Genomic DNA, 57,671 nt, shown 5'->3' with positions numbered 1-57,671 from the left:
GTCACGACAATTCGTTTTACTCTTCTGCGGTTGTTGTATCAGCCATAGCCTGGATTTCGTTGTAAAGATCCATATCCCAGTCTTTGATCATATCTTCGTTTTCCATGTACTTAGCCTGAACTTTTTCTTTAAACTCGTTGATGTCAGGATATGTAACAGTAAGTCCCTTCTCCTCAAAGAATTTGATCAGTTCAGCTTCTCTGTCAAGTCTTGCTGTATCGTTTACGTCTCTTGCATATTCCATAGCCTCAGTAACAGCTTCCTGCTGAGCCTCTGTCATGCTGTTCCATGTGTCACCGTTGATACATGGCATGATGGAGTCAACAACGTGGTTTGTGATTGCGATGTATTTTGTTACTTCATAGAATTTTGCACTCTCGATACTTGGAAGCGGGTTATCCTGTGCATCTACAGCGCCAGTCTGAAGTGCAGTATACAACTCACTGAAGGAAAGTGGTGTCGGGTTTGCACCAAGTGCCTCACCAAGGAACAGCCATGCTTCGGAGTTCGGCATACGGAGAAGTAATCCGTTCATGTCATCGTAGCTGTTGATTTCTTTCTCTCTTGTGTTGATTACACGGCTTCCAAGATAGAAGCTGGAAAGAGGTTTGATGTTCAGTGTCTCTTCAATCTGTGGACGGATCTTGTTAAGTCCGATGTCACCGTTGAGAACGCTTGTCATATGCTCATAGGAGCTGAACAGATATCCGGAAGCAAACATGCTGTAGGACGGAATCTGTGTTGCAATTGTCGGGAAGGAAATATATGCCAGATCTGCATCTCCGTTAAGAAGAGCATCAAACTCGTTCTCGGAAGAGAACAGAGAACCGTTGTCGTAGCATTTACATGTTACGGAACCACCGGATAATTCCTCAACTTTATCTGCAAACTCATACATAGCCTCTGTATGGGAGTCACCGCTTACAGATACTGATGTAAAGATCAGCTCTACTGCCGGGTCATTTGCTGCTGCAGCATCTGCTGCCTGTACACTGATGCTTCCTGTTAACAGCATTGTTGCTGCCATAGCTGTTGATAATACTGCTGCCATTAATCTTTTTTTCATTCTCTCATCCTCCTGATTTTTACACACTATGTGTTTTTGTTTCCCTTTTTTCACGTATATTTGTAACCCCAATTACAAATCTTAAGAAATACCTTTCAGCCGGCCTCACGGTCCCCACCGTTCCGGCAGTTATCTCTGATTACTTTCCAAAAAAGCTCTTGCGGAAGGTCTCTGTGATCGCACAGAACTCTTCGATCTCTAATTTCTTGCTTCCTGTAAGAAGCTTATAATCCTGTCTTCTTGACTGAAGTGTCATCGGCACACCTACCAGATTCATATGGTATTTGCTGTTTACCGGATATACCTGGCACTCAACCATGGAAGCAGCGCCAAGGAAGTTCATAAGCTCCTGTGCTTTCTCCGGCTGCTCTTTATAGTTCTTGCAAAGCCATACATAAAGATCCGGATGGAAGTTTGCCATAACTCCTGAGTATCCTGCACATCCCATTTCCATGCTGCGAAGAAGTGTTGCTGCATTTGCATTGAAGATCTTTAATCCGGTGCCCTCAACTGCTTTGCATTTTGCTTCCAGCTGATCAAGATCACAGCAGGTGTCTTTCAGGAATGCAAATTTCTCAGTCTCTGCACACCATTTGAGAAGCTCTGGTGAAAGAAGTCTCTTGTATGGTGCCGGGCACTCATAAACACCGAACATATCTCCATCAATGTGATCCAGAAGATATTCAATATTTTTCTTAGCTACATCTTCGCTCTCGTTCTCTTTTGCAAACTGATTGGAAATGAAAACATATGCATCTACACCGGCATCGATTACAGTCTGAGCTTCGCGGATCTGATCCTCTACCTTCTCAGCGCAATGTCCGGAAGCAATTACTCCCATGTGCTTTGGTGTATTATTGATAATAAATTTTGCAAGCTCCACTCTCTCCTGTGGGCTCAGCTCAAACATTTCACTGGACTGACATACTGCGAAGATTCCGTCAACACCGTTCTTGTCATACCACTCAATGATTCGAAGGACTGCATCATAGTCGATCCTGTTGTCCTCTGTAAAAGGTGTGATCATAACCGGCCATACGCCGCCTGCAATTGTTTTTTTCATGCTCTTCTCCCTCTTGATGTTTACTTGTTGCTGTTCACCGGTAACGTTCCGCGATGTGTTTTTATGAACGGAATGAACAACAACATTTACTATCCACTGCAACCGCGCAATTGCTTTTCAACTGTGACTATAGTATAATATAAATAATTTAAAATTGCTTTCAGCAAAATATTTAGTACTATTTTATAACTTTGTACGAAAAAGAATACAAACCAGCAAAACATAGTGCGGTAAACAAAACAGAGTTACGGTTCACTTCGTTCACAGTAACACACTTCGCGGAACGTTACCAGTGAACAGTAGTAAAACAGACTGCAACACAATAATTCACGGACATAAGAAGAGGCGACTTGAATGGAACAGGAAATATTTGACGATTACATATGGAACGAACATAAAAAAATATTAACAGCAGATAAACATAAGATCCCGGGGCTTAGAAATCTTTCTCATTTTACACCTATGGCACCTGGCGTTCCGGTTCCTCTGCATTATCACTCTGATATCATCGAGCTTCATTTCATGGTGAAAGGCCAGCGCAAGACTTACGTTATGAAAGGCGGCGTCCGCACCAGCTACTGTGCTACCGGAAATAACCTTTTTATCACCAGACCTTATGAGCTTCATACTACAGGACATATTGCCCAGAACCGCTGCGAATTTTTTGCAATGCAGCTGGATCTGAAGGAGCACGATAATTTCCTTGGTCTGAACCAGCATTACAGCAATATTTTGTGCCATCGGCTTCTGAATATGGATCAGCACCTGTACCATGTAGGCAGTTCCCAGATTTCCATGCTGCGCACTGCTTTTAACCTGATTTCTTACGGAACAGAAGGCGACTCCATTGCCGGTGTCCAGTATCTGACCTGTGTACTTGCCAGTCTGAACTACCTGACTGCAGTTCCAGCCCAGGAAGAGATCAATGAACAGCTGAACAGTGACATCGGACATGCGCTGAAATACATTGAACAGAATATTGAAAACCCCATTACACTTCAGGAGCTTGCCCAGGCATCCAACTATTCTCTATCCCGTTTTAAAGCCAAATTTAAAGAAGAACTGGGAATTACTCCTGCTGAATACATTACCCTCCAGAAAATGGATCGGGCACAGATGCTTCTGAAGACTACAGATGATTCCATTACAGATATTGCTTACCAGCTGGGCTTTTCTTCCAGCAATTACTTCTGCTCTGTTTTCAAAAAGACTCTGAGCTACAGCCCGGCGGCATACCGCAAAAGTTTTTCCCAGTCATAGAAAATGCTGCAAAATCATTGCAAAAATGATTTTGCAGCATTTTTTTCCGCGTCCAGAGCGTGTTTGAAAATCATTCCCGCAATCTGCGCGCCCTGCTTTGCTGTATATTTTTCCCGGATTCAGCTGCGGTAGCTGAATCCGGGCTCAATACCCTTACTATTCTGGCTTTGCAATATCACCTGTTTAATTGATTGCAAAGGTCTGCTGTGTATCATAAAATCCGTCCTGATACATGACGTAGATTTCATAATTATCTGCATTCATTCCCTGAAGCGGCACCGGGATATTTTCATAGAAATCCAGAAATGTTTCCATATGCAGACGAACCTCTGTTGTATCATAAACATAGGTATTCTTCGCCCCTTTAAAAATGATCTGGGAAATCTGATGATCATAGGTCCCTATATAGAGCACTTTTCCAGTGATGTTATATGTCAGGGTATCTGCCGGAAGCACCTGATCCGGTTTCTTGTTCCACAGCCATTTCCAGGTCTTCACCGGCTGCCACAATTCTCCTTTGATATAATTCTCATCCAGCTCCATAGGACTTGCAAGATCGTTGTAATCAATCCGCATTTCCTCTGCACGGTAAAAGGTTTTCTTAAGACAGTACTGATTCAGGACCTTCTCTGTATCGTAGTCAAACTCGTAGGTCATTCCCTTCCAGCCGTTTTCTGCATTTGCCACATGACCGCACATTCCGAAGAAATGATTGCTGTCAGCCTCATAAATCGCTGCGGATGTGATCTTGGACCATACCGTAGGAATCTTCTTAATCTGCTTCACAGTACCTTCTGCTTCATTTACAGAATATACCAGCAGGTAGGATTCCTCTGTCTTGTCATAATAGTCGATATCTTTCTTCCTTCTCCACAGGAAATGGTTATCAAACATGGTGATTTCTATAGTCTGGTCATCGCCATCCAGATCTGTATCGATCTGATATGCTGTATGCTGCTGGAACTGATAAATGAAATCACCATCTGCTTTCAGCACATATTTTTCATAGTCTGTGCCTTCCCAGAATCTTGGATCGCAAAGAATCCACTGGATTTCCTTGGTTGTCCAGTTTACCTTGATCACAGATTCCAGATTGCGGACACTGAGCAGAATAGTATCTGTCTCCGGCTGATAGGAAACCGTATTAATATGAGCCCAGTCAACCAGATTCTCGTATTTGCATTTAATAATATCTTGAAGTTTCAGTTCATTTACCACCGCACCTGTCTGCCGGTCGATTTCCTCAACTTTATCTTCACAATGGCTCTGCATGGAGCTTGTAAGCACCAGAAGATTTCCGCCTGGCTCCTTCTCAATTACCTCATGATGACTTCCCCCGGAAAGATAATACATGTTGTAAGCTCTTCCCAGATAATCCAGCTCATAAAGATTGGTAGACTGAGGCTTCTCCAGGTTCGGAACATATCCGGCAGTATCCTGCCAGATCATTCTGCAGTTGGAAAGCATGTAAAGGCCATAATTTCCAGTCTCTTTGTTCATATACCAGCGAATATCTCCCATGCAGTCATATGCAAAAGGAAGATGAGTGCGCTGTCCGTAAACCATGGTCAGATCATATGCAGATTCTCCACTGGTCTCCACAGGTTCGATCACATCCGTAAGAGACTCTGGCAAAGCTTCTGTTGTAATGGTGATCTCCTGGGAATCCTTCACTCTGCCGGAATCATCCAGAAGTTCCAGTACTACTGTATTATCCTCTCCCGGATAAAGACCGATAATGGGCACTCTGTGTGAACTGGCCGCATCTATCTCTCCGCTGATGTCTGCTGCTGCAGTTTTTCCTTTCACAGTAAAGCGCACTCCATACTCTTCTTCTGTGTCAAAAAGTACTACTGCAGTTAATGGGGAAATCTGATATGGGTTAAGAATAACCATGGGATCATCCCATGTATATCCATTTTCCTGCTCTGCCTGCAGCTGTTGGTCAATCTCATAGGAGGTTGCCACCAGTGTTTTCGCCTGAGGGATTTCAGTCTGGATATCATTCGCGGAATCATCGTTTTCCTGAATGGAAATCGTGTCATCCACATCCATGGTAACATTCAGCTTTTGACCGTAATAGCCATATTTTTTCTTCCGTTTTTCTTTTACAGAATAGGGAATTTCCTGATTGGTAAGTTTCATGTAAGTATTATAAATTCCCCGCCGCTTTTTCCAGCAAAGGCCTGCAAACAATGCAAGCAGCACCAGAAACAGAAGCAGAATGGTGATTTTTTTCTTTTTGCTCCATTTTTTCATACTGTAAGCTCCTCAAATTTTTGTCGTTATGTCTGTACAGGCTGCAAAGCCTGTAACGTCAAAATGGGTTCAAGGCTCTTGAACCCATTTTGACAAATTATATACTTATGCCTGACTGTACATATATCCCGTATTATAAAGAACACCGTCCAGTTCCAGGTAAATATCCCATTTCTGACCTTCCAGCCCGTCAACTGCCGTCCAGCCCTTAACTGTAACATTTGTTCTGTCATCTCCTTCAGAAGGAGTCTGTGTCAGCTGATAAGCTCTCTGGGACTCACCGCTTATCAGGATCATCTTTCCAGCCTGCAGATCTGCTGCTGCGGTCTGGGTCTGGAAGCTTCCGTTCACACTGATCTTGCTTCCATCCAGCAGGAAATTCCAGCCATCTGGCAAAGCCTCTGCGGTGCTCACATCAATGCTGCTTTCCTCATAACTTGTCTCTCCAAGAGAACCAAGCACCTCCGGAACTGCGGATGGATCATATTTTCCTTCTGTATAAAGGGGCATGCGGAAAGAACGATAGGTCAGCGCATTATAAGTGTCACCGGAGATCGTCAGCTCAAAGCTCAGCTCTCCATTATCTACCTGATCAATATGTGTGGTCTTGGTCAGTCCCTGTACAAACATATCTTTCGGGTAATAATCACTGCGGTTTTCTTCATCGCTATGCAAGTGGGAGCCAGCTGTGATCCACAGATGATCCTGTGTTCCATCCAGGGAAACCACACCGGAAATCCAGTCCGAATACCAGTCGGCGCCTCGCTCTTTACCATACTCAGTTACCTGGGAAACGGTCATGTTCTCTGTATCAATCTGATAAACAACCGCACGGGAATATACGTTATCACCACTTACACGGTTATCGCCATCCACACGTTTTACCTTGGCAGTACCATTGTCAAAAAGAGCAATATCTCCATTATCCAGAATGGAAACATTATGCTGTGCATAGAACCATTCGAAATCTTCTCCCTCCGGAGTAAAGAAATAAGACGGATCCACACCATCCCAGCCTGTAGGATCTCCAAGGATCCATGCCAGGGATTTGTCCTCTTTATTTACTGCTACAATGGCATCTTTGTGTCTTGCAGAAAGAAGAACCAGATCATTCTCTGCATCATAGGCAAGACCATTATTATGGAACCAGTCAGCTTCCTCACTTCCGTCTGAATCCATAGAAGCAGACTGTCCATCTTCCTGGCTGATGAGATCTTTCATGTCAAGCTCCCATACAACATCACCGGTCTCGCGGTCAATTTCTACCACGTAGTCCTCAACTGTGCTTAAGTCCGGGCTGTCAGAAGCCACCAGGAGATTGCCATCCGGAAGCTCCACGAAATCGTGATGCTGGCCACCAGGAATCATGTATTCGCGGTAAATTTTTCCCAGAAGGTCGACTTCGATCATTCCTTCTTTATAGTAGCTGCTCTTCAGCACATAGGATGCAGGCATGAGAAGATGCCCGTTCTCCAGCTGGTGAACTCCGAGAGTTCCGCCAATATTGGTAAAGAATCTGATATCTCCGGCCGCATCTACTCCATACAGGGTTCCCATAGTGGAGCAGACAAAAGTCAGGTTCGAATAATCGTAACTTGCCTCGCTTTTCATCTCTGTCTGGATTGTACCGTAATCAACACCTATATCTTCTGTGGTTACTTCAAAGGTAGCAGAAGTCCCATCATCCAGAGTGATTACAACCTCTGTGGTATCATTGTTGTAAAGACCATAAATCGGGACGATATGCTCCGTTGCCTCCTCAAAAGTTCCCGTCACATCGTTCTCTGCTGATTTCCCTTTCACAGTAACAGTTCCGCCGCAGGCTTCCTCTGTGGAAAAAACGGCAACTGCACTTAAAGGGGACATTCCATATGGATTGACTACAATCAGAGCCTCATCAAGACTGTAGCCGTTTGATGCCTCCTGAAGAAGTGCTTCATCAACAGCAGTCTGCTGTGCAAACCGGTCAGTTACTTCCAAGGCTGTCGCCTGGGACTGGGTATCTGCTGTTTCTGCTGCCTCGGAATCTGCATTCTCTGCATCCTCGGCAGTTTCTGTTTCCGGCTCATCTGTTTCTGTCTCTGCTGTAGTTTCTTCCTCTGCTGTAGTTTCTGTTTCTGCTGCAACTGTAGTAATAGAACCCGCTGTCATTGTCATCATTACAAGTATTGCAGCCAGTTCCCGATATCTTTTATTCTTCATGCCAGCCTCCTGTGCAATTTTATGATTTCTCAAACACGATCTAATACAAAATCCGCATTTTCATACCACCGTCATGGCAGCTGACGGATTGTCTGCATTTTTTATCATCCTTATAATGCGCAGTGATATTCCTCTGCCTCAAATGGATAGCTAAGCTCCAGACCTTCTGCATTCTCGTCAATCTCAAATGCGATCCAGCCCTCGTTGGAACCGAAATTCAAAGTGGTTCCTGCCATACGTGTCATACCAAGCTCTGAAATGAATTCATCATCCATTCTGCTGTATTCATTTCCTTCACTGTCAGTCAGCTTCAGATTCGCCCAGTCCAAAGTCTCCTTGCTGCCGTCTTTCTCGATCTTCAGCTTAATCATACAGAAAGTCTTGCCTGCGTCAGCTTCTTTCTTGTAGTCGCTTGTCTCCACACCTGTATAGCCAAGTTCTACGCTTACATTCTCAAGAGAGGAATTGATCTCCACATCTTCTACTGTAATATTCCATCCTGCTGCAGAAACAACCTCGCCGTATGCATCACTGTTTGCAGTCTGGGCTGCTGTACCAGCAGAACTTCCTGCTGCTTCTGTCTCCTTGCTGTCGGCCACCTCTGCACTGTCTGCTTCTGTTGAATCACTACTTGCAGAATCCTCACCTGTACTCTCTGCTTCTGCAGCTGTGTCATCTGCCTCTGCACTGTCTTCTTCAGCGGAATCAGTACTTGCAGAATCTTCACTTGTATCTTCTGCTTCCGTGCTGTCAGGCTCTTCCTTGGCATCAGCATTGTCTGCGGCAGCTTCTGTCTTGGTATTCTCTTCCGTCTTTGTATCATTTGTGCCACCACAACCAGCCATTAAACCAGCCACCAGAACGGCTCCCATTACCTGTAATAAAACTTTTTTCTTCATTTTTTTACTCCCTTTATTTTTCTGGTATAACTTCATTTACCTGGAGCATGTTTGAAATAAATATTCTGCCAAATGTGCCGGAATCATTTTTCAAACACGCTCTGGTCGTGTTATCAACTATTATAGCATAGTTCCGCAATAAAACAGAAACACTTTCTTAATATTGCCTGTAAAAATTTAAAGTTTTACTGTTTCCACCATTCACAGCAACACGCTTCGCAGAATGTTACCAGTGAACAGCAGCATTAAATCACTTAATTTTTATATTTTGTTCCAAATCATAAAATTCGTTCTGATATACAACATAAATCTCATAATCATCCGCTTCCATTCCCTGCAGCGGTACCGGAATGTTCTCATAGAACTGCAGGTAAGATTTCGTATGAAGACGGATGTCTGTAGTGTCATACACATAAGTATTTTTCTTTCCGTGAAAAATGATCTGGGAAATCTGGTGATCGTAAGCTCCTGCATAAAGCACCTGCCCGGTAAGATGTAATGTAATCTCGCCGTCTTCCAGTACCTGTTCCGGCTTCTTCTGCCAGAAGAACCAGGTCGCTTCTACAGGCTGATATAATTCTCCCATAATATAGTTGTCTTTTATTTCCATGACTGCTGCCAGATCATTCCAGTCAATTCTCATCTCTGATGCGCGGTAATAATAGCTTTTGATGCTGAACTGATTGATCAGCTCTTCTGTATCATAGTCAAACTCATAGTTCATTCCTCTTCGTTTATCTTCAGAATCCTTCACATGACCGCACATGCCGAAAATATGATTACTGTCAGCATCATAAATAGCAGAAGAAGTGATGGTAGACCATACAGTAGGAATCTTTTTAATCTGTTTTACTGTCTTTTCTGCTTCATTTACAGCATAAACCAACAGATAAGATTCTTTTTCACCATCAAAGTATTTCAACACGTCAGACTTTCGTACTTTTACATAATGATTATCAAACATACTGACTTCTACCGTCTGGTCATCTCCATCCAGATCTGTTTCCAGCTGGTAGGCAGTATGCTGCTGGAACTGATAAACAAAATCCCCTTCCGGCTGAAGCACATATTTCTCATATTCTGTGCCTTCCCAGAATCTCGGATCGCAGAGTATCCACTGGATTTCCTTTGTCGTCCAGTTCAATTTGACTACAGATTCCAGATTTCGCGGACTGATCACAATGGTATCTGTCTCCGGCTGATAAGACACAGTGTTTAAATGGGTCCAGTCAACTCGGTCCTCATATTTCCCTCCAAAAATATCTTCCATTATCAGTTCATTTACAACTTCTCCGGTCTGTCTGTCAATTTCCTGGATTTTGTCCTCAATGTGACCTTCCAGAGAACTGGTCAGGACAAGAAGATTTCCGTCCGGCTCTTTTTCGATCACTTCATGGTGGTTTCCACCCGCCACATAGTACATGGTGTAGGCGCGTCCCAGATAATCCATCTCATAGAGATTGGTTGTCTGCGGTTTGTCCTGGGATGGCATGAAGGCTTCATTGGAAGCAACTATCATCCTGTTATTTGACAGCATGTAAATTCCAGAAGTAAATTCTCCGCTCATGTACCAACGGATATCTCCCATACAGTCATAAGCAAATGGGAAGGTTGTCCGCTGTCCATATACCATAGTCAGTTCAAATGCAGATTCACCGCTTGTTTTCACCGGTTTCACAGCATCATCCAGTTTATCCGGAAGTTCATCCGTTGTAATAGTGATTTCCTGGGAATCTGTAACCTTGCCTGATTTATCCAGAAGCTCCAGAACAACCGTGTTTTCCATTGCCGGGTAAAGACCGATCACCGGGATTCTGTGTGAAACAGCAGCTTCCACTTCTCCACTGATATCTGCGGCTTCCGTTTTTCCCTTGACCGTAAAACGCACCGCACACTCTTCTTTTGTGTCGAAAATAATCACCGCTGTCAATGGAGAAACCTGATAAGGATTCTGGATCACCATAGGCTCCTCCCAGCTGTATCCATTCTCCAGCTCGGCCTGCAGCTGCTGGTCGATTTCATAAGAGGATGCTATACGTGTGGTTTCTTTTGGAATATCTGTTTCGATCTCATTTGCAGAATCATCCTTCTCAGTTATGTAAACCGGATTTTCCAGATTCATGGAAGCATTCAATTCCTGGTCATAATATCCATATTTTTTCCTTCTTTTTTCCTGAACAGAATACGGAATCTCCTGACCAGTAAGCTTCATATATGTATTATAGATTCCACGGCGCTTTTTCCAGCATAAAGCGGCAAACAGCACAGCTAAAATTAAAAATATAATAAATACTGCAATTTTTGTTTTTTTATTCCACTTTCTCATTTTCCCAAATCCTTGATTTCCGGAAGCTGAAGCCAGAACAGCACTCCGTTCTCCATATTTTTAGCTCCGCAGCTTCCTTTATGTTTATCCACAATCTTTCGGACCACAAAAAGTCCAAGACCAATGTTACGTACTTCATTCTCAGATGTGACTGGTTTCTTCTTCTGGGAAGTTGTGTAAAAGCTGTCCCAGATATGCTCCATCTGCTCTTCTTTAATCTGCGCTCCATCGTTGTAGACTTCCATACGTATCTGCTTTTTCTCTTTCTTCAGAGTAATCCGGATCCGCTTTCCCTGCTCTGTGTGCTGAAACGCATTCATCAGATAATTGTTTACTGCTCTTTCCAGATACATGCGGTTTCCGCATGCGAAACAGTTCTTTTCGATTTCCTGTTCCACTTTGATCTCGTTTTTGCGGAACATAGCATCATATCGAAGAAGCAGATATTCTATCATTTCTGATACATTTACACGGCTCATTTCCATGGAACTCATCTGATTGTCCAACATGGAAAAATCAAGGAGTTCTCCTACCATTCTGGACATTTTGTCCAGCTCCTCGTGAATGGAAGAATAATAGTAGGAACGATCAATCTTATCTCCTGCGATTTCCAGCATTTCCACCTGGCTGGACACTACTGCAAGAGGTGTTTTTAATTCATGGGAAATATTCGCCACAAATTCTCTCTGGCTTTCCAGAAGCTGATAGTCAGACTGCTTTGCTTTTTTCTCGGTACTTGCTTTACTCATTTTTTCTAGGAAATAGCTTAATCCCACCATCAGAAGCAAAACAACCGCCAGATATAATCTGGTTCCCTCAATCACTTCCAGAACTGACTGAACATCTTTCCGCAGGTAAACATAGAATGTATGTCCATCCTGTATAATCTTCCCACGAAACATCAGAATATGACGGGATTCCATGCGACGCTGTTCCAGGGTTCCTTCTTCTGTGTACTGGGCAATTTTGTTTTCTATGTACTTACGGGACTGCATAGTTTTCAGAGATGATCTGGACGTATAAATCTGCTCATAATTTTCATTCGCAATTATAGTCTCAAATTTTTCTTTCTGATAATCACCAAGTGTTTCTTCGTCGTCCTCGCTAAGTTCCTCAAGATCCATGTCATGGATATCTTCATACAGCTGACGCATGATTCTGGCCTTTGATGAAGTATATATGGGATAACAGCACACGCTATACAGCATGACTGCCACCGCAAAGGCAATAAACTGAATCCACAGAGCTTTCCCATCTCTCCAGAAATTTTTTTTAATTTTCATGGATGTCCTCCCCGAAGATGTAGCCCACGCCGTAAACAGTCCGGATATAATTGCAGCCTTCTCCCATTTTTTTCCGCAGCTGCTTCACCAGAGTATCAATGGTCCGCACATCACCTGTATAATCGTATTCCCACACCGCATTCAGTATGGTATCTCTTGGCAGAACAATTCCCGGATGCTCCATGAAGTAAACCATCAGATCAAATTCCTTCCTGGTGGTGGGGATATGCTGCCCTTTGTAAAATAAAAGCTGTGCATTTACATCTGCCTGCAGATCGTTGTATTCCACCATAGTCCGCAGCTTCCCGGCACGCTTCAGCACCGCCTCAATGTGCATTTTCACAAGCGCCAGAGTAAAGGGCTTGGTGATATAATCATCCGCACCTTTCTCGAATCCGCTCATCTGGTCTGCCACGGCAGACCTTGCAGACAAAATAATAACCGGAACCTCCGATATTTTCCTGATCTCTTTCAATACGGTATATCCGGAAATATCCGGCAGCATAAGATCCAGAAGGATCAGATCCACCTTCTGCTTATTCTGGCAAAAATATTCCAGGGCTTTGTTCCCGGTCAGTGCTGTCTCTACTTCATAGTTCTGAATCCTCAGAAAGTCAGAAATCGTCTGTGCTAATTTCGGTTCATCCTCTACAACAAGAATCTCTATTTTTTTCACGGCTCTTTCCTCTCTCTTAAAGCCTGTCGCTAGAACGTGTTTGAAAAAGGCTTTCTGTATTTCAAACAGGCTTCAATGCTCTGTAAATCGTTGCGGTTTCCCATCAGACAGAAGCCGCAATTTACTTTAATATAGTATCATGTGATTTTGATGGAAATATGAGAAAATAAGTTTTCTTTTGACACAGAAAAATAAAAATGCCACAAAATCACCACTTTCCGTGACTTTGCGGCATTTTTTCTTAAGCAACCACTTCCAGATTCTGTTTTCTCATTACTCCCTAAAGGACTTCTATCTGGCAGGCTTTCATCGCTTCCAGCGCCCGCTCATGGCTCTCCGGCGTCACTCCGGCGCAGCAAAGAGAATCTACCATGATCGGTACCTCCGGCAAAAATGCTTTCAGCAGCATAGCGTTGGAAATCACGCAGATATCTGTGCAAAGCCCGACCAGTGTAATGCTGTCAATGGTCTCTGATTTATTAAATTCTTTCAGAACTTTTCCCAGGGTTTCGCTGCCAAAGGTTGGCTTGTCAATGGGTCCGGACTCCAGAAGCTCTGCGATCTCCTCCCGGATCTCCCAGCCGTATGTGCCGCGGATGCAGTGCTCTACAGGAAGCATTCTGCCCTCCTGGGTCTGCAGATAATCCCCGCTGTGAGTATCCCTGGTCGCCAGCACAAGACCATTGAAATTCTTCACTCTGTCCACCACATTAGGCACAATCGCTTCCGCCTCCGGTGTTCCAAGCGCTCCGTCAATAAAATCATTCTGCATATCAATCACAACTAAAATATCCATATTTTCCCCCGTACTTCATATGTTTTCTGACACAATTTTTCTCAACTCAGCCCAAACGCCACATATTTTTGTAAAGCTTATTTAGATTAACTATACCACTTTATTAGAATTTCGTATACCGAAACGGTCAGATTTGTGAAAGATTTTAAAAAATACCTTCCATATAAATTTTCCAACCATTATGAATAATAATGTTTTGATGAATCTCTTCGCATATAGTATAATACAATTAACAACCACAAAAATTTAACACCACTCACATACAAGGAGAATTACCATGACCAAGGAGAAATCCCCTGCCCGCCAGGGACCAAGATACATTTTCTATTTTCTGATGCTCGCCATTCTTGGATGGTTCATTTTCATGCAGTTTTTCGGTGCTGATGAAAGAACTGTCAGTGGAAACTCTCCGTCCCTCCTCTATCCCGGAACCTTTACCTGGGAAAAGTCTGACGGCACCACTGAAGAAATCACAGTTCCCGGTTCCTATGATGTTCCCGCAGGCGAAACCATGGTCATCACATCTACCCTTCCGGCAGATTTTGATGCCTCATCTATAGCGATTCGTTCCTCCTTGCAGGACATAAACATCTACATAGACGGCACCTTAAGAGAGCAGTACAGCACCAGTAAAACCCGTCTGATTGGGAAAAATTCCGCCAGCCGTTTCATTTTCTGCTCCACCTCCCATGAAGATGCCGGAAAGGAGCTCCGCATTGAACTGACCACCTACACCTCCAACTATTCCGGTGTTGTGAACCAGATTTTCTGCGGAGATAAAGCTGACATCTGGCAGCTGATCTTTAACCATTACGGACAGGCCACTTACATCGCATTTTTTACCCTGTTTTCAGGACTGACTACCATCCTTTTCAGCCTTACCCTTGGTTTTGTGTACCACACAAGCTTTGACATGGAATATCTTGGCTGGTGTATGATAATGGGAGCAACCTGGATGCTGGGTGAGTCCAAGATCCGCCAGCTGCTGATCCCAAACTCATCTGCCCTGGCTTCCTTATGCTTCGTTATGATTCTTCTTGGACCGATTCCCCTTCTGCTTTATGCAGACAATATACAGAATGGGCTTCACCGCAGACTTTATCATATTGTAATCGGAATCTCCCTGCTGGATTTTACAGTCTGCTCTATTCTGGCCATAGCAAATATTGCAGACTACATTGAAACCCTCCCCCTGGGGCAGATCATACTGATCGGTACATTCCTGATGGTGTTTATCCATCTCTGCCTCTACATCCGCCACAGAAAAAAAGCCTCAGACCATCTTCTGCTCCTGGCTCATTTGCTCGTTTTGCTTTGCGTTGCTGCTGAATGTGTCTCTGTATATTTTGTCACATCCCTGTCCGGTCTTTTTATCGGCATTGGAATGCTCATTCTGCTGTTTGTCAACATTGTCCGGACTCTCCGAAGCATTCAGCATATAGAGAATGCGCGCCAGCAGCTGGAGCTGGAACACAAACAGAAGCAGACAGAGAACCTTTCCCTGCAAATGATGCAGACTTTGTCCACCACCATCGAGGCTAAAGACGAATACACCCGCGGACATTCCTACCGGGTGGCAGAATATGCCGCACTTATTGCCGCCGAGCTTGGATAGTCTTCAGAGGAAATCCAGCAGTTAAAGCATGCCGCTTACCTTCATGATATTGGAAAAATTGGTATTCCGGATCTGATCTTAAACAAGCCCTCCAGACTTACAGATGACGAGTATAATCTGATAAAAAAACATACCGTCATCGGTGCAGAAATACTGAAGGATATTACCTTTGTCCCTCATATTGTTGAAGTGGCCAGAAATCATCACGAACGGTATGATGGAAATGGATATCCAGACGGGCTTTCCGGTGTCGAAATTCCCATTCATGCACGCATCACCGCAATGGCAGACAGCTATGATGCCATGAATTCCCGCAGAATTTACCGAAATGCACTTCCTCCGGAAATGATCCGGGAGGAAATCAGTAAGAACCGCGGAAAGCAGTTTGACCCGGAAATTACAGATGTATTTTTGAAATTGATAGACGAAAACCGCCTAATTCTGGATAACCAGCTTTCACCAGAAACAGAGACTGCAGCACAGCCTGAAATTGACAATACCATCAGCAAATTTATTTCTGATGTGGTTACCACCATAAAGAACCAGGAAGAAACCAAGCATTATGATCTGCTCACCGGGCTTCCTATGCGAGCCCTTGGAGAACAACTGATCGCCGAATTTATGAAAGAGCACAGCGGCTGCCTTGTTTTTCTGGATATGGATAATCTGAAAAAAATCAATGATATTCATGGGCATAAAGCAGGCGACCGGGCTCTGAAAAATCTCGGCAATCTGCTTTCCCGTTATACAATTGACGGACTCGCCTGTCGTCTGGGTGGAGATGAATTTCTTCTTTTTCTTCCGGATGTAACTGCAGAATCTGTTTCAGACACCATGACGCAACTGTTTAAACAGTTCCACGCCATTGCACAGGCAGATACAGAAATCCGCTATGCTTCCCTTTCTGCCGGTCTTTGCCTGTGTACCATTGGTGACACCTTCGCAGACTGCTACGCCAAGGCAGATAAGGCTCTGTATTTTGTGAAGCAGAATGGGAAAAACCAGTTTTCCTTCTATCAGCAGATTAACTACCAGGCTCCTGGCTCTGCAAGCATTGCAAGAGATCTTCGCCAGATTGCAGATTCCCTCCGCCAAAGCGGAAGCTACGCAGGTGCCCTGGATCTTAACTACCGGGATTTTTCCAGGCAGTATGAATACATGAACCAGCTGATCATACGAAGCAGCTGCCGCTGCTACCTGGTAATGGTTACCATGGAAACTGCCGCTGACACTCTTCCTCACATTGAGGAAATTGAGCAGGCACTTTCCCAGATGGAACAATCCATCCGCCAGACTATCCGCCGTGTTGATGTCTGCACCCGTTATAGTGCCATGCAGTACCTGATCATTCTGTTTGAGCCAATCGAAACCCAGATTCCAAACATCATGGATCGTATTTTCATACAATACTACAAACACTCCAAAAACCACAGCTTCCAACCAGGCTACGAGTATCTGACTATGACAGAGATGAAGGAAAATGATGACAAATAGAAACGATTGATGTTGTAAAGAACAGTGGAGAGTGTAACTCACGGTTAGGGTTACACTCTCCACTGTCTTTTTCTTATCTAACTATGCCATGCTCAAAACGCAAATTCACGTTACAATTCCCAAGATGCAAATTTTGCGCTGACAAAATCAACTCATTTTTCTTGATTTTTAAATATCCAATATTTGACGAACCTCTAAAATAACTAAACAGTTCCGAGTTAAGATGCATACCATCAATGGCACAAGAAAACAATGTATCTTCATCTTCAACCGTTGTCTTATTTCTCGTCTCTTACAGCCAACTACCAAACTTACGCTGTTCCCAAGCGTCTGTATATCCATTGAATCTAATTTCCGGTTTTCTCATACCTGTCACCCCTCCATTTTCCCAATGAGATCCTTCAGGGATGCCATAATACTCGCATCCGATGATGTCAGTTCCTTAAGAAGTCCTAAAAATTCTCCCTGCACCTGCTCTAACTCCTCATCTGTTTTCGTCATATCTGCAAGCAATCCATTTATATCAATCTCTTCCATCTCTATGCTTTTTCAATACGATAATACAGGTAGGTATCGATGTATCAAAAAAAGGTTTGCAGGGAATCCAATAACTGCATAAATATTTCCGGAGGGCTATACTTTAATAGGACGATAAAATTAACTGTCCTAAATTGAAAATACATAAGGAAGGAGGTTATACCCAAACCTTAGAGGTATACAGCTGCGCCGACTGCAGTGGATGCGAACATAAAGCCCGCTGTCTGTATAAATATAATGCCGAAAAGGATGCTGAGAAAAACAAGGTGATGAAGATCAATGAACAGTGGAAAGAACTGCGTGAAAAATCCCATGCAAACATCCAAAGTGAGCGCGGGATCCTGAAACGGCAGACACGTTCAATCCAGACGGAAGGACATTTCGGTGATATCAAAGAAAACGAAAACTTCCGCCGTTTTAATTACCGTTCTGCAGATAAAGTGTACAAAGAATTCATGTTGTATGCAATCGGAAGGAATATAAATAAATACTGTCGTTTTCTCAATGAAAAACTAAAGAAATTTGAGGGAAAAACAACAGAAAAAACAGCCTGATCAAAAGTGCGGCTGTAAAAATCCAGATAAGGGATTTTTGCGGCCAAAAATAAATTTCATCTTTCATAGAAAAAAGGATCCCTCGCAAGGTAGAAGGCTAACAAGCCTTGTTCCTGCTGGGATCCTTTCAATTACTACTGGGGATGCCGAAATTTGCTATTAACCGACAGCCCCAACCGAATTCGGGTGAAATATACCGCAAAGTGGGGCGTGCAGATTGCGGGAATGATTTTTCAAACAGGCTCTAGCATCTTAAGTTCCTTTGGAAAATCAATTTCCTTTTTCAGTATATTATTCTCCCACTTCAAGCCTACAGAAATAGATCCATAAGGAGTCGGAATCTTTCCAGTTGCTTCCTCTAATGATTCTGGGAGACATGGCTTAAAAGAAAAAGTCTTAAAACCAGGTTCCACAGGCTCAACTCCAAGAATTCGTGCCGGCATTTGATAAGTAGGTGTACCTCCCCACGCATGAGAATAGTCACAATCAAAGCCATTCCATACTTCTTTTAATCCAGATGGATTTTCCAACATCAATGTATTCCATCTCTCTAATTGTGTGATTCCATATTTGTTAAATAAATTTGTTTTCGCCAGTGCATTAAAAATAAAATGCATAAAATAAGGCTGTGCCTGTGACAGGCTTTTATCTTCCATTACCTTTTCCATTACAGCCATTTGTTTTTCTTTGGGCGCAATATTAAATAAAACAGCTAATGTATTCATATGCTGACTATAAAATTCCTCATCAACATCATTTGGAAGCCATTTTGTTGCTTTCTTTTCTTTTGCATCGAACAACCCGTCCACATATAACTGCTTTTCATCTTTCCACAACAATTTGTTGATTGCCACCTTTATTTCGTTCTTTTTATTCTGATAATAGCAGTTTTTTTCCTCATATCCGGCAACTAATTCCAAAAGATTTTTACTACATTCAAGTGCTCCCACAAGCAAAACCGACATATATCCCTGTCCCATACATTTGGGCGGATGGTGACGGTTGAATTCTTTCTCCTTAACCCAGTCCATAAACATGTAATTTGGAGCTCGTTCTACCAAACCATTTTCTCCCACATATTCAAGAAACAGATCCAAAATCCCTTCTGTCGTTTCTGCCATAATTTCCCTTAAATTTTTATCACCTGTATATAGAACATACTCCCACATCATTTGAATAAAAAGAAGGCAATAACTCGGATGGAACATTTTATAGTTTCTGTCTTTCAAATACATTGCAATTTTCAGAATATCAAATCTTGTAAGAAAAGGATCAGCAAACGTATAATAATTCATAAGACTTTCAATCATATAATCCCCCATACAACCAAGCGGCTCCTGATGAATAGGTGAATCCATATGATAGGTCTGCCTGCAGATCTGGTTCGTCCTACATCCTAAGAGATATATCTTTTCCAGATTTTTGTTACTGCAATGAAATTCCCCTGGCATTTCCGATGGATAAACGCTAACCAATATTTGCGGCTCTTTCAGTATGATATCTTCTTCAAAATTACTGATCACTATCTGAATATAATGAATGCTATGTCGTCTTAAAGATTCTATTTCATTTTTTCCTTGTCCAAGAATATATGTTTCTGTCGTACCAGTTCTTTCAATTTTTCCTGGAAATTCTTCCATGTGAAGCACAATTTTTGCATCTTCATTTCCCACAATAGTCATTCCGGGAACAGCACAAAAAATTGCTCCAAAGTCTAGCCAGAATGATATAGGTGACCCCTTCTTTATAATAATTTCAGAAAAGTCCTTTTTCCAAATAATTCTTTCTTTTGCAAATGGATTTATTAAATCCAGCGGTTTCTTTTTTACATATCTCAAATTTGGGATTGGAGTTTCATAAAGTTTTGGAAAACAAGCTATATCCTGCACTTTTTCTGCATTATACCACCCATTTTCTATGTAAGAATATTCATCTGTCTCCAGTTGTCTAAGCCCATTCCATATATTACTCTCAATATAACACTCTTCCCTAATACATTTCCATGTATCATCGGTTCCAAAATTCAATACCGTTCCATCTTCTGCATTTAGAAGTAAATCGCATCTGAGTCCCCCTTTTGTGCAGCAAACTTCTGATAATACAACTGGTCCCAGACACACCCTAACAGAGATAACGTTTTCCCCTTGGATCAAATAATCGGCAATATTATATTTTTCAAAGAACTTATATTTCAGAGATTCACAATTACCATAATCACCGCCTGGCTGTGCGTTTCCAAATCCAATTACTCTGCCATTTATATAGGCTTTATATCCACCTTCACTTGCAATAAATAAACTAGCATTATCTATTTTTTTCTCAATATTCCATTTTTTCTGAAAGATAAAAACACCAAAATTCTTTTTTTCCTTGCAAAAAAGGGTTGGAACACACTCCTGAAATTCCGGATATTTATCCTTTGGAGCCCAAATCCACTCTCCCTTCCACTTTCTTTCTTCATTTCCCGCTGGCAATGAATACTCAACATTATCCCAGAAAAACATTTCATTTTTCTCAATTACCCCTTTTGACTCCATGGTATTGTTACTGATAATTTCCATAAAAGTCCGGTCACCTCCTTATTGCACTGATAGCAGGCAAAGAATGTTCTTTGCCTGCTATATGAAATAATTTACAATTCTTCTTATTCTTCACTATACTCATCCAGAAGAGCCTGACACTCTGTATTCAGTTCGTTCAGTCCTTCTTCCACGCTGTCGTAACGTCCGGTAATTATATCCACCAGATACTGAGACATAGTTGTCTGTATTTCAGTAACACCTCCATAACTTGGTTTTGGCTTCACACCTGTCATTAATGTACCTTCATCATACATTTTCACAAGATCTGGCTGCACAGCCTGTGTTTCTGCCCGAAGCGCATCATCTTCATAAGATGCTTTATCTGCAGGAGTTCTTGCACCTACCTCAGTTACCCATTTATGCCAATAGTCTTCATCAATAAGATACTGAAGAAATTCTCCACATGCATCAATATTCTCAGAAATAGAAGAAACACTGATTTCCTGATTTGAACTGATCATTCTGTAGAACGCCTTATCCTCATCAATAGCAGTCCCCTCATCCGGTCTTGGCATATCAGCCATAATATAATCAAGATCATCACTTACTTCCATATCAGTGATAATTCCATTTATGTAGGTGTAACCGATATTAGTTGCACTGATTCCTCCAAAAAATTCTTCGTGACGATCCATATAAGTTTCTGTCTCTGCGCCGTCTGAAAAGGTACCTGCATCATACATGGACTTCAAAAACTCCACAGTAGTGATTGCATGCTCATCATTCATAGTCATTACAGTAGCATCATCGTTCATAGGTGCACCGCCAAGCTGCCAGTTCCAATAATTAAATTCATTATTCATATCTGGATAATTATCCATACTCATTGGAATTGAATAGCCAATATATCCAGCCTCTTTGAACTTAACAGCTGCATCCTTAAACTCACTCCAGGTCTTCGGTACAGTTTCTTCTGTCAATCCGATTGCCTTTAATGCTTCCACGTTATACATCATATATGGAGACAAATCCACCCAGGAAGGAATCGTCCATAATTTTCCATCCTTTGACCCCACATCTACTACTTCTGGAATTAAAAGTTCCTTTACCTGATTAGCAATCTCCGGAAGAACATCCTCAACCGGTGAAATAATTCCCATCTTTACGCCATAATCTTCAATACAGGGACCAAATACATACATATCCGGAGCTGTATCCGCACCGCCCTGATGTGCGGTTACAATTTTTTCCTGTCTGCTGCTCCACTCCTGAGCAGTTACAGTTACATGGATCTTATCCTGTGAATTATTAAAATTCTCTGCCATTTCCTGGAATACAACAGGCTCTGCTGACAAGCCTCCAAATACCCACATGTCCAGTTCGATCTTGTCGTTTTCCTGTGCCAAGACTGTTGTCGTACCTACTGTTGACATTACCATTGTTCCCACCAGAACAGCTGCCATTAACTTGTGTTTCATTTTGCTTCCTCCTTTAGAAAATTATTTTTATTTTTTTTAATTGCTTTGAAAAACTCCCACTATGTTTTCAAAGAAAATCATTTTCACCCTTTAACTGCTCCTGCAGTCAGTCCTTCTATCAGATTTTTTCCCAGCAGCATAAAAATAAGCAATGTTGGGATTGTCACAATAATAGATGCTGCTCCCATCTGATTCCAGTAGGTACCAAACTCAGTTATAAATCTGGAAAGTCCTAGTGAAATTGTATATTTTTCTTCTGTTGTCAACAGAATCAAACTGTAAAGATATTCATTCCAGGCACACATAAATGCATATACTCCAACTGCCGCAATACCTGGTTTTGAAATAGGCAAAATTACATTTATAAATATTTTCAAGGCTCCGCATCCATCAATTCTGGCTGCCTCTTCTAATTCTTTTGGGACTCCTTTAAAATATCCATACATCATCCAAATGGAAAATGCCAGGCTGATGGTGCTGTACAGCAGCATTAATCCCACATGTGTATCATATAAACCGTAAGATTTATAAGTAGAAAAAAGTGGAATAATTACAGATGTACTTGGAAACATCTGTGCCACCAAAACAAACATCAACCAGAATTTTTTCAGTGGAAAACGGAATTTTGCAAATCCATATGCAGCCAGACTGGCAACAATCATTCCAGTTACTGTTGCAACTGCTGAAATTTTCACCGAATTCCAGATATATCTTGGAAATGGCTTTTGAACCCATACTTCATAGTAAGAAGAAAGATCTAGCTTTTCCGGAAGAATCGTAACTGGAATCTTTAACAACTCTGTCATACTTTTTCCAGATGTTATCCCCATCCACACTAACGGAAACAGTGCAACAAACAGAATTACAACAAGGCACAGAACTTTTAATATACTTAATATATATTTTTTCATTGTCTACGCCTCCTCTTCTTTTGTTGCTTTTGTCATTTTCAGGTAAATCAATGCAAAAACCATAATGATAATAAACTGGATAACCGAATATCCGGATGCCAGGCCAAACCTGAATTTCTGGAACGCAGTCTTATAAATCACCATAGGTAGCGTAGTGCTTGATACTCCCGGACCGCCGGCTGTCAGAATATTAATAATTCCAAAACCATTCATTGTCCATATCATAGCCATTAAAGAACAGATAGATAATACATATTTCAACCCTGGCAATGTTACATAACAAAACTGTTTTATTTTTCCACATCCATCAATAGAAGCAGCTTCATAAAGTCCTCTGTCAATTCCCTGCAGTCCTGCTGAAAGCATAATTGTCACATACGGATAAGTCCTCCATATGTATACCATGCAAACCGAGATAAGAGACAGTGATGAGGAAAAGAACTGGATGTGTTCCGGCAATACATGCCAGTAATCCACCAGCACAGAATTAATCAGTCCTTTTTCCCCATTAAGCAGCCATCTCCATAAGGAGCCAACTACTACTTCTGGTAATACCCAGGGCATAAACACTAATGCCCTCACAATATTTTTGCATCGTTTTACACTGTTCAGTAAAAGTGCGATCAATATTGAAACTATCACGGTGATGACAGTAACTGTCAAAGCAAAGAACACCTCATTTTTCAAGATCACAGGGAAATCCCTATTTTTTAATATTTTCTGAAAATTCTCCAGACCAATAAAATTATAATCCCAGCTTTTCAGAATATTAAAATCAGTCAAGCTATACCCAAATCCTTTCACCATCGGCAAGAATAAAAGACCAAGTAAAAGGATGAGAGCAGGCGCAATAAAAAGATACCCTCTTAGTGCTTCATGAAAAGCTAATTTTGATACTTTTTTCATCCCCGTACCTCCTACATTCCAAATTTTACAAAATGGTATAATTCCGACCAGACATTTCGATCATCTGCCAAAAATACAGTTGGTGTATCTGTGAAGCTAGCAGGCCAGACAGCGTACAACTCACCGTCAATATGGTGATGTGGACCCAAAAGATTGCGATTTGATGCAAATAATTCCCACATAAATTCGTTTATACCATCTTTTAAGTAATCTGTAACATCACATTCAAATGGTGCCCACATAAATTGTTTTACCAATTTTCCATTGATATACAATATGGCAGTCATTGCATTCGGACGATTAAATTTGTATATATATCTTTTTCCTGCGATTTTTTCTATCTTTACTCCCTTGGAATCATCCCACGGACAAATAAAAATATTCTGTTTTATGCGCAATCGGCCTGCAAAAAAGCAAAAGCCCTGAGAAGTAAAATCCTCTCCATACAAGGTATCCGGTAATTGTCGGATCACAAACTGTGAATCACAACTCAAACCTTTTCTCCAAGCGTATGTAAATCCATTCCTGTTATATACCCCAAATTTACCTATAAGGTATACACTTTCAATTTCCGTATTATAGGTAAGCTTATTTATCTCTGTTTCCAACACATTTTCACCAAACAGAACATCATAAACCTTTTTAGACTGATAAAAATCTATATTCAAAATAATTTCATTAGATCCTCTTCTGATATATGGCAATATCCGATATTTCCGAAAGCCCTTATCCTTCCACCATCCGCATTCCTCCAGTTCTAATTTTACTCCATTTATCTCAACATGAAGTTCTTTACCAGTCTCTGCAACCAGAAACATCTCTTCTAGCAACTGAGGTTCTGTTTCTACAACAAATTTATATTTCAAAGAAACATTTACAGGCCTTTTCTGTTTTAAAAGTATTTCCATAATCTGTATGGTATTCACTTCATCCTTCCATTGTCCATCTCCAATGCGATAACTGCATCGATCCAGAGTGTAAGAATTCCAGTCTGCCCAATCAAGCTTCCAACTACCGCCCTGTTCCAGGACAATAGTTTCTTTTTCTCTATATATTTCTTTGTTATCTTCTAAATCTTCGTCTTTTTTATTTTTCCGTTCTTTTATAAAAAATACTTTTCCCTCCATTTCATTCATTTTAATCTGCAATTTTGTAACTTTATCTCCATAAATGCAGCAACATTTTTGCTTTGCATCCTCTTCCACTATGTATTCTATAATTTCATTCTCGCCTGGACATTGAAGTAAAACAGAGTAATTTCCGTTTTTATTCAGATTAACCAGATATAAAATTTTCATTTCTCCACATTTTCTCAACTGATAATGTATGTTTACAACTTCATTTCCATTTTCCGTTACTGATATAGGAAACTCGAGAATCTTCCATAACTTTTCTTTCAAACTTATAACATCTATTTTTTCAATCTTCTGGTACAGTTCATCCAGCAGACTATTTTTTCCACCTTGCATATACTTTGGAAAACTTCCCACAGAAAAAACATGGCCTCCATTTTCTACAAACTGAAGCAACAGCTTTACGGTACTATCCTCTATACATAGCATATCCGGAAGTATGACAGTTCTATATTCACACTGTCCCACAATAAACTTTCCATTTCCAATTTTTCCATATTTTTTGATTATGTCTTCATCACCATAATGATGTTCAATATGATAATCTGACAGTGTCTGTGATAAACTTTCAAATTTATTTCCAAATTCAACAACAGGGCCTTCTTCTTTGCCATCATACAACATCCAGGCGCTGTGCATCGGATGTAAAAGCAAAACTTCTGCAGCTGAAAAACCTTCTGTCAGCAAAACTCCCAACCGTGCTATATAGTCACAAAATATTTTATATTCCTTCCACCATGACTGCTGATAAAACAAAGATGGCGGGAAATCACGTTTTCGACAGCCCCGTATACTATAAGACTGCAAATGCTGACACATTCTGTTTACTCCGTTTACGTACTGCCATTGTGTAATCCACTTTAGTTCTTCCGGACTGCAATCCCATCCTGTCATTGCAAAACTTTCTGTAATTACGTGTTTTTTTCCAAGCTGTGCCGCGACACTTCCCACCTGCTTCGGGGTTAGAGGTGAAGATATCCGTCTTCTTAGCCAGTCGATTCCTGGCATATCCATATACTCATATGAAGGCATCACTCCGGCTGTTGCCTGCATCTGAAGCAGCAAGGAATCCTCCCTCATGACATGCCCGGTTAATTTGCATCCGTTTTCTTTGCACCACTGCCCTACTGTTTTCATATAACCATTGGTATATAATTCTGAAATGACCTTCCAGAAATTATAACGATGTATTCCCGCATCAGGCGTATCCTCAAATAACGAAAGCAAAGCATCTGTCAATTCATATCCATTAACCTTTTTAAAATATTCTGGCAAGATTAAAGAATATGGTATCTTTAATTTTGCAAACTGAGGTTCATCTGTAAAAAAGCCTGGCATATTTCTCCCAAACTCTTTTCCTAATTCTTTTTTATATACTTCATGGGTAAATTCTAAAAATTTCTTTACTACTTTTGAGTTTAAAACATCCACATAATATGGATTCATTTTTTCTTTTATAACATAAACCCAAGCATCCTTATTTTTAATCTTTTCAACCTTGTTTCCAAGAAAGTAAGCGGATTCATCATATATTCCAAGTATCATCTCATCTGATACGATTTCATATCCACGAACTTTCTCGCATTCCATCCAGCGCATATAATAATATTCACCAAGTGCCGGAACAGCACCTCCTGCAAAACCACTTGGCCAGCCCTCTTCATCATATAACCAAGCCTCCATGTCCAATTGTTTTGCCTCTTCTATACATGCTTTTACACATTTCATCCATTTCTCACTCATGTAGGGAGTTTTAAGCCCACCCCTAGCATGCATGAAAAAACCACCAATTCCTTTTTCTTTCATTTCATGAATCTGCCATTGCAGTTCATTAAGATCCAGTTCATCATTCCAAGACCAAAATGGAACACTTCTGTATTCACTGGACGGTGTTCTTAATTTTTCTTCGAATTTTCCCATGACATTTTCCATCCTTTCCTGAAACCACCTATGAATTAGATCCTTTTCATCATTTTCTGCGGCTTCAGAAATATTCTGAAGCCGCTTAACTTTCAAGATTACAGCTTACCAATTTCCTTAAGCACCTTAATGGTGACTGCCATTTCTTCATCTGTTGCCGGTGCCAAAGGGCTTCTGGCTGGACCAAGCTTAATGCCTGTTACTAACTCTACAGCAGGACGCATAATAGAGTTTGGAAGAATTCTTCCGTTCTGTCCTGTTGTTTTGCAGAAGCGATATAACGGAATAAATAATTCTTTCGCCTCTTCATTTTTTCCTTCAGCAAAGCATTCAAAAATTTTACGGATCTCATGTCCAAATATATGAGCTCCACCACTTACTAGTCCCATAGCTCCCTGAACAATTGTTGGAAGCAGCATAACATCATCACCATTATAAATAGCAAATTCAGGATCGATTTTTTCTGTTGCCAAAAAGAAATCAGTTACCTGTGTTGGATTAATTCCAGCTTCATCTTTAATTCCCACAATATTAGGAATTCCAGCCAGTCTGGAAACAGTTTCTGCCTCTATATTCACACCTACAAAAATCGGAATATTGTACAACAAGATATTACAAGTTGTATTTTCTGCAATAGATTTAAAATGCTGATAAATTCCCTCCTGTGTAGGTTTATTGTAAAACGGGCATACAATTAAGCAGGTCTCAATTCCCAGCTTTTCAGCCTCTTTTGTCAGTGCAATGGTCTCTTTAGTAGATGCACAGCCAGTTCCTGCAATAACCGGTTTACGTCCATCAGCTGCTTTTACTGCTGTTTCCATAAGCTTTACTCTCTCATCGAAGGTAAGGAGACTAGCTTCACCGGTAGTTCCTGTTACAATCAGGGAATCGCACAGATCCTTCTCAATCAGATAATGAATCAGCTCTGTGTAGGCTTCATAATTTACTTCTTCACCCTCACCATAAGGTGTAATTAATGGCAAAAGTATCTGTCCATATTTGCTAACGAATTTGTTCATTTTTTTCCTCCATTTTCTCTTAATTACTGAAGAAGGACAAAATTTTCTTCATGGAGAAATTGTAGCGGTGGGCTTATTAGTTCAAATGGCCTTCAATCAAATGGAGCAATCTGAAATTGAGCGCGTACGCAATGCTATGAGATATATGAATATGCCTCTCACTTTACAGGATCTTGGTTATCCTACCTCAAAAGAGAATCTGGATTTTTTCCTATCGATAGTAGCCAAGAACACAAATATTCACTCTCAGGAAGATTTGATGAAATTAAGTAAATCAATGCAACAAATTTTATAAATATAATTGACTAATTTCAGCTGGATTTTCGTTAAAATCAATTGATTTTTTTACGCGCTAAATTTACAATAAACTATATAAATAACAAAAGGAGATTCCTATGAAAGCGATACAACGAATGTCCATTACTGATTCAGTAGTTTCAGATATAAAAGAAATGATCATGTCCGGAGAATATAAAATTGGGGAAAAACTGCCCACTGAAATGAAGCTCTGTGACCAAATGAGTGTCAGCCGGACCTGCGTTCGTGAGGCAATCCGAGTTCTCCAAGCAATAGGATATGTGGAAATTCGTCCAGGAAAAGGAGCTTTCGTTGCCAACTATCAGAAAAGTACTGATAATAGTTCCCTGTGGTATGACGTTGAAGGTGTAAAATTTTATGATTTTATGGAAGTACGTATGGCTATTGAAACTCTTTCCGTACGTCTGGCAGTTGAACGTGCAACAGACAAGCAGATCCGGGAACTCCGTGAAATTCATACTTCCTTTGTAGAAGCTACAGAAAAACGCGATATGCTGAAGATGATCATGTTGGATGAACTTTTTCATACAAAAATAATTACTTTCACCAATAACCAACTGCTGATCAATATAAATAAACAATTACTGGAGCGTTTTCGAATTTACCGTGGTGACTCTTTTACCAATAAAATGGTCTACAAAAATGCGGTAGAACCTCATGAACGTATTCTCCTGTGCTTCGAAATGCGTAACCCAAGTTCTGCTGTTGAAGAAATGCGTAAGCACCTGAATATTACAACACAAGATATGGAACTTATACATAACAATTCCAAGACTGCAAAATCTTCCAACCAGAAGTAACACATAAAGACCAGCAAAACCCGTAACCATTTTCCTTACAGAAAATTAAATGCGGATTTGCTGGCCTTTGTGTATTTGACAGCAGTGTCGTAAGTACATACAAGGAGCTCGCATATGCAGCAGCTTTATCATACAGCTGTGCCATGGATGTCACTCTCTTGGCTTTTTCAGAATGGTCTTGTCACAATAACTCCTGGTCACTCAAAATCTCTGGTAATGTTTGTAAGCCATTTGCCTCGGGAATAGTGAAGCAAAAGCTACACCAATTAACTGAACAGGAAAAACTATACGGTGTTCTGAAGTGGGGCATGACAACTTCTGAAAAGACTTTTATCGGAGAAGGTAAGGTTGGCGATTATACACTTTCACAGGATTTTATTGATGCTATCAGAACGAATTCAACATGGGCGCAGTATGATGAGGATGAATTGAATACTGCCGGTTATGCCCATACGAAGGATTAGGATTTTACGCAGAAGGATTTCATAGAACCATTGTCACAGACACAGCGAACTCATGTCGAAAATGATTTCCATTATTTTTACAACGCCTCTGATTTCAAAACCAGAGACACTGTAACAGCACTTGGCATACAGGACGGACAGACACTCAGATCGGCACCGGAAATCACAGATAATCTGCTAAAAGATGCAATGGATCGGGAAACAGCCATTAAACAGGGCGGTGCACCGGGTATTGGAGCATCTGTTTTTTCAATCATTTTTTCACTTCTGCTTCTGGCTGGCGGTGCATTCCTGTTTGTAAAAAATAAATAGAATTCAATTGAAATTTTCATTTTTTGAAAGTGACATCCACTCAAAAAGCAATATTGACGCAGCATATGAAAAATCAGACAAGTCAATATGGTGGTTACTTAATATTCGCTGTACTAGTGGCAAAATAATTTTCTTGAGCCTGTTTGAAAAAGCTTTCTGCAAGATGTGCGTTACAATAAGCTTCAAAGGGACTGGAATACTCCAGCCCCTTTTTCCCAATAATAATATACAATTTTTTCGTTCCTTTACAACTATACAGGCATCTTATTACATTTCCCATGATGAAGTAAGAAAATCTATCTGAATTGCCGTATAACTGTTTTGCTTCAATTTCTGATCTTTTGATGGCTCTGTCAAGAGCCTGCTCCATAATTATTCTACCTCGGCCATCTTTCTTCCTTCGGCGGCAGTGGACAATATTCTGTAATCTCCTTGTCTTCCAGATACCAGTAGGCTACACTTGAAACATCGTCTTGACGTTCAAATAACCCATTATGGGACATTCCAATCTGCTGAACCGTCACTTTAATATTCTGCTGGAAATAAATCGGATCCGGAATATGAAATCTATACATTCCCCGCATTGGTGGACAATCATCATTATGATACGGATGAACTGTTAAATCATCATGATTAGAATAATAAGGATATCCCAGAAATGGAGTCGAATACGTTTGCTCTGTCATTTTTCCCTGGTTCTCTTTTGCAAAGCTCCAGGATCCTCCTACGTAATCTTCCATTCCAGTTCCACAGATGGTAGGATATTCCTCATCTCCATCCAAATAAAATTTTACTTCTCCTTCTCCCCACCAATATCTTTCCAGTGTCTGTAATGCCAGATAGGTTCCTACATAGATTCCCTTTCCATATACATTATCCAAAATCGTATAATCTTTCTTTTTAACAGTTACGGATTCTCTGTTCCATTTTGCGAAAAAATATAACATTGTATCTGGCAATGTATCATAAAGGCAGTAATCAATCTGATAGAAAAACGCAGGGATTACATTTTTATGTTGGCTAACCAGCTCAATTCTGGCTTTTTTCCTAAATGGCATTGAAAAATAAGAATTTAATCCTCTTGATGGTGCAACTACTATTGGATAGGAATTAATATAACATTCTTTTCCGAATCCACAACAAAAAAAATCACCCAGTGGTACTTCTACTGCCGGATTTTTGGCATCGTCCCAAAACATGCGCAAAATAAGATCCCTCAGTACGAAGCAGTCTCCATCAGTTGTTTTATTATCCACAGTAATCCAAATGTGATTAATTACTCCACATCCTGAAATATCCGCAAGCACAGTAGTACTTCCAGGCTCTATGTTTTTAAGACATGGACTTCCCTTTCTTCCCTTTCCAAGATTACTGGAAGCCATTCCTCCTTTTCCCTTTTCGCCTGTGGGATTTTCTGCATTAATTGCTCTCGATTTTCCAAATACACCATATGGTAAAATATCTTGAAATATATTCATCATTTGCTCCTGTCTGCAACATTCTCACTCTGCGCTATTTTTTACTATCCTATTTTGTTCTTTTCCCTCAAAGACTTCAAATTCATCAATCTGAACTTCCCCCTCCACAGACCTTTTCGTGCACATATGCACCTCTGAATTTAAAATTTATACTCTTCAATCATACATTCATGTAATTTTGTTTTCTTATTGTAATTCACTCCAACCAGAAGTGCATTTCCAGCATATTCTTCCAGACTTCTGCAATATTCTTTTCTCTTAATCTGGCAGATTGCTTCAGCGCAATTGATACCTCGCCCCAGTCCGATGCAGCTACACTGTTAACATACTCATTTCGCACTTCATTATTCGGAATCTTCACTACCTTATTCTCCGAATCATACGCCAGATAACCCAGATGAATCAACAATGTCAATACATCGTCCTCTGTCCGGAAGGTTGTCATATCGTTGGTAAAGCTTCCTGTATTAACCGGAATCCTTTCCCCTGCAATCATGCTCAAAACATCATCCTTCCCTTCCGGTCCGGCATTCCGCTTATTGGAAATAGATCTCTGGAAAAATTGCAAATAATAACAACAAAATTTTTCTCTTTCTGCTCAAAAGAAACCATAATGCGTCACCTCAATTTTGACCTCTACAGCCGTAACCCTTTAATATCTTTAATCCGTGATAAGATCGTATTGCAGCTACAGCTGATAATGCCTGGCAGTGTATCAATGACGTTGTGCAGGAAGTGCTCCATTTCATCACTTGATGAAGCAACAGCATGTACATGCAATTTGTCTCTTCCTGTGACACGGTAAATCTGTGTTACTGTATCATCTTTGTATAAGATATCCGTCACCTGTGACAAATGATCTGGTTTTATTTCAATTTCAAAATAACTGGATACAGCACCACTGATTTTTTGAGGATTTATTATTGTTGTATATTCTTCAATTATCCCCTTTTTCTCCATAGCCTGAATCCGGGCTTTTACTGCCACTCTGGAAATGCCGGTTTCTTCACCGATATCCGAGTAGGAGATACGTGCATTTTCTATAAGTAACTGGATAATCTTCTGATCCAGTTCATCTAAATTATCCAGGTACATAAGTGCCCTCCTGTAAAATAATATCCGTCAGCTTTATTCGATTTCCCAACCAGCTTTACGGCACAATCTCAAGCCAGTAGCCATCTGGATCTACGATGAAATAAATTCCCATTGCTTCATTTTCGAAGCAAATGCACCCCATCTCTTTGTGCTTCTTGTGCGCTGCCTCGTAATCCTCTGCCTGGAATGCCAGATGAAATTCGCATTCACCCAGATTATATGGCTGTGGATGATCCTTAAGCCAGGTAAGTTCCAGCTCAAAATCACTTACATCGTTGCTCAGATACACGATGATAAAATCATCGGTAGTCTTTCTTCTCACCTCGTGCAGATCAAGGGCCTCGTTGTAAAATTTAATAGATTGGTCCAGGTCTGACACATTATAGTTTTCGTGAATCATCTTAAATTTCATACTTCTTCTCCTTTTGTACATTCTGTGTTTTTAATGCGTGATTTATATTGCGGATATTCAGTAATGAACCGCTTAATTACACTGGCATCATTCCAGTAATGCATTGGAAAAATGACATTGCAATCTACATTTTTAAGGAAATACAGGATCCCGTCGGCATAGTGATCTCCCTGCCTCGGATCTAAGGGAACAAATGCAGCATCAAAATGCATACCCTTAATTTTCCTGATCTCTGCACGATATGCAGAAGTAAGTCTCTGGTTGTCAGCTTCCGGCTCACCATCCCAATACCAGTCATTTAAGTCACCGGCATGATAAATGGTGCCTTCCTTTGTTTTGACAATGAATGCGACACCACTATCGTTAGACAGCAAGGTATCAACTTCAGTGCCATTATCCAGATTATAAGTCTGATCATGATAAACATATGTGATCTTCAGATCCGATAAATGATTCCTTTTTCGTATATCATTCGCCAGGACTGCCTGATAAGTCATCCCCATATCTTCAAGAATCCCAAAGATTTGTGGGTTAAAATGATCCTTGTGGAAATGACTGCAAAAAACGATTACTTCTTTTTCCTTGTCAAGGTACGGCAATTCACCCTTGTAATAATCAAAAATATAGTAGCAGTCTCTGGTCTCAATTAAAAATCCACTGTGATTAATGTAAGTAATTTTCATGATACCTCCTTCATTTCCCGCGTTCTCTTTCAGCTATTTCTGAAGCAGCACGTCCAATGAAAAACATTTTTCTATAGCATGTTTAAAAAAACTTTCTGCAAAATACAGCCAGATACTATAGACTTGATGATCTCCTGAGCGCCACATAGGATATTAAAAAGTTCGCAAACCAACCTGCTGGTACAGCAAGCCAGACGAATTCAATACCAAAACGCGGTGCAAAAATCAAAGCAACAGACAGGCGAATCGCCAAATTCACCATATTTGCAATGAGGAACGGGCGCATGATTCCCAGACCACGAAGGACTCCATCGGTTGCCATTTTGATTCCCATAAAAATGAAGAAATAACCAAGCCATCTCATATAATCCCCGGATACCTGATAGGCCAGAGCGGTTCCGTCTTTACCAAGAAACAACGAGGAAATTTGCGTATGCAGCGTTTCAATAACGATGAAAGCAATGGCTGCAAAGCACACATCCAGCACCAATGCAGCCTGGTAGCCTTTTTTGATACGCTGGGGTTTGTTTGCGCCGAGATTCTGTGAAACATATGGCGAAACTGCATTGCCGATGGATACAAAAATCAGGGAAAAAACGTTCTCAACCCGCATCGTCGCCGCATATCCCGCAAGCGCCTGTGTGCCGAAGGGATTTACAACAGCCTGTACGATCATCATGCCGATAGACACTGTAGACTGCTGAAGAACCGAAGGTACAGCAATTTGAAACATGGAATATAACTCCTGCCTGTCAAACCAGTCAAAGGGACTTTTATATCGCCGCATCCGGTGAAAGAAAATCAAAAGCGAAAACACGGCGGAAATGCCTTGTGCAATCAAGGTTGCAAGCGCCGCACCGAACACGCCGAGATCAAGACCAGCCACCATCCAAAGATCCATAAAAATATTTAAGACTGACGAGAATATCAGGAGTCCCAGTGGAATTTTTGATTCGCCTATGGAAGTAAACATCGTTGAAAGAATGTTGTACATAAACAAAAAAGGAAAACCCACGAAATAGACCCGCAAATACAGCACTGCATCGTCCAGTATATCGGCAGGGGTTTGTAACGTGCTCATCATCCAACGGGAGAAGCAAAAGCCAAAAATACCAAGGACTATGCTTAGAATTAAAAAGCTAAGCAAGGACGTTGACACAATGGTTTTCATTTTTCCATACTCCCTGGCACCGAAATAACGGCTCACGAGCACACCGGCACCCACACCGGCACCCAATGCCACACAAATGAAAACATTGGTCAGCGCCGCACAGGCACCGACAGCTGCAAGTGCAGAGGAACCCACAAACTGACCGACGATAATAGAGTCAGCCATATTGTATATCTGCTGAAAAAAGCTGCCGAGAATCATCGGCATTGCGAAAACTGTCAGCGCTTTAAGCGGCGCATCTGTGATTAAATACTCATCTTTTGACATTATCATATGCCTCCACAGGTTTCATAATTTCATTTATTCTTTCCTGTCATAAGAATTCATTTGTTCATTCGAAATGTAAGTTTTAAGTTACGTTCCGAAACAATTATATGTGGTTGCAACGAATAAGTCAAGTCGCCGTTTACTCTTAGTTACTGGTCACTCCGTGACCAGTAACACACTTCGCGAAGCACAGAAATCATGCATTCGCATGATTTCGCGCTGAGATTCTCGGGTTTTCTGTGAACTTTGTTCACAAAAAACACCTCGCGGAACGTTACCCGTGAACAGTAACATTGATCTTTCACCTTATATACTTTGCTATCACCGGTAAAAGTACATTCATATCAATTGGTTTTGCCACATGATCATTCATTCCCATCGATATTGCCTTCTGCCTGTCCTCTGCAAAGGCGTTTGCTGTCATTGCAACAATGGGGATGGAGGCTTTCTTCTCATCTTTCATCCTGCGTATCCTGGCTGCAGCATTATATCCATCCATCACCGGCATCTGAATGTCCATAAGAATCATATCATAATATCCGGAATCTGCTTTCTCCAGCTTATCCAGACACTCTGCTCCATCCTTCGCACGGTATGCAATGATCTTTTGTTCTGCAAGCAGTTCTATCGCAATCTCTGCATTCAGATCATTATCCTCTGCAAGAAGAATACGTTTTCCTTTCAGCTTTTCTAATATATCTGGCTGTTCAGATATCTGATTCCTATATACATCCTCTTCTGATGCTGTATCAAAAGAAATATCTACAGTGAATTTTGTCCCGGCACCTTGCGCGCTTTCTACCCGGATACTTCCTCCCATCAACTCAATCATGGATTTTACAATAGGAAGGCCCAGTCCTGTACCAGCGACCTTGTTCTCTGTGGTTGTATGCTCTCTGGAAAATTCTTCAAAGATATGTGGAAGATATTCCTCGCTCATACCAATGCCTGTATCTTCACAGGTAAAAATAAATCGGGCTTTCCGGGGATCCTCTGAATCTTTCTCATATATCTTTACATGGACCACATGCCCATCGGACGTGTACTTTATTGCATTGCTGATAATATTCAGCATTATCTCCTGAAGTTTCACTCTGTCGCAAAAGATAAACGCATGATTTACATCCAAATCTGCCGAATACTGCAGGTTCTTCTTCCTTATATCATCCTCAAATACCGTGTTTACCGTATGAAATACTGTATTTATATCCTCAGCTTTCAGCTGCAGCGCTGTAGTACCGCTTTCAATACGGGCTATCTCCAAGATCTGGTTAATGATCGACATCAGCAGATTTCCGGAAGAACAGATTTTTCCCAGATATTCCTTTGCTTTTTCCTCGTTCTGAAGATTCTTTTCCAGTAATCCGGAAAAACCTATGATCGCATTCATCGGTGTCCGTATATCATGACTCATATTAAACAGAAATCGCGTTTTTGCTTCGTTTGCACTTTTCGCCAGCTCCGCTGCATTCTTAAGATCAGCTGCATATTGTTTTTCTCTGTGCTTTTTGCTGGATATCTGATAATAAATTGTAGCGACCAATAACGAAAATATATAAGAAGCGGCAATAGCGAGGAGCCAGTATGAAACCGGGATCCACCCATTCGAAGGCACAATATCAAAATACCATGTGTTATTCGGGATCTCGCATTCTATCGTCAGGCTGTCTTCCGGCATATCGTCCTGACTCTGGGCAAAAATAACCTTATCTCCACTGCTTCTGTCATAAGACCAGATTTTATAACTGAAATCCGCCTCATTTAAGGATTGCAGATTTATGTCACTCATAAAACGGTCCCAGTCAATCACCTGGAGTACAAATCCCCAGAAACTACTCTCTCCGGAATCATCGGTTCGATAAACCGGTTTAAAAAGTAATGCTCCGGTTCCTCCCTGCTTTAACTGATAGGGGCCGCCAAGTGTATACTCCCCGGTTTCCTTAGCCAAAGCTGCATCCTTTTTCCGTTCATGTTCCCCCAGTACATCCAGTTCAAGAGCCTCTGAATTTCCCTGCATAGGATAGATTTCGGTTATGATTCCTTCCGGTGCCAGCTCAAATGCCTTTACCACACCATCCTCATTTGGGATCTTTTCTGCCAGTTCTGAAAAAGTGTTTTCATCCATATCCGATCCATCAATGATATAATTTCCAAGAAGATCAGAAATCGTTATATAATTGTCCAGCTTTGCCTTGACTCTCCTTATCGTACTTTGTGCCATATAGATTCCCGATGCTTTTTTTTCCTTTTCCTGATATCTGAGCATCTGACTACACGCAAAAAACGCGATCAGGAAAGAGAGGAGGCCGACAATATAGCAGTATTTCTTAATATGTTTAGCAGCTGTATTATTTATTTTCATTGAATTTTCCTCATTATGTTTTCTTCCAACTGTTTTTCAACGGGCTGTGCAATAAAATCGAATGGTATCTATCTCTTTCTCATCCGATGCCTGATTAATGTCTGATATCAGAGACAGAATCTGATTCAGAAGTTCCAGCTTTTTGTTAAATTGTCTGTAGTTAATCTCATGTTCTTCATTCTTATTATCATTTGCCTTAAACTTTTCCATAAAATCTCCCAACACTTATATAGAAAATATTCCCCCATTAATGCCTGAAAACAAAAGGAGAACAGCCGATACATATGTTCGAACTGTTCTCCTACATTACTGTTCACTGGTAATGTTCTTTGTACTCATACCGTCCCGTATCTATATGGCTTCTCACTTATTCATTAGAATAAGTATATTTTTAAATAAAATCTGAAAATACTTTCGTTTCTGCAAAAGTCATTTTCGCCTATACCACTTTCATAATATCACAGACAGTTACGTTTGTCACATAAACGTTTAAATAACTGTGATACGCTTCTTTGCATATTCTTTTCCGGCAGTTGCCGTTATACCTGTCGCTTTCAGCACAGCATTATATTTTTTTAGAAACTCATAATCTGCTCTTCGTCAAGTCTTTTAAGAATTTCGCATGCCAACTTAACCGCATTATCAAAATCAGCATAAGCTGAAATTCCGTAATGTGTGTGCGCATAGCGAACCGGAACACCAATAACGATGACCGGAACTGCTTTTTCAGTCAGATGTATAACTGCACCATTGGTTGAACCAGCACTGCGAACTGCATCCTGAACCGGGATGCCAAGCTTTTCTGCCAGATCAAGCGCATATCTCTGGTAACGTGGATTGGTAATCATGCGTGAATCAATGTGACGAAGCATCGGGCCACGCTTAATAGCCGTCTGAACCATATACTGCTCAACGCACGTATCATCTGCCGGGCATCCTTCAAAAACAATTGCGATATCCGGCTTAATTACCTGTGCTGTCACAGTGGCACCACGTACACCAACTTCTTCCTGTGCTGCACACGCGCCAACAATATCCACATTCAAATCCTGACCAGCCAGGGTATGCATGGTCTTAAGAATTGCCGCACATCCCAAACGACAGTCAAAGCTCTTGCCCACCATCAGATCTGTGGTTTCTGAATATGTAAATGTCACATCCGGCACTACCGGTTCACCGATACGAATGCCGAACTTTTCAACCGCCTCTTCTTTAGAAACAGCGCCAACATCTACTGTGATATCTTTCATATCCAGAGGTGCTTTACGCTCCTGCTCTGTCATGAAATGCGGTGGCTTGCTGGCAGTAATACCCGGAATATATTCTCCGAATCGGTTGCGGACCAGGACTTTATGAGCTGGAATATTGTGGTTCACCCAACCTCCGATCTGAATGATGCGGAGAGTTCCATTCGGGCAGATAGCCTGCACCATAAAGCCAACCTCATCACTATGTGCATCAAGCTGAACAACCGGACGTTTGCCGTTATTTTCTTTACGGCGGATATATAGGTTGCGCATGCGATCTTCTGTAATTTCTCCGAGTCCTTCTGCATAAGGACGAATTGCTGCAACCACTTCATCTTCGAAGCCTGATGTACCGTTTGCATTTGAAATTGCTGCAATCATTTCCAACGTTGTTTTTTTATCCATTCTGACACCTCTTTATGAAAGTTTTACCTTCTTGAGCTCAACATCTACTTATTTTTCTGACAATACAGAATTTTCGAGCCGCGCTTGATAAACCAAGTATAGTCTAGGCCAATATGATTGTCAACAATTCCAACTCGATGTGATAAATTGCTTTAAGTCAGCGAGATAGTGCCACTTTATCAGTCGGCCATTCCTGATCCAGAATCGTGCACAACTCCGATGCATTTAACATATGTTCATCATCGGTACGTTCAAGCAGGATTTCCATCAGATATAACTTACGGAGCTTCTGATCAAAAGAAGCCATGATGGTCACCTCCACTTTCTGTCTCAACTTTTTCTAGTGAAACATTCTATATTCTTTGTATCTGTTTTTACATTTACCACTCTTCACATTTAATATCACTTATCTGCTCGATTGGAATAACTGTTTGATCCGTCATAATGATGGTAAGCTCGTATTCGTCTATCTTTTTTACAATACCAGAGCACGTAACATAGGAGCCGCCTGCTTTTTTTGCATCGGGAACAAAATAGGTTATCGATACATTCTGTTCTATACCGATATTATTTCTGATTATATTGATTTTTTCATTCAGCTGAGCAATCACTTCCTCGCTCAGTTCCAATCTTTCATCGGTTAATCTTGCTGTTTCCTTTATCGCAGCATCATGCCCGGTCAAGGCTGCAAAAGGAGCAAATTGCGCTGCCCGATCCCGAAGTGGCATTTGCGGATGATTCTTAGAGACCGCATGTGGCAAATTGATGATATCTTCATAAGAATTATTTTTCATCCTCTTCCAACTCCTTTACGCCTTATGACCGCCAATCTGTTCATTTCTGTCCCTGGCGGTTGCACCTTCCTGAAGATTCATCCCCTTCAGCACAGCGTTTTTTCCAAATTTCTTTTTAATACTGAGCATTGCTTCCTGCATACGTTTTTCGCGATCCAGCGCAGCTTCTTCCTCTTCCTTCTTTTTCCTTTGCTCCTCATAATCTGTAAAAAGATCCATCTGCTCATACACTTCTTCTTTCTTTACAGAACTCTCATCCACAAGCCTGTTCGCCGTGATATTGATTCTTCTGACAAGCAGGTTTCTGTCAACAATCCTGTCATATAGCTCTATTACTGCATCCATTATCAGTTTTGTTGAGGAAGTCTGCCGTTTCAGATTGATCGTTCCATGTGCATGTTTGGGAATTCTTCTTCCATAACGGTCGATCGTAACCTCTCCATGATACTGCTTTTTCCTGTCGGCATTGTTCAGATTCTCAATATCATAGCCAACCGTCAACACAATCTGATCCGTTACAAGCTTCTTATCCACCAAATCCAAAACCATCTGGTCCGTCATCTCTTTGACGACTAATTTTGCTTTTTCAAAGTCATAAGGACAATGAAGTACCTGCCCGGAACAAACACTGTTCGTTTCCGGCTTATAATCCTTGACCATTTCCATGGTACAGGGCTCATATCCCCAGGCATGATCGATCAGCAGCTCTGCATTAACGCCAAACAGCTTATATAACAGATCTTCGTTGTATAATTCATTCTCTTTTCCGATGGAACATCTTGCAATATCGCCCATTGTATAAAGCCCGTATTCTTCCAGCTTCTTTGCATATCCCTTTCCGACTCTCCAGAAATCAGTAAGCGGTCTGTGGCTCCAGAGTTTCCTTCGGTATGACATTTCATCCAGTTCTGCAATTCGAACACCGTCTTTATCTGCTTTAATATGCTTCGCCACGATATCCATCGCAATCTTACACAGATACATATTTGTTCCGATTCCTGCAGTTGCCGTTATACCTGTCGTTTTCAGCACGTCCTGTATCATGGTCATTGCAAGTTCTCTTGCTGTCATATTATAGGTATGCAGATAATTCGTTACATCCATAAATACTTCGTCAATCGAATACGGGAAAATATCTTCCGGCGCAATATATTTCAGATAAATGCTGTAAATTCTGGTGCTGTATTCCAGATAGAGAGCCATCCGGGGAGGGGCAACAATATAATCAATCTCCAGTGCCGGATTGCTATTTAATTCTGCGCTGTCATCAGAGGCTCCGATAAAAGTTCTGTTCGGCTCTTTCCACCTGCGGGCGCTGTTGGCTTCTTTTACTTTTTGAACAACCTCAAATAAACGAGCCCTTCCAGGTATCCCATAACACTTTAAAGCTGGAGATACCGCAAGACAGATGGTTTTTTCTGTTCTGCTTTTATCCGCAACCACAAGATTGGTCGTCAAAGGATCCCGATTTCGCTCTTTACATTCCACAGACGCATAGAATGACTTAAGATCGATTGCAATATAGGTTCTTTTCTTTTCCCTCATTCTACACCTCCCGGTTCTCCTGTGTTCTGTTTCTAATTCTTATTTATCTTGGCCAAAAATCTACCGGTACTACCTCAAATCTATATTTCTGTTTTGCATTCGGCTACAAGCTTCTGCCTACCTGCAAGTTCTGTCAGTTCTGTGGCATATCGGACGAAATACTTTCCAGATTCATATTTTACAATTTGTTTTACCCTTTACTTTCTCCCTGTAGCTTTCATTCTACTTTTTCCAATTTATTATTTACATCGAAACAAACTTTGTCTCCTTCATTGATATTACGCTCATAGAGCCTGGCGTCCTCCGCTTTTACTGTCACTTCTTTTCCTGAAGAATCCACAAGAGTCACTATTGCCATGACCGGTGCATCATCCGGTCGTTCTTCACAACCAAAATCCAGGTCTTCATCGATTTGTTTTACTGTGTACATCATAGTTCACTTCCTCTGAAGTAATATTAAGAATCAGTTTTCTACATACCTTCTCCGATAATATTCCATCGTACGATACTCTTCGTATGAAGTTACTTTCGGAAAATCCTTCCAGTTTGTTCCTCGGTCAAAGAACTTTTTCCAGCTTTCCACTACCTCAGCATCTGTAACAGCCAGCCGTACATCTCCCTCGTTATAGAAACCGTACAAAATCGGCATCTTATACACTTTCTGCATATCCGTTGTTTCAATCAACTGCAGAAACTCTCTTCCTAAGGTCTGAACATTGACAACTGAATAACTGCCAGGTATTGAATTTTCAAGATGCATAGCTAAAATCTATCTGCGAAGTTTGAGTTATTGACTTTTCGCAGTCTATCGAAAGACAGACGGACAATCTAATTTTCCTTTTACTATACACCTTTTGATAGATTTTTCACGCAAGATCAACTCAAGTATAACATAGATATAACCTCTGTAGTACATCTTTCCTGTAAAACAAACTTATCATTCTGTACAATCACCTGTCCCTGTAAAAATATGCTGTAAAAATATTTGTTCTTTTCCCATTTTATCCCTCGATTTTAATTACTGTTTTTAATTCCTGCGATCCATTATCTCTAATGCCACAGCATCTGCATTCATCTTTTTCGGATCATTAACACTAAATCCTCTACACATGTAAGAATCCACAATAATGCGGTACTAACTCGAACAGCTTTTAATATCTTTCGGTTCTTCTCTTTTTCCGGGATCTGCATCACTGTTATCATTAGCATAAGTGCCTGTATCTTATTTGCATGTACCGCTTGTCTTCGCTCCATAAGCTCCATTTTCATTTCTATATTTGACTTCATTAGTTGAACCCTCCTCTTAATCTTCCATAAACTCGAAATATTCCTGTCTTTTCAGAAATAGAAAAAGTGATGACCACATTGATCACCACCTTAACCATCTGTATTTTCTAATGTTTGCTCACGCAAAACTCCACTTTAACTTTCACTCAACCTTTTCTTTAGCTCAATGATATTCTCCTCAATCCGCTGTATCACAGCCTTGAAATCATCATCTGATTTTCCCGTTGGATCATCAAGTCCTCAGTTATCATCAAACGCCCTTCCAATAAAAGGACATCCCACATTGCATCCCATTGATATTGCAATATCAATATCTGGGATTTATTTTATCCTGTTTTTTCAGGTCTTCTACGATTTCATTGTAACGTTTTTTGTTCAGACGATAGAAAAACAGTACAATTGCTGTCACTATCCATAAAACTCCCGGAATTGTAGTAAAGGAATGTCTCATAATACTGAGAACAGCCGGATTCTGTACCTGATTTGCCACATATCCATATTTTCCAAGAAGTGCTGCAAGAAGCGCTGTTCCTATTGCCATGCCAATTTTATTTCCCAGTGACACAAATGCATATTGAAAACCATCATTCCTTAAGCCCGTTTTCCACTCTCCGTATTCTACGCAATCGGGAATGATCGCATAGATTGCAGTGTTAAATCCAGAAAAAAAGAATTGTGTAATTCCTGCAAGTGTATAGAACGCTGCCGATGTTTCTTTTACATTGAAGAAGAACATACAGAGCATGGAAATTCCGGTAAAAAGGGCAAAAATAGATGCAGTTCTTCCTTTATTATTCAATTTTCGGAATACAGGCTGGAAACATGCAGCACCGATAATGGATGGAATGATAATGCACATGGAATATGTAGTATAGTAGGATGCATTTCCCTCTACATAAGTGAAATAGTATAAAACATCTGCATTTCTTCCATAAAGTGTAAATCCGAATAACACCTGTCCGATTAATGCCAGAATATATGGGCGGTTCTGCATCACTGCTCTTAACTGCACTTTTATGGATATTTTGTCTTTTTCCGGCATAATCACCTGCTCTTTTGTTTTTGCGAAACAGAAGAAATGACAGGCTGCAAAAATACATCCGTATATGATTGCTACCAGTAGGTATCCGGTTTTAGCACTTTGACTGCCAAGTTTTCCAATCAGTGGAACTGTAATGATATTGATAATTCCAATTGCAACCATTGCAGATACTGAACGTGATGTATTAATCTTTGCACGTTCATCGATATCCTGTGTCATTGCTCCACAAAGGGTGCCATACGGGATATTTACACAAGTATATCCAAGTACCAACAGACAGTATGTAATTACCATATAGATAACCTTTGATCTGTCCGACCAGTCCGGATGTGCCCAGAATGTCATAATCAGAAGCACGGCCGTGATCGGAGCTGCAATGAGAAGCCATGGACGATAACGTCCCCATTTTGTTTTGGTTTTATCTGTCAGTCCACCCACGATCGGATCATTGATCGCATCCCAAAATCTCGAAAACAGCATCAGGGCAGAGACTGCTGCCATACTGATTCCGAATACATCTGTGTAAAAAATCATGAGAAAATTACTGACGAACATCCAGCTGAAATTACATCCTACATCGCCAAATCCATATGCGATTTTACTGATCAACGGAACTTTTACATTTTCGTTTTTACTCTCCATAATTCCTCCTGCCTGCTGCCATCCTCCGTCTTTCCGTTTACTCATGTCTTCTTTACAGCAGTCTTTTTTATTATATCTTTGTCTTACATAAGGCTTATGATCAGCAGGGTATTTTATTTTTCCTGCACATTGATAATCACTTTCATTGTAGTTTCACGGTTATCGTCAATGTACTGGTATGCTTTCAGATAATCTTTAAATGCAAATGTCTTAGAGATCAGCGGTCTTAAATGCACTTTTCCTTCATTCACCAGTCTGATTCCGTCTACATAATCATCATGTCTGTACATCATTGTGCTCTTGATATCAAGCTCATGATCATTTGCAACTGCCAGATCGATCTCAGCCATTCCTGCAAAAACTGCAACCAGCACAATCACGCTTCCTTTTCTTGCATATTTGATCGCCTGTCCCATTGTAATGTTATTTCCTGCACAATCATAGATAACATCTGCCTTATCCGGTCCAAAGGCTTCTACCATTGCTTCCCCGAAATTTTTATTTCTTGTGTTGACACATACGTCAATTCCACACTCTTTTGCTTTTTCCAGACGAAGATCACTGACATCTGTGATCATAACTTTAGCTGCTCCCATCCCTTTTGCAGACTGCGCTACCAGATTTCCAATCGGACCGGCTCCTATCACCACAATATTCATTCCTGTTACATCGCCCATCTGTTTAACACCATGAACAGCCACTGCCAGAGGCTCGATCATTGCGCCCTCTTCATAAGACATATCTTCCGGTATCGGTGTTACTTTTGATGCATCAACTGCAAAATACTCGGATGCAGTTCCTGTTGTCTGGAATCCCATTACTTTCAGTTCTTCGCAGAGATTGTATTTTCCGTGACGGCATGGATAACAATGTCCACAATATACCTGTGGCTCAATTGTTACTTTCTGTCCCACATGAAATTCTGTTACTGCATCACCTGTTTTTACCACTTCTCCTGATACTTCATGGCCCTGGGTTACCGGATATTTTGTAAAAGGATGTTTTCCGTGATATACATGGATATCAGAACCACAGATACCAATATTCATAATCTTAACCAAAACCTGGTTGTCTTTAATCTCTGGTACGGGAACCTCTCTGAAAATGATTTCTCCTGGATTTGTCATAACCTGCTGTAACATAATATTTTCCTCCTTGTTTGTTGAATGTACTTTGAACCTCTAGTTATTTGTTATCTTTTATTAAATGTTTTATTAAAGTAATTACATTATTATTCAAATCTCTAACTTTGTCAATAAACATTTAAAAATATTTCTCATTTCTACCAGTTGCACAAAGTAAAGATTTTGTTTTTATGCAGATTTTACTATAGCAATCCTTCTGATTGTCTTCGGAATTCCCTCAACAAAAACACCCTGATCACAACGTTTCATTGTTGTAATCAGGGTATTTTTTGTATTCAGATATTTTTTTACTATGATATATCGGCAGATTATAGGCAAATCTATATCTTTCCGATAAAATCCTGCAGGAAATGCTTTGCTGCACCTACAGCTGAGGCTTCTTTCTTATAAGAACAGTTTTTCAGATATCTCAGATCATGATCAAATCCATTATACTTCATTACTTTTTCCCCAAGAGGTATCATATAATCTGAGAGATATCCACCCATTTCACCTCCAAGAATGATATCCATATCATATGCCATGCGCAGATTTGAAATCAGAATTGCAAGATAATCAAGATACTCTTCCCATTTTTTCTCTGCCTTTTCATCATTACTTTTGAGCAGCTGCATAAACTGTTCCACAGAATCCTTTGACTCACCAACAAGTGCACCTGCAGCGCAATAAGCATCTGCACAACCTGATTTTCCACAATAACACTTGCGGCCTTGAGGTACAAGTATCATATGTCCAAATTCTCCAGCCTTCTGATTTTCTCCGGAAAACAAATTTCCCCCTATGCAAAATGCACCACCAAGAGTCTGATTCAACGAAAGGTAAATTGCATTCTGATAGGTGTTCATATCTTCTGCCATCATTGCCGCATTGGCATCATTTGCAAAATAAACCGAGACAGAAAATGCCTGTTCCAGGAAACTAAGACTATAGTTTTCAAGTTTCAGTGCGTGGGATTTTATCACCAGTTTCTGCTCCTGATTAATGATTCCCGGAATAGAGATTCCAACACCCAGAAGCTTTTCTTTCTGTTCTGCATCATCCATATGATTCAGAAATTTCGCCGCATAATCTGCCACCTGACTGCAATATGACATATCAGATACAAATTTCAGACGAATCCGCTCTGATTTCACAATCTCATACTTCAGATTTACCAGCACCATTCCCAGATGATTTGCAGTGATCACAATTCCCATTGCATAACGATAGGATGGATTGATTCCAATACTTTTAGCCTTTCTTCCTCCTGTGGATTCATATTCTCCAGTTTCTATTATGATACCTTTTTCCAATAAATCTTTTACATTAGACAGAACTGTTGGCATACTCAGATTCAGTTCTTTGGATATTTCCACTTTTGATGTGGATTCTCTATTTATAATATAATTTACGATTTTTGATTTCGTAGCAAATTTCTTTTCCAGTCCGCTCATTCTGTTTCTACCTTCTTTTATGAATGTATTTATAAAAGAATGATACCTGTTATTGTCATATTTGTAAATAGCCATTGTCTCTGCAGAGTATGTTGCTGCAAATATAAAGTCCCTATCGCAGAGTTCAGAGCAATTGTTAAGCTATCAATGTTCGTTAATAGTTGCTTTCGCATGCAACCATCAATTACGCTTCTTGGAGTATCATTATTTGAGACTTTGCAAACCATATCTTTCATAACCACTACTCCATCATGGAAGAGCCGTCCACTATTTATTTTATTAGTAACAAGCGCTGAAAGCAGGTCTCATTTCTTCGATCTGTCTGCGAGTCAAGCCATATCCGACAGCTGTTTTTTCCCAGTTATCTCTGATGATTTTCAAGATATCTTCCGCATAGTCTTCCGCATCCGATTTGGAAATACCGAATCTCACAGCGGTCTGCACTGCCAGATCAATACTGATTCTGTTATCTTCCTCATCCACATTAAGAGACAGCTCATCGCCATAAGGAACAGGATTTACGTCATACAAAGGTGAAAGAATCCATCCCTTGTCTGTCAGAATAAACGCACGATTTCTCAGGTGATCATCCGTATTGGTAACCACCATTATTTAGACCTCCTTGGTGCGCGTTTTCTTGTGATTAGATTGAGATCCTGTAGCTGCCTGCCCATCTCGTCGTCCTTGGCAACAAGCAGAAGATCCTTATCCATATTATCTTGGCCAAAAATCTACCGGCACTACCTCAAATCGATATTTCTGCTTCGCATTCGGATACTTCTCCCGATCCACTTCACTGCAAAACATGTCGTATGGTCTGGCACATGTTTTATAAGGCGGATACAATGCCTGATAAATCACCAGCCTCTCATCATTTTCTGTATGTTGCGCAAAAGCCAGAATCCGGTACAAGTACTCCGCTGTTTCCAGATTTACATTTTCCCGTTTAAAATGCTGGACTACATCACCAATATGAAATCTACATTCTTCCATTTCGAACTAGTTCTCCTTATCCATTGCCATATGTATCATTCTCTCGAAGGATTCTCTAAAATGCTCATCATCCTCCGATGTTCGTTTTCTTGATCCTTTTAAATGATTCTTTCCGGATGCCCTTCGTGCCTTCTTATTCAGATGCCGCTCCATAAGCATCTGGTCAATATTCTCATTGGTATACCATTTCCCAGATTGATGAATCGCATACGCATTTTTTCCAAGTGCCATTGCCGCCACTCCATAATCCTGTGATACAACAATATCGCCTTCATGGCAAATGCTGATCAGTTTATAATCCACGGCATCTGCTCCGGCTCCAACTACGATCACTTCACTGTAATCAGATGATAACACATGATTGGTATCACACAATAACGTTACCGGAACACTGTGCTCTTTTGCAACTTTTTCAACAATACCAACTACCGGACAGGCATCTGCATCAACAAAAATCTGCATATCTTCTCCTTTAATTAGACATAAATGGCGTACGAACCTCGATGAGATTATCACTCGGATCATACAGCCTTACAAGCTTCTGTCCACCTACAAGTTCTGTCAGTTCAGTAGCATATCGGACGAAATACTTACCAGATTCATATTTTGCAAGCAATCCATCTATATCAAAATCCTCGAAATACAGTTCCATCCTGTTATTAAATGGCGTAGAAGTTTCATTCAATGTTTTCCCCCATACGTCGGCATCCTGCAAAACAAGTCCCTCCGATAAGATCACATTACCTTCATTCTTAAGAATCACTTGCAGTCCAAATAAGTCCTTATAGAACTCTATGGATTTTTCTATATCATCTACCACAATCAGTACGTTTTTCAGCATATCCGTCACCTCACAATCCGCTTTGAGTCAAGCGAATATTCGCAATCCGCATGCGGTTAAATAATCTTTCCAGACAAATGATCAATTTCATGCTGGCAAATCTGTGCTGTCCATCCTGACAATTTCTGGCGCTTTTTCTTCCAGTTGAAGTCATAATACTCTACTTCAATTTCCTGGTATCTGGTCGTCTTACGAACACCGTCCAGGGACAGACAGCCTTCTTCTGTCTCATACATATCACACTTTGAAACAATCATCGGATTGAACATCACAACATCTATGAATCCCATATTCACAATGATGATATTCTTCTTTACACCAATCATATTGGCAGCCATACCAACACACCGTTCCCGGTTCGCCTGCAGTGTGTCCTGCAGATCCTTTCCAACCTGGATATCAGCTTTCGTGGCTGGTTCAGATGGTTGGCCTAAAAAGAAAACGTCTCTTACAATTTGCTTTACCATTTACTTTCTCCCTGTAGCTTTCATTCTACTTTTTCCAATTTATTATTTACATCGAAACAAACTTTGTCTCCTTCATTGATATTACGCTCATAGAGCCTGGCGTCCTCCGCTTTTACTGTCACTTCTTTTCCTGAAGAATCCACAAGAGTCACTATTGCCATGACTGGTGCATCATCCGGCCGTTCTTCACAACCAAAATCCAGGTCTTCATCGATTCGTTTTACTGTGTACATCATATTTTAATTCCTCTTGAGATAATATTAAGAATCAGTTTTCTACATACCTTCTCCGATAATATTCCATCGTACGATACTCAATAATATCTTTGTCTACATATTCCCACTCTGCACCTATAACAGGAGTACTAAGTCCAGTTAATCTAATTCCCATATTCTTTCTTCCTCTGCATAAATCCAACTAAGATAAAGCATACTCACTATTCCAAAGATTCTGGAAATAGCACTTAAGCCGCTTTTCAATTCATTGATTACATTCGCATCTACTGATCTAATTCTTCCTTATTTTGATTTTCTCAAATATCTATTAAAATGAACCTTTTGTTCATTATTATACCTTACATGTAATAAATTGTCATAAATAACTTTCCGTATTTTGTTGCTTTCCTTGTTTCTTTATGTTTCTTCCCATCAGCCAAAGCAAATAGCCGAGTATAGTAAAATAAATTTTACTCATTGCCCTTCCTCCTCTTAATCTTCCATAAACTCGAAATATTCCTGTTCACTGGCAAATAAAATGTATTTGCCTTCTACATATCCCATATATCCGTTGCTTGTGTTATAACCTTTCATCTGCCAGTCCTCCTTGGATTTTTTTGATGTTATCATTTTATAGCAAATGACTGTACAAAAATCCCGACAACCAACAAAAAAAGACACCAACCGCAGTCAGTGTCTCTTCTGTCATTTCTTCAATCTTTCTATTCTCTCACACAAACATCTCATACATTCCCACCATCACTGGCATGGTCACAATTGACAGCAGTGTCGTAAGCACATACAACGAGCTCGCATATGCCGCGTCTTTATCATATAGTTGCGCCATGGATGTCACAGTTGCGCAGGCAGGTGTTATGGACGCAATATACACAGTCAGAAGAATCTGTTTGGAATCATTCACTCCCGCAAATGTATTAATCACTTTCATTAAAATCAATATAAATATTGGATAAATAACCAATCGCAATACTGTCGAAACATAGTTTCTTTTTTTAGTAAATACAGTCTTAAGAGGTACATCCGCAATAACCATTCCGGCAAGCAGCATACCGATCGGACCAATCATATTGTTCATCATATCCAAGACATCCTGTACACCCGAAGGCAACTGGATTTTGCAGACAAACAATATCACTCCTACTATGATTGAAATAATATTTACGTTCAGAAATACTTTTTTCCACTCTAATCTATCTTCTTCGCAAAGCATATTTTTGCAGTGTGTCCAGATCAGAATCAGCTGTACCGCAATATAAGCACTGGAGTAAATAACGTACTCCTGTCCAAGCAACTCCTGTACCAGCGGAATCACCAGTATCCCAGCATTTGAATAAATAACAGTTGCACGCTCAATGGTATCCAGCTGCAATACTTGTTTTAATATTGTGGTAAGTATCAGAAATAAAACATGTACCAGAACTGCTGCTGCACATGCCAGGAGCAGTCCTTTTTTTACATCTGCTGTATAGTCCACCTGAAATGCGTCGATAATCACGCATGGAATAACCAGATAAACCATGACTACAGATATGCTTTTACTCTCCGATGACTTCATAAGTCCAGCTTTTACAACCGCATATCCCATAAGCATGATCGCAAAAAGCTTTGCGATCTCTTCCATTAGTAATAAACTGATCTGCATATTTTGTCCCTTCTTTTCTGACGTCTACTGTCAGTAATTATAGCACACCGTCTACATTATGCTTAATTAAATTTCTTTATCTCTGGATTTTCTTTTTCAATAGATTCATTGATTTCCTGTTTGTTCATAATGCCCTTTCTGTAACCTCTCTTTCCTCTATCACTCTTTTTGACTTCATGTTCATTATTGAGCTTGTTGTTAATTGATAATTCAAGTATAATAAACTCTATACGAGAAATACGCGTCTTGCATGAGGACTTAAAGATTGATAATCCTCATGTTTAGCGATATACGAGGAGGAAATTCTTATGGGCAAACAATCCACCAGGGAAAACAAAACAATTTACCAGCTTTGCCGAGAAGCGGCAGGACTTACAAGAGCAGAGGCCAGTGAAAAAATGGTTGCTGTCTCTGATTCAAAAATTGAAAAATTTGAATATGAAACACAAGAACCTACGCCTTATGATATCCTCCAGATGGCAGATGCCTATAAAAGACCAGATCTTTGCAATTATTATTGCTCTCACAAATGCGAAATCGGCTATCGTTATGTTCCAGAAGTAGAAGTAACCGATCTGTCAAATATCATTTTGGAGACAATTGCCAGTCTAAATGAAATCAATCCTCTTACCGGTCGTCTGATCCAGATTGCCCGTGACGGTAAGATCAGCGATGATGAAATGAAAGATTTTGCTTATATCAGTAAAAAACTTGATGAAATTTCTTTAGCCATAGACTCTTTGAATCTTTGGGTAGATAAGACAGCTGGAGAACAGGGGCTTAATCTTGAGCTCTTAAATGCCGAGAAAGAAAAATTAAAATAATCCATAACGCCACGAAAGGCAATGAACCATTTCTGACTCATTGCCTTTTACTTTACATACGCTGTAATTGATTGACTATACTTTCTGTTCTTCGAATTGCTTCTTCTACCTGTCTTTTTGCATTATTGATTCGATCCTGGACCACCCAGTCCACAACAAAACCATCAAAGAAATAATCCGCAAAAGAAAGAAAATCTCCAGTATCGATATTCAAGTTACATGCCATATTTACATCATTTAATTCTCTACTGAAATTACGAAGATCATATTTTGCCTGTTCCATATTCCGTTTGGCCTGATCCATTTTGGAATGTTTTAGCATCGTAGTAAAAAAGCCGCCGCCAAACATATCTACCAGGTCCCAGTTCTTTGCACTGTTTAAATTTTCTTTTGCTGCCTGAAGACTGTTCAAAGCTCTGCGCCCAGCTTCAATTGCTTCTCTCTTTTCTTTTTCAATATCATATCCCATTCGTTTTCTCCTCCTGATCCATTATGAATGTGACGTCACCAATGCTATAACGCCACCGACAATCAACAATGGAAAAGCAATGTACATCAGTCCGCCTACAACCATACCTATCAATATCACCGGGAAGAAAATAACTGTACAAAGTAGTTTCATAATTCCCCAGGATGCTCTTAACCCAAAAACAAAAAATTTTCCTACAAACCAAATCATACAAATTGTAAATAATAACGATAACATTTTTTACTCCTTCCGAAACTCATTCTGATATGTGTCTTTCATTTTTTCTGTTCTTTTTCTGCTAAATATTCAGATGTGTTCTTTATACCAAGCTTATTACTGAATGCCGGATTTTTCTCCATTTTTTCTATTATCCGTACTAATCGAATTCTATGCACTGCTTCCATCTGATCACCCCATTTATATTCTGCTTTTTTGTTGATATTGTCACTATAACAAATTTATTTTTCACAATACACATCCCCCTTATCCAATGTCTAATATTCTTTTGTAATTTCCTCTGCTATCTCATATATCTCTTTAAATTTTTCTAAGTCCTCCGGCGATCTGATCAGCATGATTTCTTCTATTTTTCCGGTCCGTATATCTTTAAACCCTGCTACTTCTTCTCCGGTACAAATGCTTGCACGAATAACAGGTTTCATATGTTCTCGGTCATATGTTTTTTTCACGATTTTCTTTTTGAATAATCCCATGCTACCTCCCCATCTCCGAATATCTTCGACAACAAGATCAACTATTTAATTCCTGGAACATTTTTCTGCATCAATTGCAAGCACAAACATCAGCGCATCCAACGCATTTCCTGGATCCTGCACATCAATAACATATGTATCTGTCATATGAAACAGTTCTTTATTGACCCGGGCGATTGAATAACCGCTTCGATCAAGAATGCTATAGTCCCATTCCATAATGGTTCCATCAATATGCCATCCATTGTAATCAATATTATAATGTGGCGTCAGGAATGAGAATTCTTTGCTCAGGCATCCGATATAACTGCCGTTTTTATAAATTTCGAATTTAGGAAGAAAAGTAAGTACTTTCTGAACAACCATTCCTACTTCATTTCCATAGGCATCATAAATTACAAGTTTATGTCCCCAGGACAACTGACCTTTTACTACATAAACAGTGTTTCCTGCTTCATCATAGATATCATAGCTGTCAAACCATGAAAACAACCTTTGTTTAAATAATAGCTTCATAACTTTTCACCACTCTCTCCAACAGATATAATTGGTTCTTTATGAGTACCATAATACCATGCCGGAACACCTTAAAAAATATGTAAATTGAAGAATTAACCTCTCTTATTTCACAGATTATGATAAAACATATACTTCCAGCTATAAATCGCTACTTGTTCCAAAAAAGTTACAAAAAAGACCATCTACTGTTTGTTTACGGTAAATGATCTTTTCATTGCAATGTTCGGTTTATATCATATTGAACCGCTTGGATTATACTCGTTTATAGATAATTGGTTCATCATATCCAAAAGTTTTCTTTCCATTAACTTCCATGCTTTCAGATACCTCCAGACAACTATCAGAAAACTTTTCCCAAAGCTTAAATGTCATTACCGGTGAAAACTGGCTTGTACTGCCTCCTTCCCAGATTCCATCTTTTTTATGATAGAGCGCCGGAGTGAATTTTTCAGATTTTTTCAATTCAGTGTAGTCAGCATTTTTCATAGAATCATATGAAAACGTACTTTTCTCTTCTCCTTCTGGTATTTCATAAGAATATAACACAATTCCATCTTCTTTCTCTGTAATAAGGAAAAGATGCGGGGAAGCATGGCGTTTACCATTTGTCTCATAGTAGCTTTCTTCAACAACAAATTTACCATTAAAATCTTTAGGAAGGTTCGAAATTTTCTCATTACAGATTGTATTAATGTGTTCTGCATAAGGATATGTTTTCCCTTCTCTCTGCATATTATCAAACTGCTCTTTGTTATTAAAGTGTCCCGTCATCATATTAATAAAATTATCGAGCTTCATCATGCTTTTTACCTCCAAATTCCGATTGCACTTCAAATCGTTTTCTTCATTCTATCACAACATCTATTATTCCGCCATCAGTCTTTCGAACCAAGTATCCATAACAATGATGAACTGGTCGGCACCTTGCCATTCTTGCAGCAAACATTCAAAAACTATATAACAAAGGGCATGAGTGATTTTTGTTTTCTCCATCAAACTGGAATCTGGTTGTATCAAATTTTGCAGATATAGTCTTATAATTCCCATTATTGCTTTCACTGTATCACCCCACTCTTCAGCATTTACATCAAATTGCCAGACATGCGGTTTTGCATCCAGCGGTTCAGCTAACTTGACGCTTTTACAAAATATGCTTCCGCAATATATACGTCTATTAGGGCTGACCCCAAGGCTCTTATAAATAAAAATCCGGTCTTCTAAGCTGTGTATACGGTTTTGCATTTCTTATTTTTAAGGATTCCTGCATATCTATGTCTACATATAAAATCTGTTCCGTATCGTCTGCTTTTGCGAGATGACAGGTAACACCAATAAAGATGGTTGACTTTATAATATATTCTTTTTATAATTATTTCATAAAAAGGGTGCAGCGTGGCACATAGACAGGAATGTCTGTGTGCTTTTTTTACTTTATTCTTGGGTTATGGAGGGAAAATATGGCAGCTTTTGAGAGAATCTGTTCGGGAATTCCGGATATGGATCAGGCACTGGATAATATCCGGCTGGGGGATAATGTGGTCTGGAGAGTTTCAAATCTCCAGGAATTCAGGTATTTCTGCGAACCTTATATAGAGCAGGCAATCAAGGACAATAGAAGAATTGTATATTTTCGATTTGCCAGTCATGAGCCGCTGGTAAAAGAATGTCCACAGGTAGAACGTATAGAAATTCCCTTATCACACAGGTTTGAGGATTTTACTGTGAAAATACATAAAATCATTGAAAAAGAAGGTTTTGATGTATTTTATGTATTTGACTGTCTTTCAGAACTTCAGACAGCCTGGGCAACAGACCTTATGATGGGAAACTTCTTTCGTGTTACGTGTCCGTTCCTTTTTACACTGGATACAGTTGCATTTTTTCCGATTATCAGGGGAAAACATTCTTTTCATGCAGTAAAGAAAATATTAAATACTACACAGTTGCTTCTGGATGTCTATTCTGACAGTAGAAACACATACGTCCGTCCTGCAAAAGTGTGGAACAGAGATTCGGAAACCATGTTTCGACCACATATTTATAACAGAGAAACAGGTGCATTCCGTCCGATCCTGGATGGAGTACAGTCCAGCCGTTTTTATCAGGTTCTTGACAAATTTCAGAGAACAGGTGAAGAGCAGTTTACAGATTCCTGGAATCGGTTTTTCAACACAGCAAAAATGTTATATGACAATCATATGAATACAGATGATGCCTGTAATACCATGTGTAATATTATGATGACCAGAGATGAAAAGATGCGTTTCATGGTGAAAAAGCACTTTACGCCACAGGATTATTTTAATGTTCGAAATCATATGATCGGAACAGGTATGATTGGTGGAAAAGCATGTGGAATGCTGCTTTCCAGAGCAATTGTCCGAAATCTGGCACCGGACATTGATGAGGTGCTTGAACCTCATGATTCCTTTTTTATTGGATCTGATGTTTATTATACTTACATTGTAGATAATGGATTCTGGGATATCCGTGTTCGTCAGAGAGAGGAAGAGGAATACTTTTCGCTGGCAGAAGAATTTGCACAGAAACTAAAAAATGGTGTCTTTTCGGAAGAAATGCAAAATCAGTTTCTGCATATTCTGGAATACTATGGACAGGATCCTTTTATAGTACGCTCCAGCAGTATTCTCGAGGATGGTTTCGGCAATGCATTTGCAGGAAAATATGAGTCAGTTTTCTGCGCCAACAGGGGAACTCTGGAAGAGCGCCTTCTGGAGTTTGAAAACGCAATAAGGACTGTATATGCCAGTTCCATGAGTCTGTCGGCACTGGATTACAGAAAGCGGAGAGGACTTGACAAACGGGATGAACAGATGGCACTTCTTGTACAGCGCGTTTCTGGCTCTTACTATGGATCTTATTATATGCCATGTGCAGCGGGAGTTGGGTACTCTTACAGCCCTTATAAGTTTTTAGAGCAGATCGATCCAAAAGCAGGAATGCTGAGGCTGGTTATGGGTCTTGGAACAGCAGCAGTGGACCGCACGGAAGGTTCTTATCCCCGGCTTGTCAGTCTGGATATGCCACAGGCAACAAGCTGTACAACCATTGCAGAGAAACATCAGTTTTCGCAGCGAAAAGTAGAAGCAGTGGATACCTCAGGACACTGCGTGAGACAAATGTATCTGGATCAGATCGAAGGATTCCTTCCGGAATACCTTGCTAATATTCTTCTGGATCATGATTTTGACGCAGAAAGATCATTCAGGGAGAGGGGAATAAACAGATCCGTTCGTTTTATTGCGTGCAGTGGTATAGTAAAGAATCAGATTCTGATGAAGCAGATACAGGATATTATGCAGCTGCTCCAGAAAGAATATGAATATCCGGTTGATATCGAATTTACGGTGAACCTTTCAGAAACAGGAGAATATTCCATAAACCTGTTGCAGTGCCGGCCACTGAAGGTGTTTAAGGATATCGGAAAAGCACAGATTCCGGAGGATATTGCAGAAGAAAAAATAATTCTGGAGAATGTGCATTCTTCGATGGGACTGTCCAGAAATGTGAAAATCGATCACATTGTTCTGGTTGATTCGATTGCATACTATAATATGCCGTATGCCAAAAAGCCAAACGTGGCGAAACTGATCGGAACAATAAACTGGAAATACAAAGGAAAAAATAAGCATATGCTTCTTATGGTTCCGGGACGTATAGGTACATCTTCTCCGGAACTTGGTGTTCCGACAACATTTGCAGATATCAGTGAATTTGAAGCAATCTGTGAGATAGAAGAGAAAAAGGCGGGATATAATCCGGAACTTTCGTATGGAAGCCATATTTTTCAGGATCTGGTAGAAGCAGAGATATTGTACACCGCAGTATTTGCCAATGAAAAAACGTTACGGTTTGCACCGGAAAAACTGGCAGAATATCCTGATATTGTAAGCCTGTTTACGGAGGATCCTGAGTTGAAGCAGGTTGTTCATGTGTATGATATGAGCAAAGTATCATGCGAACTGTGTAATGATCTGCAGAACGAAAGACTGGTACTTTATCAGCAGTAAAATAAAAATGGGGCTGTCGCACTAAAGGAAAATTAGTGTGATATGCTCCCTTCTAGGTAGACAAGTGAAATAATAAAAACTTGTCACTTAGGAGGGAGCATATTTTATGTCTAAA

61 protein-coding genes are annotated in these 57,671 nt (G+C 40.3%); 10 read left to right on the top strand and 51 right to left on the bottom strand.

Translation table 11 applies throughout. From position 1 onward, the window contains the following. Positions 1-16 precede the first annotated feature (16 nt). Both AB5618_RS15565 and AB5618_RS15560 read right to left on the bottom strand, forming a co-directional pair. Positions 17-1,066, bottom strand: coding sequence for a sialic acid TRAP transporter substrate-binding protein SiaP (locus AB5618_RS15565; RefSeq protein WP_173717183.1), 1,050 nt, complete (start codon positions 1,064-1,066; stop codon positions 17-19). Between the two features lie 139 nt (positions 1,067-1,205). Continuing rightward, positions 1,206-2,129, bottom strand: a complete 924-nt coding sequence (locus AB5618_RS15560; protein ID WP_118577896.1) for a dihydrodipicolinate synthase family protein — start codon at positions 2,127-2,129, stop codon at positions 1,206-1,208. 354 nt (positions 2,130-2,483) lie between these two features. On the opposite strand from AB5618_RS15560, the gene AB5618_RS15555 reads away from it, so the two are divergent. Further along, a complete protein-coding gene (locus AB5618_RS15555; protein ID WP_118577895.1) occupies positions 2,484-3,389 on the top strand; it encodes an AraC family transcriptional regulator in 906 nt (301 codons plus the stop codon). A 14-nt stretch (positions 3,390-3,403) separates the two neighbouring features. Here the strand turns inward: AB5618_RS15555 and AB5618_RS15550 are convergent, their stop codons facing one another. The 8 genes from AB5618_RS15550 to AB5618_RS15515 all read right to left on the bottom strand — a co-directional run bounded on the left by AB5618_RS15550 (position 3,404) and on the right by AB5618_RS15515 (position 13,830). Next, entirely contained in the window at positions 3,404-3,508 is a 105-nt protein-coding gene (locus tag AB5618_RS15550) for a DUF6783 domain-containing protein (RefSeq protein WP_368072594.1), read from the bottom strand. A gap of 64 nt (positions 3,509-3,572) precedes the next feature. Next, positions 3,573-5,648, bottom strand: a complete 2,076-nt coding sequence (locus tag AB5618_RS15545; protein WP_173717184.1) for an aryl-sulfate sulfotransferase — start codon at positions 5,646-5,648, stop codon at positions 3,573-3,575. Between the two features lie 105 nt (positions 5,649-5,753). Next, positions 5,754-7,850 (bottom strand): aryl-sulfate sulfotransferase, encoded by a 2,097-nt coding sequence (locus tag AB5618_RS15540; protein ID WP_368366902.1) that lies wholly within the window; start codon positions 7,848-7,850, stop codon positions 5,754-5,756. A gap of 110 nt (positions 7,851-7,960) precedes the next feature. Continuing rightward, the gene (locus tag AB5618_RS15535) at positions 7,961-8,749 is read right to left on the bottom strand and encodes a DUF4352 domain-containing protein (protein WP_173717186.1); all 789 of its coding nucleotides are present in this window, start codon (positions 8,747-8,749) and stop codon (positions 7,961-7,963) included. 250 nt (positions 8,750-8,999) lie between these two features. Continuing rightward, positions 9,000-11,075 carry an aryl-sulfate sulfotransferase gene (locus AB5618_RS15530; RefSeq protein WP_368366901.1) on the bottom strand — a complete coding sequence of 692 codons (2,076 nt, stop codon included), beginning with the start codon at positions 11,073-11,075 and terminating at the stop codon, positions 9,000-9,002. Beyond that, positions 11,072-12,358 (bottom strand): sensor histidine kinase, encoded by a 1,287-nt coding sequence (locus AB5618_RS15525; protein ID WP_368366900.1) that lies wholly within the window; start codon positions 12,356-12,358, stop codon positions 11,072-11,074. The genes AB5618_RS15530 and AB5618_RS15525 overlap by 4 nt, the downstream gene beginning before the upstream one ends. Continuing rightward, positions 12,348-13,034, bottom strand: a complete 687-nt coding sequence (locus AB5618_RS15520) for a response regulator transcription factor (RefSeq protein ID WP_237925614.1) — start codon at positions 13,032-13,034, stop codon at positions 12,348-12,350. The genes AB5618_RS15525 and AB5618_RS15520 overlap by 11 nt, the downstream gene beginning before the upstream one ends. 280 nt (positions 13,035-13,314) lie before the next feature. Further along, on the bottom strand, positions 13,315-13,830 hold the full coding sequence (locus AB5618_RS15515) for a cysteine hydrolase family protein (protein ID WP_148461342.1): 516 nt from the start codon (positions 13,828-13,830) through the stop codon (positions 13,315-13,317). A 277-nt stretch (positions 13,831-14,107) separates the two neighbouring features. Here AB5618_RS15515 and AB5618_RS15510 point away from each other — a divergent pair, with 277 nt between their 5' ends. Next, positions 14,108-15,445 carry a phosphohydrolase gene (locus AB5618_RS15510; RefSeq protein ID WP_368361457.1) on the top strand — a complete coding sequence of 446 codons (1,338 nt, stop codon included), beginning with the start codon at positions 14,108-14,110 and terminating at the stop codon, positions 15,443-15,445. A gap of 12 nt (positions 15,446-15,457) precedes the next feature. Then, on the top strand, positions 15,458-16,939 hold the full coding sequence (locus tag AB5618_RS15505; RefSeq protein WP_368366905.1) for a diguanylate cyclase: 1,482 nt from the start codon (positions 15,458-15,460) through the stop codon (positions 16,937-16,939). A gap of 372 nt (positions 16,940-17,311) precedes the next feature. Here the strand turns inward: AB5618_RS15505 and AB5618_RS15500 are convergent, their stop codons facing one another. After that, positions 17,312-17,476: a hypothetical protein gene (locus AB5618_RS15500; RefSeq protein WP_368366899.1), complete on the bottom strand. Its 165-nt coding sequence runs from the start codon at positions 17,474-17,476 to the stop codon at positions 17,312-17,314. A 134-nt stretch (positions 17,477-17,610) separates the two neighbouring features. Here AB5618_RS15500 and AB5618_RS15495 point away from each other — a divergent pair, with 134 nt between their 5' ends. After that, positions 17,611-18,030, top strand: coding sequence for a transposase (locus AB5618_RS15495; protein ID WP_368366898.1), 420 nt, complete (start codon positions 17,611-17,613; stop codon positions 18,028-18,030). A gap of 159 nt (positions 18,031-18,189) precedes the next feature. Here AB5618_RS15495 and AB5618_RS15490 read toward each other — a convergent pair whose 3' ends face one another. From AB5618_RS15490 to dapA, 7 genes are all read right to left on the bottom strand, one after another. Then, the gene (locus AB5618_RS15490) at positions 18,190-18,246 is read right to left on the bottom strand and encodes a DUF6783 domain-containing protein (protein WP_368366904.1); all 57 of its coding nucleotides are present in this window, start codon (positions 18,244-18,246) and stop codon (positions 18,190-18,192) included. A 17-nt stretch (positions 18,247-18,263) separates the two neighbouring features. Next, entirely contained in the window at positions 18,264-20,591 is a 2,328-nt protein-coding gene (locus AB5618_RS15485) for an alpha-L-rhamnosidase N-terminal domain-containing protein (protein ID WP_368366897.1), read from the bottom strand. Between the two features lie 83 nt (positions 20,592-20,674). Beyond that, positions 20,675-22,030: an ABC transporter substrate-binding protein gene (locus AB5618_RS15480; protein WP_368366896.1), complete on the bottom strand. Its 1,356-nt coding sequence runs from the start codon at positions 22,028-22,030 to the stop codon at positions 20,675-20,677. Positions 22,031-22,113: 83 nt separating this feature from the next. After that, positions 22,114-22,941 carry a carbohydrate ABC transporter permease gene (locus AB5618_RS15475; RefSeq protein WP_368366895.1) on the bottom strand — a complete coding sequence of 276 codons (828 nt, stop codon included), beginning with the start codon at positions 22,939-22,941 and terminating at the stop codon, positions 22,114-22,116. A gap of 3 nt (positions 22,942-22,944) precedes the next feature. Continuing rightward, positions 22,945-23,847: a carbohydrate ABC transporter permease gene (locus AB5618_RS15470; protein WP_368366894.1), complete on the bottom strand. Its 903-nt coding sequence runs from the start codon at positions 23,845-23,847 to the stop codon at positions 22,945-22,947. A gap of 11 nt (positions 23,848-23,858) precedes the next feature. Next, on the bottom strand, positions 23,859-26,900 hold the full coding sequence (locus AB5618_RS15465) for a glycosyl hydrolase (RefSeq protein WP_368366893.1): 3,042 nt from the start codon (positions 26,898-26,900) through the stop codon (positions 23,859-23,861). Between the two features lie 98 nt (positions 26,901-26,998). Continuing rightward, positions 26,999-27,919, bottom strand: a complete 921-nt coding sequence (gene dapA, locus AB5618_RS15460) for a 4-hydroxy-tetrahydrodipicolinate synthase (RefSeq protein ID WP_294666870.1) — start codon at positions 27,917-27,919, stop codon at positions 26,999-27,001. 67 nt (positions 27,920-27,986) lie between these two features. Between dapA and AB5618_RS15455 the strand changes: the two genes are divergently transcribed. The 4 genes from AB5618_RS15455 to AB5618_RS15440 all read left to right on the top strand — a co-directional run bounded on the left by AB5618_RS15455 (position 27,987) and on the right by AB5618_RS15440 (position 29,813). After that, positions 27,987-28,214 carry a hypothetical protein gene (locus tag AB5618_RS15455; RefSeq protein ID WP_368366892.1) on the top strand — a complete coding sequence of 76 codons (228 nt, stop codon included), beginning with the start codon at positions 27,987-27,989 and terminating at the stop codon, positions 28,212-28,214. 100 nt (positions 28,215-28,314) lie between these two features. After that, complete coding sequence (locus tag AB5618_RS15450; RefSeq protein WP_368366891.1) at positions 28,315-29,037, top strand: FadR/GntR family transcriptional regulator; 723 nt, start codon at positions 28,315-28,317, stop codon at positions 29,035-29,037. 308 nt (positions 29,038-29,345) lie between these two features. Further along, complete coding sequence (locus tag AB5618_RS15445; RefSeq protein ID WP_368366890.1) at positions 29,346-29,501, top strand: hypothetical protein; 156 nt, start codon at positions 29,346-29,348, stop codon at positions 29,499-29,501. A 30-nt stretch (positions 29,502-29,531) separates the two neighbouring features. After that, positions 29,532-29,813, top strand: a complete 282-nt coding sequence (locus AB5618_RS15440) for a hypothetical protein (RefSeq protein WP_226836798.1) — start codon at positions 29,532-29,534, stop codon at positions 29,811-29,813. 94 nt (positions 29,814-29,907) lie between these two features. Here the strand turns inward: AB5618_RS15440 and AB5618_RS15435 are convergent, their stop codons facing one another. From AB5618_RS15435 to AB5618_RS15305, 27 genes are all read right to left on the bottom strand, one after another. Next, on the bottom strand, positions 29,908-30,183 hold the full coding sequence (locus AB5618_RS15435) for a hypothetical protein (RefSeq protein ID WP_226836796.1): 276 nt from the start codon (positions 30,181-30,183) through the stop codon (positions 29,908-29,910). A gap of 7 nt (positions 30,184-30,190) precedes the next feature. Continuing rightward, positions 30,191-31,294 carry a glycoside hydrolase family 172 protein gene (locus AB5618_RS15430; RefSeq protein WP_368366889.1) on the bottom strand — a complete coding sequence of 368 codons (1,104 nt, stop codon included), beginning with the start codon at positions 31,292-31,294 and terminating at the stop codon, positions 30,191-30,193. 193 nt (positions 31,295-31,487) lie between these two features. Next, on the bottom strand, positions 31,488-31,793 hold the full coding sequence (locus AB5618_RS15425) for a hypothetical protein (protein WP_368366888.1): 306 nt from the start codon (positions 31,791-31,793) through the stop codon (positions 31,488-31,490). Between the two features lie 134 nt (positions 31,794-31,927). Further along, a complete protein-coding gene (locus AB5618_RS15420; RefSeq protein WP_118577858.1) occupies positions 31,928-32,386 on the bottom strand; it encodes an Lrp/AsnC family transcriptional regulator in 459 nt (152 codons plus the stop codon). 55 nt (positions 32,387-32,441) lie between these two features. Further along, on the bottom strand, positions 32,442-32,798 hold the full coding sequence (locus AB5618_RS15415) for a VOC family protein (RefSeq protein ID WP_118577857.1): 357 nt from the start codon (positions 32,796-32,798) through the stop codon (positions 32,442-32,444). Next, complete coding sequence (locus tag AB5618_RS15410) at positions 32,795-33,481, bottom strand: MBL fold metallo-hydrolase (protein WP_368366887.1); 687 nt, start codon at positions 33,479-33,481, stop codon at positions 32,795-32,797. Before AB5618_RS15410 ends, AB5618_RS15415 begins: the two co-directional genes overlap by 4 nt. A 115-nt stretch (positions 33,482-33,596) precedes the next feature. Beyond that, positions 33,597-34,919 carry an MATE family efflux transporter gene (locus tag AB5618_RS15405; RefSeq protein ID WP_173735369.1) on the bottom strand — a complete coding sequence of 441 codons (1,323 nt, stop codon included), beginning with the start codon at positions 34,917-34,919 and terminating at the stop codon, positions 33,597-33,599. 301 nt (positions 34,920-35,220) lie between these two features. Beyond that, positions 35,221-37,281 (bottom strand): ATP-binding protein, encoded by a 2,061-nt coding sequence (locus AB5618_RS15400; RefSeq protein WP_368366886.1) that lies wholly within the window; start codon positions 37,279-37,281, stop codon positions 35,221-35,223. 36 nt (positions 37,282-37,317) lie between these two features. Next, on the bottom strand, positions 37,318-37,491 hold the full coding sequence (locus tag AB5618_RS15395; protein ID WP_173770183.1) for a hypothetical protein: 174 nt from the start codon (positions 37,489-37,491) through the stop codon (positions 37,318-37,320). A gap of 365 nt (positions 37,492-37,856) precedes the next feature. Beyond that, positions 37,857-38,933, bottom strand: a complete 1,077-nt coding sequence (locus tag AB5618_RS15390; protein WP_148463113.1) for a M42 family metallopeptidase — start codon at positions 38,931-38,933, stop codon at positions 37,857-37,859. Positions 38,934-39,090: 157 nt separating this feature from the next. Beyond that, positions 39,091-39,240: a hypothetical protein gene (locus tag AB5618_RS15385; protein ID WP_173770193.1), complete on the bottom strand. Its 150-nt coding sequence runs from the start codon at positions 39,238-39,240 to the stop codon at positions 39,091-39,093. 73 nt (positions 39,241-39,313) lie between these two features. Further along, positions 39,314-39,727 carry a hypothetical protein gene (locus tag AB5618_RS15380; protein WP_368366885.1) on the bottom strand — a complete coding sequence of 138 codons (414 nt, stop codon included), beginning with the start codon at positions 39,725-39,727 and terminating at the stop codon, positions 39,314-39,316. A 15-nt stretch (positions 39,728-39,742) separates the two neighbouring features. Beyond that, positions 39,743-41,272, bottom strand: coding sequence for a DNA methylase (locus tag AB5618_RS15375; protein ID WP_368366884.1), 1,530 nt, complete (start codon positions 41,270-41,272; stop codon positions 39,743-39,745). Positions 41,273-41,489: 217 nt separating this feature from the next. Next, entirely contained in the window at positions 41,490-41,705 is a 216-nt protein-coding gene (locus AB5618_RS15370) for a hypothetical protein (RefSeq protein WP_173770195.1), read from the bottom strand. Between the two features lie 30 nt (positions 41,706-41,735). Continuing rightward, positions 41,736-41,957 carry a hypothetical protein gene (locus AB5618_RS15365; RefSeq protein WP_173719331.1) on the bottom strand — a complete coding sequence of 74 codons (222 nt, stop codon included), beginning with the start codon at positions 41,955-41,957 and terminating at the stop codon, positions 41,736-41,738. Positions 41,958-42,343: 386 nt separating this feature from the next. Next, positions 42,344-42,559, bottom strand: a complete 216-nt coding sequence (locus tag AB5618_RS15360; protein ID WP_173719332.1) for a hypothetical protein — start codon at positions 42,557-42,559, stop codon at positions 42,344-42,346. Between the two features lie 307 nt (positions 42,560-42,866). Beyond that, positions 42,867-44,243, bottom strand: coding sequence for an MFS transporter (locus tag AB5618_RS15355; protein WP_173719333.1), 1,377 nt, complete (start codon positions 44,241-44,243; stop codon positions 42,867-42,869). A 113-nt stretch (positions 44,244-44,356) separates the two neighbouring features. Next, on the bottom strand, positions 44,357-45,385 hold the full coding sequence (locus AB5618_RS15350; RefSeq protein WP_008706353.1) for a zinc-binding dehydrogenase: 1,029 nt from the start codon (positions 45,383-45,385) through the stop codon (positions 44,357-44,359). Positions 45,386-45,708: 323 nt separating this feature from the next. Continuing rightward, positions 45,709-46,821 carry an ROK family transcriptional regulator gene (locus tag AB5618_RS15345; protein WP_368366883.1) on the bottom strand — a complete coding sequence of 371 codons (1,113 nt, stop codon included), beginning with the start codon at positions 46,819-46,821 and terminating at the stop codon, positions 45,709-45,711. A 279-nt stretch (positions 46,822-47,100) separates the two neighbouring features. Then, entirely contained in the window at positions 47,101-47,430 is a 330-nt protein-coding gene (locus AB5618_RS15340; protein WP_173719335.1) for a HipA domain-containing protein, read from the bottom strand. A 105-nt stretch (positions 47,431-47,535) separates the two neighbouring features. After that, positions 47,536-47,814: a DUF1653 domain-containing protein gene (locus tag AB5618_RS15335; RefSeq protein ID WP_173719336.1), complete on the bottom strand. Its 279-nt coding sequence runs from the start codon at positions 47,812-47,814 to the stop codon at positions 47,536-47,538. Positions 47,815-47,820: 6 nt separating this feature from the next. Continuing rightward, on the bottom strand, positions 47,821-48,276 hold the full coding sequence (locus tag AB5618_RS15330; RefSeq protein WP_368366882.1) for a YaiI/YqxD family protein: 456 nt from the start codon (positions 48,274-48,276) through the stop codon (positions 47,821-47,823). Positions 48,277-48,286: 10 nt separating this feature from the next. Continuing rightward, positions 48,287-48,655 carry a VOC family protein gene (locus AB5618_RS15325; protein WP_173770201.1) on the bottom strand — a complete coding sequence of 123 codons (369 nt, stop codon included), beginning with the start codon at positions 48,653-48,655 and terminating at the stop codon, positions 48,287-48,289. 56 nt (positions 48,656-48,711) lie between these two features. Continuing rightward, positions 48,712-49,122 (bottom strand): peptide deformylase, encoded by a 411-nt coding sequence (locus tag AB5618_RS15320; RefSeq protein WP_368361736.1) that lies wholly within the window; start codon positions 49,120-49,122, stop codon positions 48,712-48,714. 20 nt (positions 49,123-49,142) lie between these two features. After that, positions 49,143-49,358, bottom strand: coding sequence for a hypothetical protein (locus tag AB5618_RS15315; protein WP_368361735.1), 216 nt, complete (start codon positions 49,356-49,358; stop codon positions 49,143-49,145). Between the two features lie 31 nt (positions 49,359-49,389). Further along, positions 49,390-49,512, bottom strand: coding sequence for a hypothetical protein (locus AB5618_RS15310; RefSeq protein WP_368361734.1), 123 nt, complete (start codon positions 49,510-49,512; stop codon positions 49,390-49,392). Positions 49,513-50,067: 555 nt separating this feature from the next. Next, positions 50,068-51,000 (bottom strand): AEC family transporter, encoded by a 933-nt coding sequence (locus tag AB5618_RS15305; protein ID WP_195477980.1) that lies wholly within the window; start codon positions 50,998-51,000, stop codon positions 50,068-50,070. 308 nt (positions 51,001-51,308) lie between these two features. On the opposite strand from AB5618_RS15305, the gene AB5618_RS15300 reads away from it, so the two are divergent. After that, a complete protein-coding gene (locus AB5618_RS15300) occupies positions 51,309-51,824 on the top strand; it encodes a helix-turn-helix transcriptional regulator (RefSeq protein ID WP_195477981.1) in 516 nt (171 codons plus the stop codon). Positions 51,825-51,876: 52 nt separating this feature from the next. On the opposite strand, the gene AB5618_RS15295 is transcribed toward AB5618_RS15300, so the two are convergent. From AB5618_RS15295 to AB5618_RS15270, 6 genes are all read right to left on the bottom strand, one after another. Next, the gene (locus tag AB5618_RS15295; protein ID WP_368366881.1) at positions 51,877-52,293 is read right to left on the bottom strand and encodes a hypothetical protein; all 417 of its coding nucleotides are present in this window, start codon (positions 52,291-52,293) and stop codon (positions 51,877-51,879) included. Between the two features lie 21 nt (positions 52,294-52,314). Next, the gene (locus AB5618_RS15290) at positions 52,315-52,530 is read right to left on the bottom strand and encodes a hypothetical protein (protein ID WP_256144259.1); all 216 of its coding nucleotides are present in this window, start codon (positions 52,528-52,530) and stop codon (positions 52,315-52,317) included. Between the two features lie 257 nt (positions 52,531-52,787). Beyond that, positions 52,788-53,006 carry an aspartate dehydrogenase gene (locus tag AB5618_RS15285; RefSeq protein ID WP_368366880.1) on the bottom strand — a complete coding sequence of 73 codons (219 nt, stop codon included), beginning with the start codon at positions 53,004-53,006 and terminating at the stop codon, positions 52,788-52,790. A gap of 45 nt (positions 53,007-53,051) precedes the next feature. After that, positions 53,052-53,522: an LURP-one-related/scramblase family protein gene (locus AB5618_RS15280; protein WP_287487244.1), complete on the bottom strand. Its 471-nt coding sequence runs from the start codon at positions 53,520-53,522 to the stop codon at positions 53,052-53,054. Between the two features lie 255 nt (positions 53,523-53,777). Continuing rightward, entirely contained in the window at positions 53,778-54,326 is a 549-nt protein-coding gene (locus tag AB5618_RS15275) for a hypothetical protein (protein WP_148463124.1), read from the bottom strand. A gap of 63 nt (positions 54,327-54,389) precedes the next feature. Then, the gene (locus AB5618_RS15270; protein WP_195477989.1) at positions 54,390-54,767 is read right to left on the bottom strand and encodes a hypothetical protein; all 378 of its coding nucleotides are present in this window, start codon (positions 54,765-54,767) and stop codon (positions 54,390-54,392) included. Positions 54,768-54,982: 215 nt separating this feature from the next. On the opposite strand from AB5618_RS15270, the gene AB5618_RS15265 reads away from it, so the two are divergent. After that, positions 54,983-57,556, top strand: a complete 2,574-nt coding sequence (locus AB5618_RS15265; protein ID WP_368366879.1) for a PEP/pyruvate-binding domain-containing protein — start codon at positions 54,983-54,985, stop codon at positions 57,554-57,556. The last annotated feature ends 115 nt before the right edge of the window (positions 57,557-57,671 follow it).

It is taken from the genome of Ruminococcus sp. J1101004sp1_RTP21198st1_B9_RTP21198_201120, assembly GCF_040924245.1.
Classification (GTDB): Bacteria; Bacillota; Clostridia; order Lachnospirales; family Lachnospiraceae; genus Blautia_A; species Blautia_A faecis.
This window is presented reverse-complemented; position numbering and strand designations above follow the sequence as displayed.

Excerpts from the sequence above, each read along its gene's own strand:
- AB5618_RS15565 (WP_173717183.1), bottom strand. The coding sequence starts at position 1,066 with ATGAAAAAAAGATTAATGGCAGCAGTATTATCAACAGCTATGGCAGCA.
- AB5618_RS15560 (WP_118577896.1), bottom strand. The coding sequence starts at position 2,129 with ATGAAAAAAACAATTGCAGGCGGCGTATGGCCGGTTATGATCACACCT.
- AB5618_RS15555 (WP_118577895.1), top strand. The coding sequence starts at position 2,484 with ATGGAACAGGAAATATTTGACGATTACATATGGAACGAACATAAAAAA.
- AB5618_RS15545 (WP_173717184.1), bottom strand. The coding sequence starts at position 5,648 with ATGAAAAAATGGAGCAAAAAGAAAAAAATCACCATTCTGCTTCTGTTT.
- AB5618_RS15540 (WP_368366902.1), bottom strand. The coding sequence starts at position 7,850 with ATGAAGAATAAAAGATATCGGGAACTGGCTGCAATACTTGTAATGATG.
- AB5618_RS15535 (WP_173717186.1), bottom strand. The coding sequence starts at position 8,749 with ATGAAGAAAAAAGTTTTATTACAGGTAATGGGAGCCGTTCTGGTGGCT.
- AB5618_RS15530 (WP_368366901.1), bottom strand. The coding sequence starts at position 11,075 with ATGAGAAAGTGGAATAAAAAAACAAAAATTGCAGTATTTATTATATTT.
- AB5618_RS15525 (WP_368366900.1), bottom strand. The coding sequence starts at position 12,358 with ATGAAAATTAAAAAAAATTTCTGGAGAGATGGGAAAGCTCTGTGGATT.
- AB5618_RS15515 (WP_148461342.1), bottom strand. The coding sequence starts at position 13,830 with ATGGATATTTTAGTTGTGATTGATATGCAGAATGATTTTATTGACGGA.
- AB5618_RS15510 (WP_368361457.1), top strand. The coding sequence starts at position 14,108 with ATGACCAAGGAGAAATCCCCTGCCCGCCAGGGACCAAGATACATTTTC.
- AB5618_RS15500 (WP_368366899.1), bottom strand. The coding sequence starts at position 17,476 with ATGGAAGAGATTGATATAAATGGATTGCTTGCAGATATGACGAAAACA.
- AB5618_RS15485 (WP_368366897.1), bottom strand. The coding sequence starts at position 20,591 with ATGGAAATTATCAGTAACAATACCATGGAGTCAAAAGGGGTAATTGAG.
- AB5618_RS15480 (WP_368366896.1), bottom strand. The coding sequence starts at position 22,030 with ATGAAACACAAGTTAATGGCAGCTGTTCTGGTGGGAACAATGGTAATG.
- AB5618_RS15475 (WP_368366895.1), bottom strand. The coding sequence starts at position 22,941 with ATGAAAAAATATATATTAAGTATATTAAAAGTTCTGTGCCTTGTTGTA.
- AB5618_RS15470 (WP_368366894.1), bottom strand. The coding sequence starts at position 23,847 with ATGAAAAAAGTATCAAAATTAGCTTTTCATGAAGCACTAAGAGGGTAT.
- AB5618_RS15465 (WP_368366893.1), bottom strand. The coding sequence starts at position 26,900 with ATGGGAAAATTCGAAGAAAAATTAAGAACACCGTCCAGTGAATACAGA.
- dapA (WP_294666870.1), bottom strand. The coding sequence starts at position 27,919 with ATGAACAAATTCGTTAGCAAATATGGACAGATACTTTTGCCATTAATT.
- AB5618_RS15450 (WP_368366891.1), top strand. The coding sequence starts at position 28,315 with ATGAAAGCGATACAACGAATGTCCATTACTGATTCAGTAGTTTCAGAT.
- AB5618_RS15445 (WP_368366890.1), top strand. The coding sequence starts at position 29,346 with ATGACAACTTCTGAAAAGACTTTTATCGGAGAAGGTAAGGTTGGCGAT.
- AB5618_RS15435 (WP_226836796.1), bottom strand. The coding sequence starts at position 30,183 with ATGGAGCAGGCTCTTGACAGAGCCATCAAAAGATCAGAAATTGAAGCA.
- AB5618_RS15430 (WP_368366889.1), bottom strand. The coding sequence starts at position 31,294 with ATGATGAATATATTTCAAGATATTTTACCATATGGTGTATTTGGAAAA.
- AB5618_RS15420 (WP_118577858.1), bottom strand. The coding sequence starts at position 32,386 with ATGTACCTGGATAATTTAGATGAACTGGATCAGAAGATTATCCAGTTA.
- AB5618_RS15415 (WP_118577857.1), bottom strand. The coding sequence starts at position 32,798 with ATGAAATTTAAGATGATTCACGAAAACTATAATGTGTCAGACCTGGAC.
- AB5618_RS15410 (WP_368366887.1), bottom strand. The coding sequence starts at position 33,481 with ATGAAAATTACTTACATTAATCACAGTGGATTTTTAATTGAGACCAGA.
- AB5618_RS15405 (WP_173735369.1), bottom strand. The coding sequence starts at position 34,919 with ATGTCAAAAGATGAGTATTTAATCACAGATGCGCCGCTTAAAGCGCTG.
- AB5618_RS15400 (WP_368366886.1), bottom strand. The coding sequence starts at position 37,281 with ATGAAAATAAATAATACAGCTGCTAAACATATTAAGAAATACTGCTAT.
- AB5618_RS15395 (WP_173770183.1), bottom strand. The coding sequence starts at position 37,491 with ATGGAAAAGTTTAAGGCAAATGATAATAAGAATGAAGAACATGAGATT.
- AB5618_RS15390 (WP_148463113.1), bottom strand. The coding sequence starts at position 38,933 with ATGGATAAAAAAACAACGTTGGAAATGATTGCAGCAATTTCAAATGCA.
- AB5618_RS15385 (WP_173770193.1), bottom strand. The coding sequence starts at position 39,240 with ATGGCTTCTTTTGATCAGAAGCTCCGTAAGTTATATCTGATGGAAATC.
- AB5618_RS15380 (WP_368366885.1), bottom strand. The coding sequence starts at position 39,727 with ATGAAAAATAATTCTTATGAAGATATCATCAATTTGCCACATGCGGTC.
- AB5618_RS15375 (WP_368366884.1), bottom strand. The coding sequence starts at position 41,272 with ATGAGGGAAAAGAAAAGAACCTATATTGCAATCGATCTTAAGTCATTC.
- AB5618_RS15370 (WP_173770195.1), bottom strand. The coding sequence starts at position 41,705 with ATGATGTACACAGTAAAACAAATCGATGAAGACCTGGATTTTGGTTGT.
- AB5618_RS15360 (WP_173719332.1), bottom strand. The coding sequence starts at position 42,559 with ATGAAGTCAAATATAGAAATGAAAATGGAGCTTATGGAGCGAAGACAA.
- AB5618_RS15355 (WP_173719333.1), bottom strand. The coding sequence starts at position 44,243 with ATGGAGAGTAAAAACGAAAATGTAAAAGTTCCGTTGATCAGTAAAATC.
- AB5618_RS15350 (WP_008706353.1), bottom strand. The coding sequence starts at position 45,385 with ATGTTACAGCAGGTTATGACAAATCCAGGAGAAATCATTTTCAGAGAG.
- AB5618_RS15345 (WP_368366883.1), bottom strand. The coding sequence starts at position 46,821 with ATGAGCGGACTGGAAAAGAAATTTGCTACGAAATCAAAAATCGTAAAT.
- AB5618_RS15340 (WP_173719335.1), bottom strand. The coding sequence starts at position 47,430 with ATGGTGGTTACCAATACGGATGATCACCTGAGAAATCGTGCGTTTATT.
- AB5618_RS15335 (WP_173719336.1), bottom strand. The coding sequence starts at position 47,814 with ATGGAAGAATGTAGATTTCATATTGGTGATGTAGTCCAGCATTTTAAA.
- AB5618_RS15330 (WP_368366882.1), bottom strand. The coding sequence starts at position 48,276 with ATGCAGATTTTTGTTGATGCAGATGCCTGTCCGGTAGTTGGTATTGTT.
- AB5618_RS15325 (WP_173770201.1), bottom strand. The coding sequence starts at position 48,655 with ATGCTGAAAAACGTACTGATTGTGGTAGATGATATAGAAAAATCCATA.
- AB5618_RS15320 (WP_368361736.1), bottom strand. The coding sequence starts at position 49,122 with ATGGTAAAGCAAATTGTAAGAGACGTTTTCTTTTTAGGCCAACCATCT.
- AB5618_RS15315 (WP_368361735.1), bottom strand. The coding sequence starts at position 49,358 with ATGATGTACACAGTAAAACGAATCGATGAAGACCTGGATTTTGGTTGT.
- AB5618_RS15310 (WP_368361734.1), bottom strand. The coding sequence starts at position 49,512 with ATGGGAATTAGATTAACTGGACTTAGTACTCCTGTTATAGGTGCAGAG.
- AB5618_RS15305 (WP_195477980.1), bottom strand. The coding sequence starts at position 51,000 with ATGCAGATCAGTTTATTACTAATGGAAGAGATCGCAAAGCTTTTTGCG.
- AB5618_RS15300 (WP_195477981.1), top strand. The coding sequence starts at position 51,309 with ATGGGCAAACAATCCACCAGGGAAAACAAAACAATTTACCAGCTTTGC.
- AB5618_RS15295 (WP_368366881.1), bottom strand. The coding sequence starts at position 52,293 with ATGGGATATGATATTGAAAAAGAAAAGAGAGAAGCAATTGAAGCTGGG.
- AB5618_RS15290 (WP_256144259.1), bottom strand. The coding sequence starts at position 52,530 with ATGTTATCGTTATTATTTACAATTTGTATGATTTGGTTTGTAGGAAAA.
- AB5618_RS15285 (WP_368366880.1), bottom strand. The coding sequence starts at position 53,006 with ATGGGATTATTCAAAAAGAAAATCGTGAAAAAAACATATGACCGAGAA.
- AB5618_RS15280 (WP_287487244.1), bottom strand. The coding sequence starts at position 53,522 with ATGAAGCTATTATTTAAACAAAGGTTGTTTTCATGGTTTGACAGCTAT.
- AB5618_RS15275 (WP_148463124.1), bottom strand. The coding sequence starts at position 54,326 with ATGATGAAGCTCGATAATTTTATTAATATGATGACGGGACACTTTAAT.
- AB5618_RS15270 (WP_195477989.1), bottom strand. The coding sequence starts at position 54,767 with ATGCAAAACCGTATACACAGCTTAGAAGACCGGATTTTTATTTATAAG.
- AB5618_RS15265 (WP_368366879.1), top strand. The coding sequence starts at position 54,983 with ATGGCAGCTTTTGAGAGAATCTGTTCGGGAATTCCGGATATGGATCAG.